This is a genomic window from uncultured Pseudomonas sp. (genome assembly GCF_913777995.1).
Taxonomy (GTDB): Bacteria; Pseudomonadota; Gammaproteobacteria; order Pseudomonadales; family Pseudomonadaceae; genus Aquipseudomonas.
In genome coordinates, this window is record NZ_CAJYVE010000052.1 from 1 (window position 1) to 56,533 (window position 56,533).

Consider the following 56,533-nt stretch of genomic DNA (forward strand, 5'->3'; position numbering starts at 1 on the left):
TCTTGACGACCATAGAGTGTTGGAACCACCTGATCCCATCCCGAACTCAGCAGTGAAACGACACATCGCCGATGGTAGTGTGGGGCTTCCCCATGTGAGAGTAGGTCATCGTCAAGATTAAACACCAAAACCCCTGACCGCAATGCGATCAGGGGTTTTGCTTTTGCGCGCGGAAAAACCTGTACAGCTCGTGGCCCGGCAGGCAGCGGCTTTTAGCCGCGAAGAGGCCGGTCATGCCAGCCAGTACCTGACCTAAACACAATACTGTTCGGTTAAGCGCTTTGCGGCTTTTAGTGGGAGCGAGCTTGCTCGCGAAAAGCTGGCTCAGCCGCTGAGCTTGCTGTGAACGTGACGCCGCCTTCGCGAGCAAGCTCGCTCCCACAGTCTGAACTGATCAGTATTGCGGCTAAAGCTCCCACCGGGCCATATGCCGCTTAAGCGAACAGTATTGGACCTAAACAGCGCGCAAAAAAAGACCGCCACTTGGGCGGTCTCCATATACACCTGAAGATCAGGCCATTTCTTCGCGTTCCACGTTCTGCTCGGCTTCTTCGCGACGGCGGATGTACTTCCAGTCCGCCTCGTCGATATAGATGCCATTCGGTCCGCTGCCGCCTTCCAGGTCGATGGCGACGTGCGCCGAAACCTGTGGCTTCACGCTGGCCAGGATCGGTACGAAGCCCAGTTGCTGGCTGGTCTCCAGCAGCGCCGACTGGTTCTTCTCGTCGATGTCTGCCGCTTCGTCCAGGTAGTAGGGCAGGCGGATGCGGCTGGCCAGGTCACGGTCCATAAGGTGCAGCAACAGGTACATGTTGGTCAGCGCCTTGATGGTCATGGTCGTGCCGTTGGACGCCGCACCGTCGATGTCGGTGTGGATGACCGGCTGGCCATTGACCTTGGTGATCTCGAACGCCAGCTCGAACAGGTCCTTGAGGCCCAGCTGGTTATGGTTGGCGGCCACCAGGCGAGCCAGGTACTCCTTGGCCTCTTCGTTCTTGTGATCCTGCTCGGCGCTCTGGGTCAGGTCGAAGACCGACAGGGTTTCGCCTTCCTCGTATTGCCCCGCACTGTGGATGATCTGGTCGATGTGCTTGAGCGCTTCCTTGTTGGGCGCCAGCACGATGCGGAAGCTCGCCAGGTTGGACACTTGCCGACGGTTGATCTCGCGGTTGAACAGCGCCAGCTGGTGTTCCAGGCTCTCGTAGTCGCTGCGAATGTTACGCAGGGTACGCGCGATGTCGGTCACTGCGGCACGTCGTGCCTTGCCCAGGGTCAGGGCTTCATCAGTGCGGTGTGCGTAGGCGTTGATCAGCAGTTGCAGGCGACGTTCCACATCCTCTTCACTGTCGAACTTGGCCACGCCCTTGAGGCGCACTTGGGCGTACAGCGCATCGATCTGCCCGTCACAGCGCAGCAGTGCCTGCCAGCTGTCCTGGTAGTCGTTGAGCAAGGGCAGCAGGTTGTCCATGGAGTCGTCGACCTCTTCCATGAACGGCGTGCCCATCGGCAAATCGGCCGGCAACAGCTGGCGACGGCGCAGGGCGTCATCCAGAGTGCGTTGCTTGGCTTCCAGATCGCCGATCTGCCGCGCCACCAGTTGCAGCTTGGCCGACAGTTGCTGGACGCGCTCGGTAAAGGCATCGCTGGAGCGCTTCAGGTCGTCCTGCGCGGCTTCCAGTTGCGCCAGTTCTTCGAGCTTGGCAGGTTCTTCGGCGCTCAGGGTCTGGCTGCGGCGGAAGTCCTCCAGCGCTTTCTGGGCGTCGAGTACCTGCTGATACAGCGCCTCGGTCTGGGTCTTGCTTGCGGTACGGTCGGCGGCTACCGACTGCTGGGTCTTGAGCTGCTTGAGCTCCTTCTCCAGGCGATCTTTCTGGTCACGCAGCGCAGCGCGGTCGGCCAGCGCTTGCAGGGCCGGTGGCTCGATGCTGGACAGGTTGATCGACAGGCCCGGCACCTCGAAGTGCTCGCCCTTGAAACCGTCGAGCACGGCTTCCAGCGATTTCACCCATTTGTCTTCGTCGTCCAGGGTGATGCCCTGTTCGCCCAGCGGCAGGCTGAACAGCGCACCGTTGAACAGACGCATCAGGCGTTCGACATCCGGTTGCGAGAATTCCTCACGCAGGCGGGCATAGCTGTTGTTGTCGGCATGGTCGAGCTGCTGCTTCACCGATTTCAGGCGCTTTTCCAGATCCCGCACGCGTTCGTCGAGATCTTCGGCGCTGAACTGCCGCGATTGCGCCAGCGCACCGGCCAGCTCGTCATGGGCATCCTTGGCCGCCAGCAGTTGCTGCTCCAGGACCTTGGCGTCCTCGACCAGGGCGAAGCGGTTCTTGAGTACCGCCAGTTCGCCCAGCCAGCGCTGGATGCTGCTGATCTCTCGTTCCAGGCGCATCAGCTCCTGGGTGCTGTTGCGCTGATCGTTCTGCATCGCATCCTGTTGCGCACGGTAATGCTCGGCCTGGATGACCAGCTCTTCCTTGCGTGCGCTGGAGTAGTCCGACCAGGTGCCCAGCAGCGAATCCAGCAGCGGCGACAGGCGATGCAGCTTGCCGCGCAGTACGTCACGCTGACGCACGCCGTTGGCCAGGGCTTCCACCAGCGGGCCGGCCTGCACCAGGGCGTTGTAGTCCTGCTCCATGCGCCGTACGTCGCGGAACGCCTCTTCGCAGGCGGCAATGTAGTCGACGCTGCCGGAACGCAGGCTGTGTTCGAAGGCATCGAGGAACAGCTGCTTGAGCTTGGCGGCGGTGATTTCGCGCATGTGCAGCAGGTTGATGAACAGCGCGCGGAAGGTCTTCAGGCTCTGCTCGCTGGTCGAGCGCAGCGGAATCAGGGTCAGGTCCAGCGGCACGGAGGTATGGCCGCCGACCAGCAGCCGCCGCAGTTCATCCGGCTTCAGCTCATAGGCTTTGAGGCCCTGGCTCTCCAGGTTGGCGAACAGCTCTTTCTGACGCAGGCAGGTGTCGTTCTTCTGGTAGTGGGCCAGGTCCAGTTGACCGGCGTAGGCGAAGAACTGGTGACCGAAGCCGCCCCCGGGGCCACGACCGACCACGCCAATGACATGCGGGCCATGGGGCAGGGCGACTTCCACCAGGATGTAGCTGGTGTCGGAGGCGAAGTAGAAACGCCGCGACTGTTCCAGGCTGTAGCGGCCGAAGCTCATGTCCGACATGCGTGCCAGGATCGGGAACTGCAAGGCATTGATCGACGCACTCTTGCCCAGGTTGTTGGCGCCATACACCGACAGCGGGTGCTCCAGTGGGAACAGGCCGAGGCTGTAGCCGGCGGTATTGAGCAGCGCGAAACGGCGAATGCCGTAGCGTTCCTGGCTCATGCGTTCATCTCCTGTTGTTCTTCGGCGATGGCGCGGGCCAGGGCCTGCTCCTCGGTTTCACCTTCAGCGAATTCGCTCAGGTCCAGCGGGTCGTCGGTGTGCAGCAGTTTCTCGTCGCTGTCGTCGTCGACCAGTTCCGGCGTCGGCAATGGCAGGTCGCTGTGCAGCGTGGCGGCCAGGTCGCGGTCCTGCTGTACCGACAGGCACACATCGAGGAAGCGGTGCATCGGTGGCAGGAAGCGGTACACGCCCATTTCCTCGCTGGCGAAGCCGAGCTGAGTCATGCGGCGCATGATCTTCTCTTCAAGCTCTTCCTGGGTCTGCACTTCGGCCTGCAGGAACAGGTCGCGGTATTTGTCCAGCAGCGAGGGCAGCTCGTCACGGCCCAGGCTGCCGCCGTCGAGCACGTTCATCGGGTCACGACCCTGGTCGGCCAGGTGCTCCACCAGGATGAAGGTGAACAGCGCCAGGCGCTGCGCGGTCTTGTTGACCTGTGCGGCGGCCTGCTCCGGTACGAAGTAGTAGAAACCACGGGTGTCGCAGACCAGCTCGAAACCCAGCGCCTTGAACAGCGTGCGGTACTGGTCCTGGGCATTGGACAGCTGCGCGTAGAGTTCAGGGTCGCGGCGGCTGATGTGGTAGCCCTTGAACAGCTCACGAAAGATCGGAGCCAGTTGGGACATTTCGGACAGATCAAGATGCATGGGTCACGCTCTCGGAATTCTCGGTAGGCTCGCCCTGGGCATTGAGCAGGGCAAAGGAGCGCAGGCTGACGCGATGCTCCCGGGTGAAATACTCGCGGCGCTCCAGGCGCTGGCGGGCAAAGCGTTTTTCGCGCGACAGACGCGAGAACCAGTACAGCAGTTCGTCGGTAGCCCCTTCGGGCTCCTGCTCCAGCAGCCAGGTCATCAGGTCGGGCATCGGCAGCGCGTCTTCGCAGCGGTCGAGCATTTCCTTGACCGTGCGAGGTGCGCGCGGGGCCTCGCCCTTGCGGGTGCCGCTGGCCTTGGGAAAACGTGCCGGCTTGGGTTCGAAACGCGCCAGGGCATACACATACGCCTCGACCTGGCTGGCACTGCCGAGGAAGGTGCTTTGCGGGCGGGTGAACAGCGGCATGGCCGCCTGCGGCACGGCGTCGATGCCCTTGCGGCGGATGGCCGCCAGGGCCAGTGCCGCCCCACGGGTCACGGCGTTGTGCCGACGCGCCTCTTCGCGCAGCGGCAGCAGCAGCTCGCGGGCGTGGCGCAGGGTCAGCTGGGCGCTGGTCTGCATTTCCAGGATGCGTGCGTGGGTGCGCAACAGCATGTCGTCATCGACCAGGTGTCCCAGGCGTTGCTGGTCGCTGAGCAGGCGCAGCAAGACCTTCTCGACCTTGCGCACGCCCTGCTCAAAGGCGCCGTCGGCGGCCACCAGCTGGATCATCGGCTCGACGTATTCATCCCAGGTCGCCAGCACTTCGGCATAGCGCTGGCGCAACGGAATCTGCCGGTCGCTGGTCTTGGCTCGTTCGGCCACGGCCACCAGTGCCTGCTCGTCGTTGCCAAGCTTCTTCAGTACGTCGCGAACCCGCATGTCCAGCAGGCGCAACTGGCGGGCCAGGTCGTTGGCGTCGCGGATGTCGAAGGCATCCTGGATATGCCCGGCCAGTCGCTCCAGGTGGCGCAGGTAGGCTTCGATTTCCAGGCACAGGCCAAGCCGGTGCTCACGGCGCAGGTAGGACATGAAGTCGTGGATCTGCGCATTCAGCTCGAAGCGGTTGGGGCTCTTGGCCACCGGCACGAGGATGTCGAGGCGGATCCAGACGTCCAGCAGGTGGGTGATGTCTTGCGGGGTGCTTTCCTGTTGCTGGCTGGCCAGCTGCTGACGCAACTCGCTCAGGCTCAGGGTGCCCTGGTCGAAGTGCTCGCATAAAGGCTCCAGCAGCGACCAGTGTTCGGCCAGGGCGCGCAGGACTCGCTTGGGTTCGATCATGTAAAGCTCGACCGTTGGCAAATGAAAGGCAGCGATTGTACTGCATCGGCCTGGCAAGATTTCACTTCAAGGGTGCCGCGTTGAGCCTGATTTGCGTGGCGCTGCAACGCACGGATGAACGGTCGCCTGCACACCACTGGCAGTAAAGCCATGCACCCCCTAGAATTGCCCGCCTGACTTATCCACAAGTGGCCGATGTTTTGCTGACCGAGTCCCGTCGCCGCGACTATCTGACCGCCATGCAGGTGGTCAGCTGGCTGCCACGCACCGAATTGCCTTTCGCCGCCCCCTCACGGCCGGAACTGCTGGCGGCCTTGCCCGAGCCGCAGCCCCAGATCGAGAGCGAGCCGCTGGTGCAGGCCCGTGTGCCTGTGCCCGGCGCGGCGCCGCAGGCCCGCCAGCCCGCCGAGCGGCCGCGCATCGAAGTGCCGCGCCCTTCGTCCAGCCCGGCCAGCAAGCCGCCTGTGGCCAACGACGACGCCGCAGAGCCACCAACGGCTCCCAAGGCACCGGTGGTGCCACCGCCGCGCTTCGCCCTGCAACTGCTGCGCGCCGGGCGCTGCCTGGTGCTGGTCGAACTGGCCACCGGGCAGCCGTTCCAGAGCCGCGACCCTTCCTACCTGCTGCTCAAGGACATGCTGCGTGCCGCTGGCCTGCCGGACAGCCCGCAGATCATCGGCGAGCCGGTGCGCTGGCCGCTGCTGGTGCGCGGCCAGATGGACCAGGGACCGGAGGCGGCGCGGGACTTCGTGCAGGGCTTCGTGGCCGCGCGCCTGGAAGAGCAGCCCTGTGCCTGCCTGTGGCTGATCGGCTTGCCGGCGGTGCGTTTTGCCGGAGAAGTGGACGAAGGCGCCTATTATCGTGAATTGCAGGTCGATGGCCTGGGATCGGCCTGGGCGCTGCCGGGTCTGGAATTGTTGATGGACGAGCCGCGGCGCAAGGGCAACGTCTGGCAAGCCATGCGCCGTCTGATGGCGCGCTGGAACACGAACGATGAGTGATGCGATCACCTTCCGCCGCATGACCGAGGCGGACCTGGATGCGGTGTTGAAAATCGAATACGCCGCCTTCAGCCACCCCTGGACCCGCGGCATCTTCCTCGATGCCCTGAAGTCCTATGAAGTGTGGCTGATGTTCGAGGGGGCACAGCAGGTCGGCCATGGGGTTATCCAGGTCATCATCGATGAGGCGCACCTGCTGAACATCACCGTCAAGCCGGAGAGTCAGGGCCGTGGCCTGGGCTACCGATTGCTCGACCACCTGATGAAGCGCGCCTTCGAACTCGATGCCCGTGAATGCTTTCTGGAACTGCGTGACAGCAATCGCCCGGCTTATCGCCTGTACGAGCAGTACGGCTTCAACGAGATTGGCCGTCGGCGTGATTACTACCCGTCCGCCGACGGCCGCGAAGACGCCGTGGTCATGGCCTGTACGCTACTGGACTAGCTACTCGGGCTTGCCATCCAATGGGTCGAGGTGGGCCAGTTCTTCCTCGTCCAGCCCGTGACCGGCACCAATGTCAGCCTGGTCGGTCAGGCTCAGGTCCTTGTCCGCCGGGTGATCGGCACCGGCTTCCGAAGGTGACCGTGCGCCGTCCTGGCGGATCAGCACTTCCGGGTCCAGGTCATCCTCGGTAGGGTGGTGGTCCGGCGTGGAGGCTCCAGTCATACCCGCTTCGCGAACCCGGCGATCTGGCAGTTCATGCTCAAGTTCCCGCGCCGGCAGCTCGTCACCGATGCGTGCGGGGGACTCGTCGTCGAAGTCCAGTTCCTCCATCGAGCCCATGCGGTCCTGAGTGTCGTCGATGGGCTCTGGCTGCTGGGCGTCGAACGGTCTGCGTGGCTCGTTCATGGCACGATCCTTCTTTCTGAATGTGTAAGGGTGGACCGGCCTGGTCAGTGAAGATTCCTTCGAAGCGACGGCTGTCGTGACTTGGCAGGCCAATGGCCAGTCATACCTGTGACCAACTCTGAGGTGACCCCCGTGAAGGCATTACAGGAACTGATCGACAACAACGCGCGCTGGGCAGAAGCCATCAAGCAGGAAGACCCGGACTTCTTCGCCAAGTTGGCGCGCCAGCAGACCCCTGAATATCTATGGATAGGTTGCTCGGATGCGCGGGTGCCGGCCAACGAGATCGTCGGCATGCTGCCGGGTGATCTGTTCGTGCACCGCAATGTGGCCAACGTGGTCCTGCACACCGACCTGAACTGCCTGTCGGTGATTCAGTACGCGGTCGATGTGCTCAAGGTGAAGCACATCCTGGTGACCGGCCACTACGGCTGCGGCGGCGTGCGTGCCTCCATGCAGGACCAGCAGTACGGCTTGATCGACGGCTGGCTGCGCACCATCCGTGACCTTTACTACGAGCATCGCGAAGCGTTGGCCAAGCTGCCCACCGAGGAAGCGCGGGTCGACCGTATGTGCGAGTTGAACGTGATCCAGCAGGTCGCCAACGTCAGCCACACCACCATCGTGCAGAACGCCTGGCACCGCGGCCAGAGCCTGTCGGTGCATGGCTGCATCTACGGCATCAAGGATGGTCGCTGGAAGAGCCTGGACACCACCATCAGTGGCCTGGACCAGTTGCCGCCGCAATACCGCCTGCGCCCGCTCTGAGGGCGACACCGTTCGGTTAAGCGGCATGGGGTCGGGCAGGAGCGGTTTTAGCCGCGAGAGCGCCAGGAAATTCACTGCATCTGTTGTGAACAGGCGGTCGCTTCGCGGCTGAAGCCGCTACCTACCCGGTCTGGCCGAACAATATTGGCGTTAGCCGCGAAAGCGCCACCGTCTGGCGGCTGAGGCTATTCACAGTACGAAGCGCCTCACCATGCTGTTGAGGTCGTTGGCCAGCAGCGAAAGTTCGTTACTGGCCATGCTGGCCTGTTGTGCGCCCGAGGCGGTCTGGGTCGACAGGTCGCGGATACTGTTGAGGTTGCGGTCCACTTCGTGGGCAACCTGGGCCTGTTGCTCGGCAGCGCTGGCGATCTGCAGGTTGCGCCCGTTGATGGTGGTGGTCGAGCTGATGATCATCGTCAGCGCCTCGCCGGTGGCCGCTGCCTGCTCCAGGGTCTGGCTGGCCTGGCTGGCGGTGTGGCGTAGCGACTGGGCCGTCTGCTGGGTGCTCTTCTGCACCCCGCTGATCAGCTCTTCGATTTCACTGGTCGAGTCGCTGGTGCGTTGCGCCAGCGAACGTACCTCATCGGCGACCACGGCAAATCCGCGTCCTGCCTCGCCGGCACGTGCCGCCTCGATGGCCGCATTGAGCGCCAGGAGGTTGGTCTGATTGGCGATGGAGCGGATGACGTCGAGGATGCTGTTGATGTTCTGCGTCTGTTCGGCGAGCCCTTCGGCCTGGTGAGACGAGTCCAGAACGTTGTCGGTGAGGTGCCTGATCGAACCGATGGTCGCCGACAGGCGCTCCTGCCCTTGCAGGGCCGCATGGCTGGACGCCTGCGACTCACTCACGGTGTTGCTGGCATTGCCGGCCACTTCCTCGGCGGCCTGGCTCATCTGGTTTATCGCCACTGCGGCCTGTTCGATCTCGCTGTTCTGCAGCTTGAGGTTGGTGGCGCTGACCTCGGCGATGCTGGTCATTTCCTGCACCGCGTTGGACAACTGCACTGCGGCGGCATGGATCTGATCGATGGTGCCGTGCAGGTTGCCGCGCATGCGTTCCAGCGTTTGCAGCAGCTGTGCCGGTTCATCCTTGCCAGCCGGCACGTCGTGCTCGGTCAGGTCACCCGCGGCGATGGTGTTGGCGATATGCAGGGCGTGGCGCATCGGCTGGATGATGCTCACGCTCAGGCGCCAGGCCAGCAGCAGGCTCAACAGCAGGACCGCGCCGATGGCGCCCAGGGCAATGACGCGGGTCTGGGTGTAGCGCTCGTCAGCGCTCTGCACGGCGGTCGCCGCGCTCTGGCGATTGAGTTCACGCAGCAGTTGCACCTGCATGTCCATCAGGTCGCCCTGAATCGACAGGGTGGTGTTGGCCAGCAGCCGCGCCTGGTCGAGGCTGCCTTTTTCGATCAACGTCATCTGCTCGTGCAGCGCGGGCATGAACGCCTTGTAGGCGTCCTGCAGGGCTTTCACCGAATCGCGCTCGGCTTCGGCGGTGGCGTGGTTGAGGTAGTCGTCAAAGGTCTTGTTGACCTCGTTGCGCAGTTGTTCGACGTTGATCTTGCTGTTGATCACCGCGCTGGGGTCGTCGGCATTGGCGATCAGTCGAACCGACTCGGCGCGCAGCTTGCCCAGGGCGATGGCCAGGGCGTCGGCCATGGCGATGCTCGGCAGCGCCCCTCCTTGAACGGCTTCGCCCTGGTCGCGGATCTGCTGCATCTGCAGCAGGCAGAAGGCTCCCAGTGCCACAGTAAGCAATGAAGAGAAACCCAGGCACAGCACCAGGCGCTGGGTGATCTTGAAACGGCGCAGCATCGTTGTAGGGAATCGACGAAATGCACGAGCCAGGAGTTTTTTCACGGTACACAACCCATATGAACGGACCTGTGGAGGGCTCCGTTTATATGATGTCTATGTGACATATTTGCGGCTAAGCTGTTGTTTGACGTCAAAAAACTGGAGGTTGACCGGAGTTTTCGACGAGCGGTGCAACGTCGATTTCCTCGAGCAGTTCATCAAGGTAGCGCTGCACACGCTGGTGGCGGATGCGGGCCATCTGGCGTCCTGTGGCGGTCTGGAAACCATCGGCCAGGCGCAGCAGCTTGGTCTGGACGTGGTCGATGGTAAACCGCGTGTCGTTCAGGGGGCGCTGGCGGGCGGTGGGGTCCAGCGGGTCGTACAGGGGGCGCCCCAGGCGCCCCGAGACATGGAACATCCGGGCCACGCCGATCATGCCCAGCGCGTCCAGACGGTCGGCGTCCTGGAGGATGCGCGCCTCCAGGCTAGTGGGCACGACCCCGGCAGAAAAGCTGTGTGCCTCAATGGCGTGGCTCACCTGCGCGATGCGCTGTTCGTCCCAGCCCATTTCCTTCAACAGTTCGCCTGCACGTGCTGCGGCCAGGCGCGAAGCACTGCTGCGGAACGGCGAGTTCTTCTCTACCGCCACACAGTCGTGCAGCAGGGTCGCGGCCACCAGCACCTCGGGATCGCCGCCTTCGCGGTTGCGGATGGCGCAGACGTTCTTCCACACCCGCAGCAAGTGCGACATATCGTGAGCGCCATCGGAGGCGTTGGCGCCAGCGTGCGGCAACAGAAGGCTGGCAAGGTCCTGGAAGGGCTCGAACAGGAAGGCTGGCATCATGGCACTCCTGGAAAGATTGCCCTGCTAGCTTGCCGTCATCATGCCGGTAGCCGCAAGCGCGCGTGGCAGCCAGGCGCTGACGGCCAGGGTAAAAACCCTTTATACTTCGTGGTTTTTCCACCCCTCGATGCGAGAACCTCAGTGAGCTTACCTTCCTGCCCGAAATGCAATTCCGAGTACACCTATGAAGACGGCAGCCTGCTGATCTGCCCGGAATGCGCCCATGAGTGGTCAGCCCAGGGCGAGGTCGGCGACGCCGATGACGTCAAGGTCATCAAGGACGCCACCGGCAACGTGCTGCAGGACGGCGACACGGTCACCGTGATCAAGGACCTCAAGGTCAAGGGCTCGTCGCTGGTGGTCAAGGTCGGCACCAAGGTCAAGAACATCCGCCTGGTAGACGGCGACCACGACATCGACTGCAAGATCGATGGCATCGGCGCCATGAAGCTCAAGTCCGAGTTCGTCAAAAAAGCCTGATTACCTGCGCCGTGGTGGCCTTCGGACCGCTACGGCGACCTCCTCCTGCAGGTTGTCGTCACCGCCGGGCGGTCGTAGAATCGCCGTCATCGCCTACATACCCACAATAATCCATCCCCATCGCGCTGCGTTCTGGCCTGGCCACGAGCGAGCGTGTTCCTGCGCCGGTATTTCTCCCGCGTGAAGCTCTCCCGGCCTCGCTGCACCAGGCCGCAACGTCCAGGCATTCGACAAGCTTGCCTGTGTGCTACATCCCCGGAGTGAAGTCTCTTGTCGACCCGTCCCCCCAAGGTTGCACCTGCTGGCAGTTGGCTCGGCGTCATCGCCCTGGCCCTGGCCGCTTTCATCTTCAATACCACCGAGTTCGTGCCCATCGGCCTGTTGAGCAACATCGGGCAGAGCTTCGACATGAGCACTGCGCAGGTCGGCCTGATGCTGACGGTCTACGCCTGGGTGGTGTCGCTGATGTCGCTGCCGATGATGCTGCTCACTCGCAACATAGAGCGTCGTCGGCTGCTCATCGGCCTGTTCGTGATCTTCATCCTCAGCCATGTACTCTCGGCGGTGGCCGGCAGTTTCGGCGTGTTGCTGGTCAGCCGAGTGGGGATCGCTTTCGCCCATGCGGTGTTCTGGTCCATCACCGCCTCCCTGGCGGTACGTGTTGCGCCGCCGGGGCGCCAGGTGCAGGCGTTGGGGCTGCTGGCTACCGGCACTTCGCTGGCCATGGTGCTGGGCATTCCGCTGGGGCGCATGCTGGGCGAGGCGCTGGGCTGGCGCACCACCTTCATGAGCATCGCGGCCGTGTCGTGTGTGGCCCTGCTGCTGGTCTGGCGGGTGCTGCCGCTGTTGCCCAGCCAGAACTCCGGCTCGCTGCGCAGCCTGCCGACGCTGTTCAAGCGGCCGCGCCTGGTGGTGCTGTATGGGCTCACGGCCATGGTGGTCACCGCGCATTTCAGTGCCTACACCTATATCGAGCCGTTCGCGCAGACCGTTGCCGGTCTGCCAGGCGAGATGACCACGCTGTTGCTGCTGCTGTTCGGCGGCGCGGGAATCATTGGCTCGCTGGTCTTCAGCCTGTTCAGCAGCCGTTTTCCCAACATCCTGCTGATCGGCACCATCGGCGTGCTGGGCGCCTGCCTGTGGCTGCTCTGGCCGTTGGCGGGCAATGCCTACGCACTCGCTGCCTTGAGCGTGGTGTGGGGCATGACGATGATGTGCTTCGGCCTGGTCCAGCAGTCGCGGGTGCTGACCCTGGCGCCAGACGCGACCGACGTCGCCATGTCGCTGTTCTCCGGCATCTTCAACATCGGCATTGGCGGTGGTGCGCTGCTGGGCAGCCTGGTCAGCAGCCACGCCGGTGTTTCCTTCGTGGGCATTGCCGGCGGGACACTGGCCACCGCAGGGCTGCTGCTGTGCGCGGTGGCGACCTGGCGGTTCGCCACGCAGGAGGAAGGGCAGGTGGTGAGGGACAGCTGAGCGGGCCTCAGCCCTTCAGGCGTCCCAGCCATTCCAGCGAGGTCCGCCAGATGCAGATGCCCAGGAAATAGGCCGACATCAGCAGCCAGATGCCCAGCAGCACCGGATTTTCATGCGGGTGCATGAAGATCAGCCCGCCGCTGGAAGCCAGCCAGACAGTGGTCACGGCGATATTGATCGGCATGAAGCGACGTACCCGGAAGGGGTGCAGGAACTTCATGCGGGTCAGGGTCAGCAGCGCCAGGCCGATGATGGTCAGGAAGGTCACCCAAGGGTTGGGGGCGAGGATGAACAGGCACAACGCGACCACGTTCCAGGCGGCGGGGAAGCCCTGGAAGTAGTTGTCCTTGCTCTTCATGTCGACATTGCAGAAGCAGAATAGCGACGACACCAGGATCAGCGACACGCTGAGCAGCCGTGTGTAATCCGGCAGCGGGATGTACCAGTAGATGAACAGTGCCGGAATGAACACGTAGGTCAGGTAGTCGATGACCAAGTCCAGGGTCGAACCATCGAAGTGCGGCAGCACCGAACTGGTGTTGAGTTTGCGGGCCAGCGAGCCGTCCACGCCATCGACGATCAGCGCCACGCCCAGCCACAGCAGACAGGCCTTGGGCTGACTTTCGAACAGAGCGATGGTGGCCAGGAAGGCCAGGACGACGCCGGTGGCGGTGAAGCCATGAGCGCCCCAGGCGTTGAGCCGGGCGATGCGCGGATCGGATATCACGTGCTGTTCTCCAGAAACCATGCCAGGCAGCGCCTGGCCATTCAGCTGTTATCGACCGGTGAAAGCGCCAGAAGGTTCAGCGCTGGCTTTGGCCGGGTTGGTCGAACCATTGGCGATCCCTTGCATGCCGGTCTTCACCGGGGTCCACGAAACAGGTCGGCGCTGCGCCGTTGGCGTTGAGCTGGCTGATGTGCAGCGGCTGGCCCTGCTCGTTGAGCAGCACCTGACCGATGCCGGCCGAATTCCATAGCCGCTCGCCGGCCTGGCTGTGCTCGGGCGTGCGCGGGATGACTTTCATCCGGCGCCGCTTGGTGAACCAGTTCAGCGGAGAACGGGGTGAGTATAGCCAGCGGTTGAGGCGATCAAAGACCTCCAGCAGACGCCGGGGAAACTCGTTCTTGATGCCACTGCTGGTGACCTGCCAGATGCGCGGGCCGCCCTTGCGATGGCGAATGAGGATTTCATAGACGAACGAATAATGCACGTCGCCCGAGAGAATCACGTAGTTCCCCGGAGTACGCGAGTGGCGAAAGATGTTGAGGATCACCTGCGCCGCACCGCGGTGCGCCATCCAGTTTTCCGCATCCACCAGCAGCGGGTAGCCGCACCAGCTGAACACCCGCTGGATCGCTTCGATCAGCTTGACGCCGAATACCGGGGCTGGCGAAACGATGATCGCGCTCTTGTGGTCGAGCAGTTCCTGCTGCAGTTCGCACAGCGCCTCCCAGTCCAGCAGGCCGGAGGGCTGTGCCAGGTTCGACTCGCTGCGCCAGCGCCGCGTACGGGTGTCGAGCACCACCAGCGCCGGCTGGGTGGGCAGCACGTAGTGCCATTGCTCGAAGCGCAGCAGGCTGTCGATCAGGGCGTTCTGCGGCTGGCTGTCGAGCCTGGCGTCGTTGGCCATGGCCCGGCGTGTCAGGGCATCGGCCTGGGCGATCAGTTCGCTGAACACATCGGGGTTGTTGCCCCAGCCCTGGCACAACAGGTAGCCGATCAGGGCGTTGCCGATGATGCGTCGGGAAAACGGGTGTCCGTACGCGGTCTCCTCCCAACTGGCCGAGAGGTTCCAGTCGTCGGTCACATCGTGATCGTCGAAGATCATCAGGCAGGGCAGGTGGGCCATGACCCGCGCCACGTCGCCAAGCCCCTGGCGGAAGCCGTCGAGGTGCTGACATTCGTTGGCGTAGCGTTTGCGCTGCCTGTCGTCGAGGGCAGGCGGCGGCGTGTCGACCAGGGTCCAGGGCACCGGTGACCAGGCCAGCAGGTACATGGCCATGATTTCACCCAGGGTCACCAGGTGATTGTCTGCACTGCTGCTGGTGAACACCGGTTTGCGCACGCCGCCGAAGAAGCGCTCACGCAGTGTTTCGTTGCTTTGCAGGGCTGGCAGCAGCTCGGCGCGGCGATAGTAGCTGGCCGGGTGTCGGTAGAGGCTGGCGCTGTCATCCACCACCGCACCGTCGAGCTGTTCGTCGAACAGACCCAGGCGTTCGATCAGCGCATGAATGGCTCGCAGCATGGGGCCTGCAACGTCGTCGGCGTAGATCTGGTCGCCGCTCATCATCAGCAGTGCCGGGCGGGCAGTGGCTTCGTGCTTTTCGGCCAGCAGGCGGTCAGCACATAACAGGCCGTCGGCCGCCGGATGATGGGGTTTGCGGCACGAGCCATGCAGCAGGTGGTCGACCCGGCGGCGCATCACGAAGCTGGGCGACGCCGCGCCAGGGTAGAGCAGGTGCGGCGCCCACTCGGCGATCGGCGAGCGGGCCGGGCCGATCAGCAGGTCGTAGTCGATCAGCGTGTCGTACGGCAGGGGCGTGTCCAGGCGCAGGTCGACCAGGTGCACGAAGGCATGGCGGCCGACGGCGATCACCTGGCAGCTGCGCTCATCGAGGCGGTGCTCGTGAGTTTGTGCGGGTGCCGTGCTGTCGCCGAGGCTCAGGCGCAAGGTCAGGTCCAGCGGGCGGCTGGCGGTCAGCCACAGCACCAGGCGGGTGCTTTCCTGGCGGCGCAGGATGGGGCCGGCCAGGACAGGGGGCAATGCTGAAGAACGCGTACAGGGTGAGGCAGACATCCGCTTGAATGGCTCTGGAAAACACAGCCGGATGTTAACGCTTGCGGTGTGAAAATTTCCTCGTCGTGTTCGGCTGCTGCAAATGAGCGCAGCCCGCAGTACGAAAACGCTGAAACGGCGCTAAAGCGCGGTGAAGTCTGCCGATAAGACTTAATAGTCATTCCACTTCCTCTTGTCGCCCTGCGTCGACAATCCTGAAAGGTGCTCGCATGAACTGGTTCTATAACGCTCGGCTGTCGACCAAGCTCCTGCTGTCTTTCGCGCTTTGCGCCGTCATCACCTTGATCGTCGGGCTGATTGGCGCCCGTGGCGTCGGCGAGCTGTCAACCAGCCTGCGCTCGGTGTTTTCCAACAACCTGGTTTCTGTGTCCAAGACTACCGAGACCAAGATCGCTACCGTGGCGCAGAGCCGCGAGCTTTACCGGCTGGTCTCGGCAGTGGCCAGCAACGCGCCGCAGAACGTCCGGGACGAGGTCGTGGCGAGCATCCGCAACAACCGCGCCATTGCCGAGAAAGCCTACGCCGTGTATCGCGCCACGCCGCTGGAAGATGACGAGCGCGCGGCAGGCGACAAGATGGACGTCGACTGGCCGGCCTATCAGGCCCAGGTCGACCGTGCCATCGGTCTTCTGGCTAGCGGTGACGTCGACAATGCCCGAAAACTGATCGCCGGTGACGTGCACAGTGGCTACCTCAAGATCGTCGACGAACTGACCATCATGGTCGACTCCAATAGCCGTCAGGCCGGCGAGAGCGCGAAGCTGGCGAGTGACCAGGAAGCTTCGGCGAAACTGAACCTCTATGTCGGCATCACCGTCGCCTTCATTGCCGCTTTCAGCCTGGGCCTGTTCATCAGCCGGATCATCAGCAACCCGATCGCGGCCGCCGTGGTCAGTGCCCAGCGTGTGGCCAGTGGCGACCTGACCCAGCCGATCCACAGCGACCGCAAGGACGAAACAGGCCTGCTGCTCAAGGCCCTCAATGACATGCAGAACGGCCTTAAAGGCACTATTCAGCAGATCGCCAGCGCCGCTGACCAACTGGCCTCGGCCGCCGAGGAACTCAACGCCGTCACCGAAGAAAGCAGCCGTGGCCTGACCCGTCAGAACGACGAGATTCAGCTGGCCGCCACCGCCGTGACCGAGATGACCGCCGCCGTCGAGGAAGTGGCGCGCAACGCCATGTCGACCTCCGATGCCTCCAAGACCACCAGCAGTGAAGCCGCCAATGGCCGTGACCAGGCTCGTGAAGCGGTCAAGGCCATCGACACCGTGAGTGCCGAGATTTCCAGCTCTACCACCCGTGTCGAAGACCTGGCCGGCCAGGTGCGTGAAATCGGCAAGGTGCTGGATGTGATCCGCGGTATCGCCGAACAGACCAACCTGCTGGCCCTTAACGCCGCCATCGAGGCGGCGCGGGCCGGTGAGCAGGGCCGCGGCTTTGCCGTGGTGGCCGATGAAGTGCGTGCCCTGGCGGCGCGCACCCAGGCGTCCACCGGCGAGATCGAAGCGATGATCGGCTCGGTACAGAGCAGCGCCGACCAGGCGGTGAAAGCCATGGGCAACAGCCGTGCCCTGGCCAGCGAAACCCAGTCCCTGGCCCAGGCCACCGGCCAGTCGCTGGAGCGCATCGCGCAGAGCATCGCAGAGATCAATGACCGTAACCTGCTGATCGCCACCGCGTCCGAAGAACAGGCCCACGTGGCCCGCGAGGTCGATCGCAACCTGGTGAACATTCAGGACCTGTCGACCCAGACCGCTGCCGGCGCCAACCAGACCAGTGCTTCCAGCCAGGAGCTGTCACGCCTGGCCGTGTCCTTCAACGGCCTGGTCAGCAAGTTCCGCATTTGAACCGATACTGGTCAGTTAGACCGGGTAGGCGCGGCTTCAGCCGCGCCTGTTCACAACAGATGCAGTAAGTTTCCTGGCGCTTTCGCGGCTAAAGCCTCTCCCACCGGACCACATGCCGCTGAAGCGAACAGTAATGCATTTAAACCCGGGGTGTCGGCTCAGCCGGGTTGGCACAGTCTTTCGCTGTACACGCACCAGGTATTGCGTCCGGCGGACTTGGCCCGGTACAGCGCCATATCGCCCAGGCGCAGCAGCTCGCTGACGGTCTGGGCGTGCAGGGGGGCCAGAGCAACGCCGATGCTGGTGCCGATCTGCACCCTTTGCCCGTGCACCTCGATGGGCTGGCACAGCGCGTCGCGCAATCGTGCGCAGAGTTCGCTGATCGCTTCTGCCGAGGCGGGTGACGCAATCACGATGACGAATTCGTCCCCACCCAGGCGTGCGGTCATCGCTTCGGGCGGGGCGTGTTCGGCCAGGCGCCGGGCGACTTCCTGCAGCACCAGGTCGCCGGCCGCATGCCCCAGCAGGTCGTTGACCGGTTTGAAGCGGTCCAGATCGAGGTACAGCAATGCCAGCGGCACCGCAGGCGCCTGCTCCAGCAGGTCGTCCAGGTACTGGGTCAACTGGTAGCGGTTGGGCAGGCCGGTGAGGAAGTCGTGCAGCGACAGGTGCCGGGCCTCGGCCTGGCTGGCATGCAGCGCGGCGAATTGTTCGTCGATCTGCCGGGTAGAAAGGATGGCGTGGCGCAGCAGCACCGCCAGCACCCCCATCAGGGCGATGACTCCGGCCAGGAACAGCGGCAGGGTCTGACGCAGCAGGTCCATGCCGGGGTGGGGGGGTATCCAGTTCACATGGGTCGAAGAACCCAGCAAGGGTATGGACTCGTATCCGGGCAGCTTGCCGGTGGCCAGGGTCATGCTCGGCAGGCCGTAGGTTTCGCTCAGGTGCGCCAGTTCCCCGTCGTCCAGCAGCGTGGCGAAGATCATCACCGACGCCGGGCCGGGTATCGTCGTGATCGAAGGGTCCCAGCCGGGGGTGATGGTCGCCGCGGCGACCAGGGCGGGGGTTCCGTCTACCCGCATGGCGCTGACGATGCTGGTGTCCTCCTTGCCGGGCGCTCGGGCGGCCGCCAGCAGGGCTGGCAAGTCCCCCTGCAGCCAGTTCGCCGCCTGGATATCCGAGGGCTTGCCGTCGATGACCGCATAGCGGGTGCGGTCCTGCGGGCCGATGACCAGCACGCCGTTGTAGCCATATAGCTCGAAAGGAATATCGCCCACGTTGCGCTGCTCATCGGCCCAGACCTTGTTCACCGTCATGTGCAGGTTCTTGTAGGCCTCACCCCATTTGCTGTAGTTGATGATGTTGCGCCCCACTTCGTTGCGCACCTGCTCCAGGGTGCGGCTGATGAACACCCGCGAGCGCTGCTGCACGTCGGCATCCTGGCTCAAGGCGTTCTTGACCAGCAGATAGCCGCCCAGGCCGAGTAGCAGCAGCAGGGCGCCGATCGCCGGAACCAGGCGCCAGACCAACTGCTGGCTACGACGTGCCGCTATGCGGCTTGTCGGGTCGCTCTTGAACATGAAAACACCTGGGAACGGCCTGCGGGCAATCGCCGGAACGGCTTGGAAAGAGGGGAGTGGCGCCTGGCTATCGTAACTGTGGTGGCGATCATGAACCAGCCTTCGCTACCGTGCGTCGCCGGACGGGCGAAAGCCTCGGCGTGGCGGATCGTTTCGCCGGGGGCAGGGTCCTATGGCCGCTCAGGGTTCACCGTGCCGAGGGCATACACGCGGCGAAGGCTTGAGAAGCGTCTTTAACAGCGCCAGAATGCGCTACTTGCGTATGGGCTGAATGAGCATGCCTGCGTCGCCGAATACCAGGAGAAAGAGATCTTGAACCAGCTAAAACGCCTTCAGAGCGGAATCGAAGGACTTGATGAGCTGCTGAAGGGAGGCTTCGTTTCGGGCTCTTCCTACATCATCCAGGGGCGTCCTGGGTCGGGCAAGACCATCCTGGCCAACCAGATTGGCTTCAATCATGTGCGCGACGGCGGTCGTGTGCTGTTTGCCACGCTGCTGGCCGAGCCGCACGAGCGGTTGTTCCAGTTTCTCTCCACACTGAGCTTCTTCGACAAGAGCCGCATCGGTGCGGAAATCCAGTTCATCAGCGCCTTCGACACCATGGAGAACGAAGGGTTGGATGAGGTGGTCAAGCTGCTGCGGCGCGAGATCGCCCGGCAGAAATCGACGGTGATGATTCTCGACGGCCTGCTCAATGCGCGATCCAAGGCCGACTCGCCACTCAATACCAAGCGTTTCATTTCCGAGCTGCAGGGCCACGCGGCCTTCGCCGGCTGCACGGTGTTCTTCCTCACCAGCTCGCAGCTCGACGATGGCAGCCCGGAGCACACCATGGTCGATGGCGTGCTGGAGCTGGGCGAAGAGCAGGTCGGCTCGCGCATGGTGCGGCGCATCAAGATGCGCAAGACACGCGGCAGTGCGGCGCTCTCCGGTGACCATGAATGCGAGATCACCGATGACGGCCTGGTGGTCTATCCGCGGCTGGAAAGCACCGTGACCCATTCGGCCATGCGCGACAGCGATACCCTGGGCCTGATACCCAGTGGCATCGCCAGTCTCGACCCATTCATTGGCGGTGGCCTGGTGGGCTCTTCCGTTTCCCTGATCATGGGGCCCTCGGGTGCTGGCAAGACGTCCCTCGGCCTCAGCTTCCTGGCCGAGTCCACTGTGCAGGACCCCGGGCTGCATTTCGGCTTCTACGAGTCGCCGCAGCGCCTGCGCCTGAAGGCCAAGGCGCTGGGGCATGACTTCGAGGCGCTCGAAGCCTCGGGGGCGCTGACCCTGGCCTGGCGCTCGATCACCACGGAAAAGATCGACAAACTGGCCATCGAGCTGTTGCGCCTGGTCGAACGCAAATCCATCAAGCGGGTATTCATCGACAGCCTGGGGGGCATGGCCAGGACCGCCGCCGACAAGTCACGGATCCTGGATATCTACACCGCGCTGATGGGCGAATTGCGCAGCCGTAACGTCACCGTGGTCGCTTCCTGGGAGGTGCGCAGCATCCTCGGCGAGGTGATCGACGCGCCTGCATCCGACCTGTCCGGGATAGTCGATAACCTGCTGCTGGTCAGATTCGCGGAAACAGGCGCTGAACTTACTCGGCACCTGTCCATCCTTAAAGTCAGGGACAGTGCTTATGACCCTGCGCTTCTCGAACTGGTGATCGACAAACAGGGCATAGACGTTCGCAAGGCTTTATCTCATGTATTCGACGACGACAGCGGTGTACGTTCATGACCGTCATCTCGCTCATGACTCGGTGAGCGGAGTGGGCGCGATATGACCACGATTCTGATCGTCGATGATGAGTACCTGATCGCCGAGATCCTCAGCTTCGCACTCGAGGACGAAGGCTTCCTGACGGTGACCGCCGGTAATGGCCAGAAGGCGCTGAGTATCCTCGACCGCGAGCGGCCGGGGCTGATCATCACCGACTACATGATGCCGGGCATGAACGGCATCGAATTCGCCCTGGCGGTGCGCGCCAATCCGTCCTTTGCCAACATTCCCATCGTGCTGATGAGCGGTGCCCAGGCGCATCTCGGCGTTTCACGCCCCGACCTGTTCGCCCGGGTCTATGAGAAGCCCTTCGAGATCGAGGCGATGGTCAACAGCGTGCTGCAGCTGCTCAAGGAACCCTAGGCGACCAGGGCGCGCTACTCCAGTGCCTGGAGCGCCTGTTCCAGGCTGGCGGCAGACAGCTCGCCCAGGTGATTGCCTACCTGATGGCCCTGGGCGTCGTAGAACAGCGTGGTAGGCAAGGCCATGGAGCCGGCCTGGTGCCCCAGTTCGCTGTTGGCGTCAAGCAGCAGGTTATCCAGCGTCAACCCCTGGCTTTCCAGGAACCTTCTTACCTCATCGGGCGTTTCGCCCTGATTGACGAACACCAGGGTAATGTCCGGGCGGCTGGCCTGCGCCTTGGCCAACACCGGCATTTCCCGACGACAAGGGGGACACCAGGTCGCCCACAGGTTGATGACCACCGGCTTGCCTTGGTAGTCCTTGAGATTGATCGGCCGAGCCTCCAGGTTCGTGAGCGGCAAATCCGGCAAGCGTGCCTGGCGCTGCAGGTGTTCCAGCGCCAGGCTGCCCGCTCCCCAGCACAACAGGCCAGTGCAGATTGCCAGGCCGAGGGGGCGACGCTGTTCGGGGCGTCGGTACAGCTTCCAGATACCGACCAGCAAGGCGGCGGCGATGCCTGGCCAGGCGATGAAGCCGCCGTCACGCAGGTCGAGAATGCCCCAGGGCTGTTCGCGGTATTGCGCCAGGAAGCTGGCGACGAACGCCGCTCGAGCGACCAGCACGGCCACGATCAGCAGGTGGAACAGGTGTTTTTCCGGGTTGCAACCCGCACGCCGCCCGGCCCACCAGCCGCACAGGGTGGCCAGCAGCATACTGGTGATGATCAGAACGTGGTGCATGGCCAGGGCCAGTGGCCCCAGGTTGAGGGTCAGCATTGAAAATGGCTCCGCAGACCTGTCTGGAAGGCGCCTACTTTGCCATTTGCCCGTTTGGCGATGCGACACCGATCCAGTGCCGACCGCAGATGATTCATGACAGGTTGTAACGTTATTGAAGCTAGCCCAAGTTTGCCGAGGTGTCGCGGCGGCTCAGCGTGACGAAGTCTTTTCGGCGGTTTGAATGGACGGCATCTGATAGCGCTGGCCGTCGTAACTGAGTGAGTACTTCTTCACCTTCGGCGCGGACTTCGTATCGTTGCAGTCGTCGCCCTTGGCCACCGCCACGGTATCGACGGTCTTTTCCGTCACCTCCAGATCCGCCAGCCCATGGCTCGTGGCCTTGCCCACCGCCAGGCTGCTGTGCGTTTCCGAGAACTCCCCGGCACAATTGCCATCCCACTCGCCACCGAATTTCTCGACCTCGAAGCCGTCGAGCACCTTGCGCAGCTGGCCGCCCTGGTCCAGGTAAAGATTCATTTGCGTGGAGGAATACTGATTGACCCGCGAAGGGCCGGAATAGCGTGCGCGTACGCCGAACGCGCGCAGCGAAGGCGCCAGGTTGTAGCGCGCGGTGTCCAGGGTCACCTCCTCGAGTGTAATGGCGTCGGTGGTGATCGCCGCTGGCTCGTAAAGCTGCCGCTCGACCGTGGCGCCTTTGGCGCTGAGGACCGCCAGGCCATATTGGGCACCGTCGTCGTCCTCCTTCTCGACGAACAGCAGGGCCGCCAGGGTACGGCTCGGGTCGCTGGGCGAGGGCTTGCACACCGAATACTGATCGGCCAGCTTCAGCTGTGGCTGCAGTTGCCGCGCCCAGGCGGAGAACTGTTGCGCGCAGTCGGCGTAGGCAGCGAAGGGCAGGCAAAGCAGAGTGAAGGCGAGGGCGCGGCGCATCGGCTGATCCTTGAGGGGCGAAGGTGAGCCGACATTCTATCTGGGCGATGGTTGTTTACCGATCCCCAGAAACGAAAAAGCCCGCGCAAGGCGGGCTGTTTCGTGAACTTGGTGGCTACACAGGGACTTGAACCCCGGACCCCAGCATTATGAATGCTATGCTCTAACCAACTGAGCTATGTAGCCAAGTGGCGCGCATTATTCGCTGATACCGGGGAGGTGTCAAGCGTTTATCTGAAAAATATTTCCATGCGATCAACCGCTTAGCACGCCATGGTGCGATTCGACCCGCCTCCTTCCCACTTCCTGTTTCCTACAGTGACGTTGATCAGCTCTTTTTGCATCGATTTGGTGCATTGTCGCCCGGGCGCTCTCAAGCAAAGGCTTGAAACCGTCCTGCCGATTCATCCGGTCCGGATTTTGCTAGCGCAATGACATGACGCTTCCAGGGCGAAGCGTGTCGTTGGCGGGCACGTCCTGCACGTAATGACACTTTGATGCGGATGCTGACTCAGGGAAGCAACATGAGTCTGGCATCCTAATGGCTTTTTGATAGTGGCAATAAAGGTGAGCGTCCAGGCATGTAGAGCCTGGCGAAGCCCCTGCGCAGGAGTAGAGCAATGAATAGCCTGTTGTCTCCAGGTATGCGTCTTTTGAGTCGCTTTGGTTTTGCGCGCAAGTTTCAGTTGCTGTTTCTGTTGTTCCTGCTGCCGCTGGCAGGCGCATTGTGGATGATCGGCAGCGACTACCTGGCCAAGTTGGCGGTGATCGCCGGTGAGCAGTCGGGGGTGCGGCAGCTGCTGGTCGTGGAGGAAGTGAACCGCCTGCTGACCGAACAACGCGACCGCGCCGCGCGCTGGAAGGCCGTGGATATCCTGCGCGAACCCACTGCGGAGGCGAAGCAGGCCATCAGCGAACTGGACGCAGCCGCTCCGTTGCTCAACCAGGGGCTGGAGCGCTTGCAGGGCATCCTGAGCGCAGAAAAAGCCACTGATGACGCCATGGCGCGTTTCAAGACCCTGCAGGACTCGAGCAAGGGCCTGGACACCGCCTCGCTGCGCAGCCTGGGCTGGTGGCCGGACGGCTACGACCGTTTCAGCCAGGCCATTGCCAACCTGCAGGCACTGCGTGACCAGATCGCCATGGACTCCGGGTTGATCCTCGACCCCTGGCTGGAAACCTATTTGCTCATGCAGCTATCTACCCAGCAGACCCCCGAGCTGATCGAACGCATTGGCCGCCTGGGCAGTATCGGCCAGACCTCGGTGGTTTCCGGGCAGTTCAGCCTGCAGAGCCGTCTGCAGATGCGCGACCTGCGTGGCCGTATCGATGACGCCAGAGAGCAGATGGTCAAAATCGCCAATTCGCTGCAAAGCCACCTGCCATCGGACATGCAGCCCTGGGCGGATCGCTACCTCGCGGTACAGCAGGTGCTCAGCGATGAGCTGAAGGTGCTCGACGACGGTGTGTTCGGCGGCAGTATCAAACTCAAGCCAGTCGAGTTCGAACGCAGTGTCGATCACATGCTCGACGCCATGTTCGGGTTGCGCAACCAGTCGCTGCAGTCGCTGTACGCGCGGCTGGACTACTACCACGCCAAGTCCAACCAGGAATTCATCCCTGTGGGCGTGACCTTCACCGTGCTGATGCTGATGGCGCTGTACCTGTTGCTTTGCCTGCAGTCGTCGATCAGCCGCAGCGCCCGGGGCATCACCACCCTGGCCGAGTCCCTGCGCGATGGTGACCTGTGCGTCGAGGTGTCGGTGCAGGGGCGTGACGAGCTGGCGATCATCAGCCAGGCGCTCAATGTCGCGGTGGTGCAACTGCGTACCAGCCTGCTGGGCGTCAATCGCGAAACCCAGCAACTGGGCTCGGCGGTGCAGACCCTCAACAGTCAGTCCAACGACACCCTGGGCGAAGTCGAAGACCAGCAACAGCAGATCAGTCAGATCGCCGCCGCCGCCACGCAGTTGGCCGCCACCTCCCAGGGCGTGGCCAAGAGTTGCGAGCAGGCCTCCGACAGCGCACGCCAGACGCGGCAGATCGCCGAGCAGAGCAGCCGCGACAGCCAGCGCACCACCGACAGCATCCAGCAGCTCAACCGGCGCCTGTCCGAAACCGCTGCGGCGCTTAGCCGGGTCAGCGAGCAGGGCCAGCAGATCCAGTCGGTGGTCGATGCGATTCGCGGTATCGCCGAACAGACCAACCTGCTGGCGCTCAACGCCGCCATCGAGGCAGCACGGGCTGGGGAGCAGGGGCGCGGCTTTGCCGTGGTTGCCGACGAAGTGCGCAGCCTGTCGCAGCGCACCCAGGTTTCCACGGCGCAGATCGCCAGTACCGTGGAGAGCCTGCGCAGCACCGTGACCCAAGCGGTCGAACTCATGGAGGCGGCCTGTGGCCAGGCGGTCGACGATGCCCAGTCGGTCACCGGCCTTGGCTCGCGTCTGGGCGAGATCGCCGCGGCGGTGCAGGGCGTCACCGACACCCTGGCGCAGATTCTCGCCGCTGTTGAAGAGCAGGCCTCGACGGCCGACCAGGTCAGCGGCAGCATCCAGCAGGTCGACCAGGCGGCGGGTCGCCTGCTCGACGGTGCCCGTGCGGTGAACCAGGCGGCTGATACCCTGAGCAAGGGCAGCCGGGCGCTGAACGACAACACCGCGCGTTTCCACCTGAGCTGACTGCCAGGCCCGTGGGCCAGCTTGCTGACCCACGGGTTTCACGCCATGCGGCGGCATGCCCTGCGTGCCGGAGCCAAAGTCCATGTCCTTGCCTGCCAATCTCTTCGACCCCCTGCCGGACGCCCGCGACGACGAAGTCTTCAGCGAGCTGCTGAAACGGCCTGGCTGCCGTATCGAGCGCATCGTTTCGCAGGGCCAGACCACCCCGCCGGAGCAGCCCTGGTGCCAACCTCATGAAGAGTGGGTGGTGGTGCTCAGCGGCGCGGCACGGCTGCTGATGGAGGGGCGGGAGTTTGATCTGAAGCCGGGCGATCATCTGCTGATCCCGGCCAACGTGGAGCACCGGGTCACCTTCACCGACCCGCAATAGCCGACGGTGTGGCTGGCGATCCATCTCCATTAGGGAGGGCGGCAGGTGGCCCGGTGGGAGCGGCTTTAGCCGCGAAAGCGCCGGGAAGTTCACTGCATCTGTTGTGAACAGGCGGTCGCTTCGCGGCTGAAGCCGCTACCCGGCCTAACTGAACAGTATTGCGGCTAAAGTTGATCCCTCCGGGTGTTCATGGCTGAGCCACGTCGACCCGCTCGAAGCGCCCGGCGATGACGGTGTAGGCGAGGATGGCGATCAGGCCGTGGGCGGCGACGAACCACAGGGCCGCGTTGAACGAACCGGTGGTCGCGACGAAGTAGCCGATCACCACGGGAGTGATGATTCCGGCGGTATTGCCGATGCCGTTGAACACCCCGCCGCTGAGGCCGACCATGTTCTTCGGCGCGGTGTCGGAGAGCACCGCCCAGCCGACCGCCGCCAGGCCCTTGCCGAAGAACGCCAGGGCCATCAGGGCGATGACCAGCCAGTTGGCGTCGACGTAATTGGCCGATACCAGGCTGGCCGACAGTGCCATGCCGATCACGAACGGCGTCTTGCGGGCCCGGGACGGATGCACGCCCTTACGAATCAGCCAGTCCGACACCACACCGCCCAGTACCCCGCCGGAGAATCCGCAGATCGCCGGCAGTGCCGCCACCCAGCCGGCTTCCATGATGGTCATGCCGCGACCCTTGATCAGGTAGATCGGAAACCAGGTAATGAAGAAGTAGGTGAGGGCGGTGATGCAGTACTGCCCCAGGTAGATGCCCCACAAGGTACGGCTGGTGAACAGCTGCTTGACCTCGCTCCACTTCAGCTTGGGTTTCTCGCTCTTGCGGGTGCTCTCCAGGTTCACCAGTGCGCCGCCTTCACGCATGTAATCCAGCTCGGCCTGCTGCACGCGGGGGTGGCTGGCCGGGTCGTGGTACATCGCGAACCAGAACAGTGTGGCGACCATGCCCAGGGCGCCCATCCACAGGAACACGTGCTCCCAGCCCAGGCTGTGGGTCAGCCAGGCCATCAAGGGCGCGAACACCACTACCGCCATGTACTGCGCCGAGTTGAACAGGGCCGAGGCCGTGCCGCGCTCACGGGTGGGGAACCAGCTGGAGACGATGCGGTTGTTGGCCGGGAAGGCTGGCGACTCGACCAGGCCGAGCATGAAGCGCATGCCGAACAGCGTCAGCGCGGCGCTCGTCCCGACCAGGCCGATCCAGCCCACGGTGCCCTGCAGCAGGGTGAACAGCGACCAGAGGAACAGGCTGCAGCCATACACCCGGCGTGCGCCGAAGCGGTCCAGCAGCCAGCCGCCGGGAATCTGCCCCAGGGCGTAGGCCCAGGCGAAGGCCGAGAAGATCATGCCGAGCATGATCGGGTCCAGGCCCAGCGCCTTGACCACTTCGGTGCCGGCGATGGACATGGTGGCCCGGTCGGCATAGTTGAGTACGGTGACGATGAAAATCAGCGCGAGGATCACGAAACGCTGGCGACCGACGCGAGCCTCGCTGACCACCGCGTCCATGGGCGCAGTCTTGGTATTCATGGTGTTCTCCGCAGGTCATGCAGACCTTGTTGTTATTGGAGGGGAGAAACGCAGTCAGGCTGGTAGGGCCACCTGGGGGCGTGGTTCGGCGAAGCAGGCTTGCAGGTGCGAGAGCACGATCTCGCCCATGGCCAGGCGCGTCTGCTCGGTGGCACTGGCGCGGTGCGGTTGCAGCACCACGTTGTCGAGCCGACGCAGCGCTTCGGGAACCCTGGGTTCGTCGACGAACACGTCCAGGCCGGCGCCGGCGATGCGACCGTTCTGCAAGGCTTCGATCAGCGTGGTTTCGTCGACCAGCTTGCCGCGTGCCACGTTGATGAAGTAGCCGCGTGGCCCAAGGGCCTCAAGGACCTCGGCGGTGACGATCGCGCGGCCCAGGTCGGCCGAGGCGGCCAGTACCAGCACATCGCTGTGACGCGCCAGGTCCGGCAGGTCGGCGAAGAAGCGATAACCGCTCTGTGGCTGCTCGCGCAGATCGTTGTACTGGATGTCCATGCCAAAGGCCTGGGCACGGCGGGCGATGGCGTGGCCGACCTGGCCGAGACCGACGATACCAATGCGTGTGCCGGTCACGCGGCGTGCCAGCGGCTGGTTGACCTCACCCCACTGACCGTTGCGCACGATGCGATCACCGACGGCCAGGTCGCGCAACGACATGATCAGCAGCCCCATGGCCATGTCCGCGACATCGTCGGTCAGCACGCCTGGGGTGGTGGTGACGCGAATGCCACGGCTGGCCGCACGGTCGAGGTCCACGGCGTCGGTGCCGATACCGCTGATGGCGATGATCCGCAGGTTGGGCAGGCGGTCCATCAGCGCATTGGACAGGCCCTTGGCGCCACCGGTGACCACGCCATGGATACGCGGGCCGACGGCATCGAGCAGGGCGTCCTGGTCGTCGGCCTGATACAAGCGGTGAACGTGATAGGTCTGCAACAGCTGGGCGTCGATCGGCGCCGGAACGGGTTGAGTCAGCAGGATGTCGTGGGTCATCGTCGCCTTCCTTCGAATTGTCGTTGTGAGGGACTCCGGGAGTGCTGACAGCCTAGGAAAAGCATCGATTCACGTCTAACATTCATCTTGAATGTATCGATACAAGAATTGAATCGTGGAGTTGCACCAACTGCGTTGTTTCGTGATGGTCGCCGAAGAACTGCACTTCGGTCGTGCAGCGCAACGGCTGCACATGACCCAGCCGCCGCTGAGTCGTCAGATCCAGTTGCTGGAGCGTTCCCTGGGCGTGCAATTGCTCGACCGCAGCAACCGCCAGGTGCGCCTGACCGTGGCCGGGCGGCACTTCCTGCGCGATGCCCAGCACCTGCTGGCCTACACCGAGCAGGCCGGCGACAGCGCGCGGCGCCTGGCCAGCGGCGAAGCGGGGCAACTGGTGCTGGGGTTCACGGCGGTGAGCGGCTACAACATGGTCCCGGAACTGCTCAGCCGCGCCGGCCAGGCTCTGCCGGACATCGGTTTCGAACTGCACGAGATGGTCTCCAGCGACCAGACCGAAGCGCTGGCGGCGAACATGATCGACATCGGCTTCGTGCGCCACATGGAGCCACGGCCCGGCTGGAGCTACCAGCTGGCCAGCCGCGAGCCGCTGATGGTGGTGATGCCGGCAGGGCATCCGCTGGGCAGGCGTGGGCCACTGAGCGTCGCCGACCTGGCCCATCAGCCGTTCGTGATGTATTCGCCCAAGGAGGGCCGGTATTTCTACGACTGCATCGTCGGACTGTTCGCTGCCGCTGGCGTGTCGCCGCGTTATCTCTATTACCTCAAGCAGACTCACTCGATCCTGGGCCTGGTGCGGGCCGGGCTGGGCATCGGCATCGTTCCGGCATCGGCCCGCGAGCTGTACATGGGCCACCTGGACTTCAGGTCGCTGGCCGATGCCCAGCCTTCGGCAGACATGTACATGGTTTACCGCGACGACAACGACAACCCGGCGTTGCCGCGCTTCATCAACATGGCGCGCCAGCATTTCACCCTGGGGGTAGCGCCGAGCGACGACCGGTCCAGGACGGGCTGAAAACGGCCTTCATCCCGATGCCGGTCATGACCAGTGGGTGGTGCCTACACGGCCTTGTCCGCCGGCGGTTCCAGCTCCAGTTGCTGGCGGCGGAACTGCCCCGGTGGTAGGCCGTGGATCTGCCGGAAGCGCCGCGAGAAATAGGCTTCGTCAGCGAAGCCGCACAGTCGCGCCACCTCGCCGACCGGCCGGGTGCCGCCCAGCAGGTAACTGCGCGCTGCATGCATGCGCCGCTCCAGCACCAGTTCGCTGAAGGTCTTGCCGATCTCCTTGCGCAGCCAGTGCGTCAGGTAGGTCGGTGACAGGTAGGTGGCGGCCGCTGCCTTGGTCAGACTCAGGTCCGGGTCGGCCAGATGCTTGCGCACGTATTCGCTTATCCGCGTGAGCGCATCGCGGCGGCTGGCCTGGGCGGCGTTGTCTTCGGCCAGCTGCTTGAGGCGGTCGGCGAACAGCATGCACACCTTGCCGATCATCTGCAGCAGCAGGCCCTTGATGATTTCCCGGCTGCCGAACTGACGCTGGGCATCCAGGTCGCGCATCTGTTGCACCAGCGCGCAGACCGGTTCGAAGTCGGCCTGTTCGAGGATGAAATCCATGTGCTCCTGAAAACGGAACGGCGACAGCTCCGGTGCCAGCAGAATGGACACCTCTTCCAGGTCCATCGGGTCGCACTCCAGGTGCGGCAGCAGGAACGTCTGCGAGAAGTTGATGACCATGAAATGGCTGTCCGCCGGGTGCGGGATGACATGCATGCGGTGCGGCAGGATGAACGCCAGGGCATTGCGCGGGAAAGGGCGTTGCACGTGGCCGATCTGCTGCACCGTGTCGCCGCCCAGATTGACCTGAATCTGGAAATACTCATGACGATGCAGGGCGGTTTCCGCCACCCGTCCGTGTTCGTCGCGGATGTAGAAATCCGCTCGTTCGCTGCGCTGCTGCATGCCGTAGGTAGGTATCCGGCTGACTGAATGCATGCTCATCTCCCTTGTTGTTCTTGCCCGGCTGCGAATGGGCGAGCCGGTGACGCGGGTCGATTCTGTACAACGGGCTGTGCGGGGTGCAATGCCTTGTACGATGACTTGATGGCGGATGGATTGTAGGGCGCTTGGACAATCCCGAGCGGGGGTGCAAAAGCGCTGTCGTTCGGACGTGGCCTTGAAAGTGCTCTAGAACAAGGCTTTCGAGGGATGTTCAACGTCCTGCTGGGAGCATGCCTGGGTGAGGTTTTTTTGGACAGGTGGCTGAGGCACCGTCCATCGGTAAGAAAACGTTCTAACTGGCGCGTTGCATTTTTTCAGTCGTACGACCACCTTGATAGGCGTTGCCGCCGACATCTATCAACAATAATCAAAGGGTGCCCGCACAATGCACATCATCCCTCGCTGGACGGTCCCGCCGCCGTCAGCCGTCGCCATAGGCCCGCCTTTCCGGGCCTGATTTCACCCATCCAGCCGTTGTCGTCACCCACCGCTTGCCGGAGGCGCGGCCCTGCTTTGCGCAAAAACCTCGATACCCCCTAACAACAATGAGGTCACACCATGTCGAGTCCCAATTCCCAGGCGGCGTCGGTCGCCAGCCACGCGCTGCCCAACGAGGCCGTCGCCCCCGCACGCCTGCCCACCCGGCGACGCTGGTTCATGCTCAGCCTGCTGTTGATCGCCACCATCATCAACTACGTCGACCGGGTGAACATCTCCATCGCCGCGCCCTTCATGGCCAAGGACCTGGGCCTGGACAAGATCCAGATGGGCCTGATCTTCTCCGCTTTCGCCTGGACCTATGCGCTGGCGCTGGTGCCTGCCGGCTTCGTCGCCGACCGCTTCGGTTCGCGGTTGACCTACGGCGTGTCGCTGATCAGCTGGTCGGCCGTCACCGTCTGCCAGGGCCTGGCCAACGGTTTCGCTTCGCTGTTCGGCCTGCGCCTGGCGGTCGGGGCCATGGAAGCGCCGGCGTTTCCGGCCAACAGTCGGGCCGTGACGGTATGGTTCCCGGCCCGTGAGCGTGGCATGGCCAGCAGTGTCTACGTGTGTGGTCAATACCTCGGGACCGCGCTGTTCACGGGCGCACTGCTGTGGCTGGCGACCACCTATGACTGGCGTCACGTGTTCTACAGCACTGGCCTGGTGGGCATCGTGTTCGGGGTGATCTGGCTGTTCCTGTACCGTGATCCGCTCAACTGCAAGAAGGTCAGCAAGGAGGAACTGCAGTACATCGAGAATGGCGGCGGCCTGGTGAAAAGCAGCCAGGAGCGTACCCGCTTCAACTGGCGGCAGATTGCCGAGCTGTTCCGCTACCGGCAGATCTGGGCGATCTGCATCGGCAAGTTCGCCAGCACCTCGGCGCTGTACTTCTTCCTGACCTGGTTCCCCACCTACCTGATCGAAGAGCGCCAACTGACCACCATCAAGGCCGGCATCTTCGCGGTCATGCCGTTCATTGGCGCCACGGTGGGCATCCTGCTGGCCGGCATCGTCTCCGACCTGCTGATCCGTCGTGGCTTCAGCATGTCGTTCGCGCGCAAGCTGCCGCTGGTGGTGGGCTCGATGCTCGGCATGTCCATCGTGCTGGTCAATTTCACCGACTCCAACCTGGTGTGCATCGCCATCCTCACCATCGCCTTCTTTGCCCAGGGCATCGCTTCGTCTTCGTGGGCGGCGGTTTCGGAGGTTGCGCCCAAGGAGCTGATCGGTCTCACCGGCGGCGTCACCAGCCTGGCGGCGAACATTGGCGGCATCGTCTGCCCCATCGTGGTGGGCGCCATCGTGCATGCCACCGGCACGTTCGCCTACGCGTTCTGGTTCATCGGTGGCGTGGCGTTGATGGGCACCCTGTCGTACTCGCTGCTGCTCGGTCGGCTGTACCGCATCGAGCTGAAAACCCCGGCGCAATAAACCGGTTTCCTCCAACACGAAGCGGCTTTCGTCCAACTTTGCCGGGCGTGGCCGCTTTACGCTGAATCCATCGAACAACAACGAGCAGCCTGACATGAGCGATTTCGTCTTCACCCCCGCGACCCAGCCCAGCCTGGCGGTGGCCGGCACGGCACAGCGCTTTCCGGTCAGCCGGGTGTTCTGTGTCGGTCGCAACTACCCGTGGAGCGACGGCCAGGGCCGCAGCGTGCCGCTGTTCTTCATGAAGCCGGCCTCGTCGGTGATCGACGCCCAAGGTGAGATCGCCTACCCACCGCAAACCGAAGAGTTCTGTCACGAGATCGAACTGGTGGTGGCCATCGGCAGCGGTGGGGCGGACATTCCGGAAAACCGTGCGCTGGAGCATGTGTGGGGGTATGCCGCCGGGCTGGACCTGACCCGCCGCGACCAGCAGCGCGCCGCCAAGCAGGCCGGTATGCCCTGGGAAGGCGCCAAGGCCTTCGACGGCTCGGCGCCCATCAGTGCCATCCAGCCGGTCAGCCGCCAGGGCCATGCCCAAGAGGGCGCGGTGTGGCTGCAGGTCAACGGCCAGGAGCGTCAGCGCTCGGCACTGCAGCATCAGCTGTGGTCGGTGGCGGAAATCATCAGCCACCTGTCGCGCAGCCTCAGCCTGCTACCTGGCGACCTGATCATGACCGGCACGCCGGAAGGCGTCGCCGCCCTGCAGCCGGGGGACCGCATTCGCGCCGCCGTCGAGGGCGTCGGACAGATCGACGTACAGGTCGGCCCGCGCGCCGCCTGAGCCAAACGAACATCCACAGGAGAGCCACAATGTCCAATAATCCCTCTTCGAAAATCGCCTTGGTGACCGGGGCCGGCAGCGGTATCGGCAAGGCCGTGGCCCTCGGCCTGCTGGAGGACGGCTTCACGGTCGTCCTGGCCGGGCGACGCATCGAACCCTTGCTGGCGCTTGCCGAACAGGCCGCCAGCCAAGGCCGCCAGGCCGTGCCGGTGGCCACCGACGTGCGCGACCCGAGCAGCGTGCGCGCGCTGTTCGCCACCGTCGAGGAGCGCTTCGGGCGCCTGGACCTGATCTTCAACAACGCCGGGGTCAACGCGCCGGCGGTGCCCATGGACGAACTGCTGGTCGAGACCTGGGACAACGTCATCGCCACCAACGTCAATGGCGTGTTCCTGTGCTGCCGCGAAGCCTTCGGCCTGATGCGTCGCCAGCAGCCCCAGGGCGGGCGGATCATCAACAACGGTTCGATCTCTGCCCATACGCCACGGCCTTTCACCGCCCCCTATACCGCCAGCAAGCACGCGGTGCTGGGGCTGACCAAGGCCCTGGCCCTGGATGGCCGCGAGTACGACATTGCCTGCAGCCAGATCGACATCGGCAATGCCCTGACCGAGCTGTCCGAGCGGATGACGCGCGGGGTGCGCCAGGCCAACGGGCAGATCGCCGTCGAGCCGATGGTGGACGTGCAACACGTCGCCGATGCGGTGCGTTACATCGCCGCGCTGCCGCTGTCGGCCAACGTCCTGAACATGACCGTGATGGCCACCAAGATGCCCTTCGTCGGCCGCGGCTGACACCACTCCGCTCGCGTGGCAGCGGCATCAGCGGCGAAGTGCTTCCCGGCTGAAGCCGGTCCCACCGGTCAGCGTTTTCCTATTCGAGGTACACCCATGAAACCCGAAGTCCTGCAACTCAGCCCCATCCTCATCCCGCAGATTCGCGAGCGGCTCGAAGAACTGTTCGTCATTCGCCCCTATTACCAGCAGGCCGACAAGGCCGCCTACCTGGCCGAACACGGCGCCAACATCCGCGGCGTGATCACCGGCGGCCACACCGGCATCACCCGGGAAGTCCTGGCCAAGCTGCCGCGCGTGGAAGTGGTGGCGGTCAATGGCGTGGGCACCGACGCCGTCGACTTGGCTTACTGCCGCGACCTGGGCATCCACGTGACGGCGACCATTGGCGCGCTCACCGACGATGTCGCCGACCTGGCCATGGGCCTGCTGATCTCGGTATGCCGGGGCCTGTGCACCAGCGACCGCTACGTGCGTTCCGGGCAGTGGCCGCAAAGCCCCACGCCGCTGGCGCCCTTGCCGCTGGCACGGCAGGTCAGCGGCATGCGCATCGGCATCGTCGGCATGGGCCGCGTCGGCCGGGCCGTGGCCACCCGCGCGGCGGCCTTCGGCTGCCCGATCCGCTACACCGACCTGCAGGCCATCGACGCCGTGGAACATACCTACGTTGCCGACCTCATCGAGCTGGCCCGAAGCAGCGACGCGCTGATCCTGGCCGCCGCTGCCGACGGTGGCAAGGCCATCATCGATGCCCAGGTGTTAGACGCCCTGGGGCCGGAGGGCTACCTGGTCAACGTGGCGCGCGGCAAGCTGGTCAACGAGGACGACCTGGTCGCCGCGCTCAAGGCCGGGCGCATTGCCGGCGCGGCGCTGGACGTGTTCGTCGATGAACCCCATGTACCTGAAACGCTGTTCGACGACGAGCGCGTGGTGCTGCAACCGCATCGTGCCAGCGCCACGGTACAGACCCGTACGCGCATGGGCGAAATGGTCATCGCCAGTCTGCTGGATACCTTCGCCGGCAAGAAACCGGTGGGGTGTGTGACAGGCTGAGCCTGCCCTGGTACTCACTGGCGCCTGATGACCCCGGCCTGTTCGTCTGGCAAGAGCTTAAACATGCCGCTGCCTGAGGACGTGGGTGCGCTGCGCGCCAGTTGCCTGGCAGAGATGAGTGAAGAGACCGATGCATCACTGGAGTGTCGATGGCTAGAAGGGCTAGGCGTGCTCACGGGAGGCGAGGCCGTGCCCGGCTCGACAGGCAAGGCTTCGATCCACTGCGCCGTTCTTTTCCATGCCGTCGCCATGGACACGGGAGTCGTGCCCAAATAGTTTTCATGGGAAAGGTCTGGCAGGTCAGCCGTCGAGCTTTGCGCGGTTGTGGAGTGGCTGCGGAGTGAGGGTGGGGGTGTGTTGCTTCTGCCTGGCGCCGCAGGCTCTCGGAACGTCCTGCTGCTGAATAGATCGTCGAACCCATGCGTTGTCAGGCGAACAAGACGAGTTTCTCGCGCCACCTGTCTACGCAGACGCAGCAGGTTGCCCAGTCGTCGGGACACGGGGAAGTGCCCCGTGATGTCAGTCGCATTGACCGGATCGCCACGGCAGTAGGCGTAGCTGTTCACTCCGCCGTGAGCAAACGGACTCAGGCTGTCTGGACTGTTGAAACGCATCAGTAACGGGTTGAACGCCCGGTAACCGTTGCCCAGCAGGTAATGGCCGGTGAGGGGGTCGCGGTATTCGCCGTTGAAGGCCGGCAGCGGCGAGCCGATGCCCGTTGATGGACGAAAACCGTGGGGCAGGTAGGCGTGCTCCTGCCGTTGGTCGGTTTCCAGGTCGCGCAGCCGTTGATGGCGAGCCTGATCGTTAACGAGGGACGAGGTCATACAGGCGCCCGGTGTCGGTGGTCATATGGCCTAGCCTGGGGCCGTTCGAGCCTTTGGTCAGCTGGCAGAACTGCCAGCCTGCCTGCCGGCCGCCGGCTCCAGCAGGGCGCGGCATTTTCGCGCACTGCAAGAAAGCGCTTATCAGTTGCCCACACACGCTGTTACTTTTGCCGCCGGGAACACGTCTACGTTCCCGTAGCCCACCCAACCTATGATGAGGAGCATCATGGCCAAGGCCGCCGACGTGGTAGTGCAATGTCTGGAAAATGAAGGCGTCGAGTACGTTTTCGGTATTCCAGGTGAAGAAAACCTCGACCTTCTCGAGTCTCTGCGCAAATCGCAGATCAAGCTGGTGCTGACCCGCCACGAGCAGTCCGCTGGCTTCATGGCCGCCACCTATGGCCGTCTGACCGGCAAGACCGGCGTCAGCCTGTCGACCCTGGGCCCCGGTGCCACCAACCTGGTGACCGCAGGCGCCTATGCCTACCTGGGCGGTATGCCCATGTTGATGATCACTGGCCAAAAGCCGATCAAGAAATCCAAGCAGGGCCGCTTCCAGATTCTGGATGTGGTCGGCATGATGCAGCCGCTGACCAAATACACCCATCAGTTGGCTTCCGCGGACAACATCCCGTCCCGCGTGCGTGAGGCCTTCCGTCTCGCCGAAGAGGAAAAGCCCGGTGCCGTGCACCTGGAGCTGCCTGAAGACATCGCCGCCGAACAGACCGACGTGCTGCCGATTCCGCGCAGCGTGCATCGCCGTCCGCTGGCCGAGCACAAATCCATCGAAGCCGCCGTGGCCAAGCTCAAGGCTGCGCGCAGCCCGATCCTGGTGATCGGTGCCGGTGCCAACCGCAAGATGACCGCCAAGGTCCTCAAGCAACTGATCGACAAGACCGGCATCCCGTTCGTTACCACCCAGATGGGTAAAGGCGTGGTCGACGAGCGTCACCCGCGCTTCCTGGGCAACGCCGCGCTGTCGTCCGGTGACTTCGTACACCGTGCGGTCGAGGCGGCCGACCTGATCATCAACATCGGCCACGATGTGATCGAGAAACCGCCGTTCTTCATGGTGCGTGGCGGGACCGAAGTGATCCACGTCAGCTTCCGTTCCGCTGAAGTGGACGCCGTGTATTTCCCGCAGATCGAAGTGATCGGCGACATCGCCAACGCTATCTGGCAGATCGGCGAAGCGCTGGATGCCGCGGCATTCGACGGTAGCGCACAGTGGGACTTCACCCGCCTGATGGCCATCCGTGAAGCCAACGAAGCGCAGATCGCCGAAGGCGCCGACGACGACCGCTTCCCGGTCTATCCACAGCGTCTGGTGGCCGACATCCGTCGTGCCCTGCCCAGCGAGGGCATCGTGGCGCTGGACAACGGCATCTACAAGATCTGGTTCGCGCGCAACTACAAGGCGCACAAGCCCAATACCGTCCTGCTGGACAACGCCCTGGCGACCATGGGCGCTGGCCTGCCGTCGGCCATGGCGGCGCACCTGGTCAACCCCAAGCGCCCGGTGGTCTCGGTGTGCGGTGACGGTGGCTTCATGATGAACAGCCAGGAGCTGGAAACAGCCGTGCGTCTGAACATGAACCTGACCGTGGTAATCCTGCGTGACGACGGCTACGGCATGATCCGCTGGAAGCAGGCCAACATGGGCTTCACCGATTTCGGCCTGGACTACGGCAACCCTGACTTCGTCAAGTACGCCGAAGCCTACGGTGCCCAGGGCCATCGCGTGGAAAGCGCCGAAGGCTTCCTGCCGCTGCTGGAGAAGTGCATCAGCACCCCAGGCGTTCATGTGATCGACTGCCCGGTCGACTACAGCGAGAACGACCGCATCCTCAACATCGAGCTGCGCGAGCGTAGCCTGGCCGTTTGATGATGCACCTCACCGACCGGGTGGGCGCGAGCGATCTCGTGCTCACCCGGTTGGCCTTCACCCCGCCCGTCTCAGCGGGCCGTGCCAGATTCCGCATAACCCTGTAGGCTCCCCCTCTCTCGATCCTTCATCGACCAGGAGCCGCTGTGGATCTGCGCCAACTCGAAGCCTTCGCCGCAGTCATGTCCGCCGGCAGTGTCACCGGTGCCGGGCAGATGCTCGGGCGTTCCCAGCCGACCATTACCCGCCAGATCCAGGAGCTGGAGCAGGAACTGGGCTTTGCCCTGTTCGAGCGCAGCGGCCCCAAGGTCACGCCGACGCAGAAGGCGTTCATGATGACCGCCGAAGTGGAAAGTGCCCTGCAGGGCGTGCGCCACGTTCAGCAGCGGGCGTCGAGCCTGGCGCGTGAAGAGAATCTCAGCCTGCGCCTGGTCGCCACCCCGGCGCTGGCGGCCGGCCTGCTGCCTTCGGCGCTGGCGCTGTTGCCTGAACCTCTGCAGGCCCAGCAGTTGCAGATCCACAGCCTGTCGGCCGAAGCGGCGGTGCAGGCGGTGCTGTCGAAGACCTTCGACCTGGGGGTGATCAGCCTGCCCCTGGAGCATCGTGGCCTGGAGCTGCACTGGATTGGCGAAGCCGCTTGCGTGGCGGTACTGCCCGCCGACAGCGAGCTGGCCGCTGAGCCTGTATTGAGCCTGGAGAAGCTCGCCAGCCAGACCCTGGTGAGCATTTCCAACCCATTCCGCTTCCGCCGCCGTATCGACAAGGCCTTCGCAGCAGCCGGCCTGGAGCCGGCGCATATTCTCGACACCAACACCTCGCTGATCGCCATGCAGATGGCGCGCGTCGGACTGGGCGTGGCCCTGGTCGACCCGTTCACCGCGTTCGGTGTGCCTTTGCAGGGGGTGGTGGTGCGGCCCATCGCTTGTAGCGTGCCGTTCTACTTCGGCCTGGTTTCAGCGTATGCCAGCCCGTTGTCTGAAGTGGCACGGGCGTTGGTCGAGGCGTTGAAGACCTCCTCGCAGGCGCTGCTGCCCGGCATGACCCTGCACCCGGCCAACCGTCATGACGTGTTGATGCAGGCCATCTACGCCAGTTGATCGGGCGGACAGCCGCGTAACCTCTATTTATTTCCAATTCGAATATTCATAGAGCCTTTAAGTCTTTGTGGCGATAACCGCACGCTCTTAGTATTCGTATGACAAATTGAATAGCTTTTAGTATTTGAAAAGCGGATGGTATGACCCAGGTCATGCTTTTCGTGCGTGGGGCCGACGCCTTCAGTCACGAGGCCATCTTTCCACCTTCATCGAGACTGCACACCCATGCCTGATACCCATACCCCCATCGGCTTGCCGGCCCTTGAGGCACGCTTGCGCGAAGACCTGGAATGGCTCGGCCTGCCCGCCCAACCCTGGGTCAAGACCCACCGCCATGGCGACACCGAGTTGCTCGACGTCGCCATCGTCGGCGCCGGCATGGCCGGCATGGCCGCTGCTGCCGAGCTGCGCCATCTGGGGGTGCGCAGTGTGCTGTTCGACCAAGCCGAGCCGGGCTTCGAAGGGCCGTGGGCGACCACCGCGCGCATGGAAACCCTGCGCTCGCCCAAGCAACTGGCCGGCCCGGCACTGGGGTTGCCTGCACTGACTTTCCGGGCCTGGTTTCAGGCGCAGTTCGGCCTGGAACAGTGGCAGGCGCTGGACAAGATTCCGCGCCTGCAATGGGCCGAGTACCTGCGCTGGTATCGCCAGGTGATGGGGCTGGACGTGCGCAACCGCCAGCGCATCGCCAGTGTGCAGCCCACCGGCGATGGCTTCGTGCGCCTGCGGGTGGAAACCCCGGACGGCCAGCAGGAACACCTGGCCAGGCACGTCGTGCTGGCCACTGGGCGCGATGGCATGGGCGGCCCCTGGGTGCCGGACCTGGCACTGCACTTGCCACGCCAGTACTGGGCGCATTCGGCCGATGGCCTGCAAGACGCGTGGTTCACCGGCAAACGGGTGGCGGTGATCGGGGGTGGTGCCTCGGCCATGGACGCCGCCGGCACGGCACTGGAAGCGGGTGCTGCCTCGGTGGACATGCTGGTGCGTCGCCGCGAACTGCCGCGCATCAACAAGGGCAAGGGCGCGGGCAGCCCCGGCATGACCCATGGCTACTGGCGCCTGCCCGATGCCTGGAAATGGCAGATCCGCGAGTACCTCAACCAGCAGCAGACCCCGCCGCCGCGTGGCAGTACCCTGCGCGTGGCCCGGCACGCCAATGCCCGGCTGTTGCTGGGCAATGCCCTGGAAGCGGTGCACCTGGACGAGCAAGGGCAGCTGCACGTGCGCACCTCGCAGGCCAACCTGGTCTACGACTTCATCGTCTTCGCCACCGGCTTTCGCACCGACCTGGACCAACGCCCGGAGTTCGCTCCCTTCGCCCCGCACATCCGTCGCTGGTCGGAGCGTTTTCCATTGCCGGCCGACAAGCTCGACAGCGAGGCAGCGCAACTGCCCGACCTGGGGCCGCTGTTCGAATTCCTGCCACGCGAGCCGGGCGCCTGCCCGGGGCTGGAGCGCATCCACTGCTTCAACTACCCGGCGGCGCTGACCTACGGCGGCGTGTCTGGCGACATTCCGGCGATCAGCGACGGCGCCAAACGCATCGCCCAGGGCCTGGCCGGGCAACTGTTCAACGAAGACATCGAACGGCATTTCGCCGATATGCAGCGCTACGATGAACCGGAACTGCTGGGTGACGAATGGCAGCCCGGCGAACTGCGCGATACGGAGCGGCGCACGTGACCGGCTGGCTGCTGCGCCGTATCGGCCAGGCCGCTCTGGTGCTGGTGCTGATGTCGCTGATCGTGTTCGTCGGTCTGAATGCCATCGGCAACCCGCTGGACATCCTCATCGGTGAAGACCTCAACCAGGCCGAACGCGCCGCGGCCATCGCCCGTCTGGGCCTCGACCAGCCACTGTGGCAGCAGTACCTGCATTTCGTCGGGGGCGCGCTGGACGGGCACCTGGGCAAGAGCTACGTGCATCACGAAGACGCCCTGCAACTGGTGCTGCAGCGCCTGCCGGCGACTTTCGAGCTGGCGCTGGTGGCCTTGCTGCTGGCGGTGCTGATCGGCGTGCCGCTGGGGTTGTTCGCTGGCCTGTACCCGGACCACCCGGTGTCGAAAATGCTCATGGCCACCAGCATCATCGGTTTCTCGCTGCCGTCGTTCTGGGTGGCGCTGATGCTGGTGCTGTTCTTCTCGGTGCACCTGGGCTGGCTGCCGGCCAGCGGTCGCGGCGAGACCCGCGAGCTGCTGGGTATCCAGTGGTCGTGGCTGACCCTCGACGGCTGGCAGCACCTGCTGCTGCCGGCGCTGAACCTGGCGCTGTTCAAGGTCTCGCTGATCCTGCGCCTGACCCGCGCCGGGGTGCGCGAGATCCTCCCCCAGGACTTCGTGCGCTTCGCCCGCGCCAAGGGCCTTTCGCCGCTGCGCGTGGTGCTCATGCACGTGCTGCGCAACACCCTGATCCCGCTGGTCACCGTGCTCGGCCTGGAACTGGGCTCGACCATCGCCTATGCGGTGGTCACCGAAAACATCTTTGCCTGGCCCGGTTCCGGCAAGCTGATCCTCGACAGCATCAATAACCTCGACCGGCCGGTGGTGGTGGCCTACCTGATGATCGTGGTGGTGATCTTCGTCACCCTCAACCTGATCGTCGATGTCCTGTACCGCGTGCTCGACCCGCGGGTTCGTCTGGAGGCTGCGCGATGAGCCGTGCCGTATCGATCGCGTCGCCCTGGCGGCGTGCCCTGGGTGACTTCTTCCGTGCGCCATCGGCCCTGCTGGGCCTGGCGCTGTTGCTGGGGGTGGCGCTGCTGGCCCTGCTGGCGCCGTGGATCACCCCGCAGAACCCTTACGACCTGATGCAGCTGGATGTGCTCGATGCCCGCTTGCCGCCGGGCAGCGAAAGCTCCAGTGGCGCGTTCACCTACTGGCTGGGCACCGATGGCCAGGGCCGTGACCTGTATTCGGCGATTGCCTACGGCCTGCGCATCAGCCTGGTGGTGGGCCTGGGCTCGGCACTGATCGCCGCCGTGGTTGGCACGGTGATCGGCCTGGTGGCCGCCTACGCCGGTGGCTGGGTGGATGCGCTGCTGATGCGCCTGGTCGACATGCTGTTGTCATTTCCCGGCATTCTCATGGCGCTGATGATCCTGGCCTGGCTGGGCAAGGGGGTGGGCAACGTGATGCTCACCCTGGTGGTGCTGGAGTGGGCCTACTACGCACGCACCGCGCGGGGCCAGGCGCTGGTGGAAAGCCGCCGCGAATACGTCGAGGCCGCCCGTGGCCAGGGCATCGACCGGGTACGCATCCTGCTCGGGCACATCCTGCCCAACTGCCTGCCGCCGCTGATCGTCATCGGCGCCCTGCAGATTGCCCGGGCCATTACCCTGGAAGCGACCCTGTCGTTCCTCGGCCTGGGCGTGCCGATTACCGAACCCTCGCTGGGTCTGCTGATTGCCAACGGCTTCCAGTACATGCTCGGCGACGAATACTGGATCAGCGTGTTCCCCGGCTGCGCCCTGCTGCTGACCATCGTGGCCATCAATCTGGTGGGCGACCGCCTGCGTGACGTACTCAACCCGAGGTTGCAGGCATGACCAGCGCCCCTCAAGTATTGCCGGCCACCCTCGACGTGCGCGGCCTGAGCGCCGCCTTCCAGACCCGCGACGGCCTGCTGCCGGCGGTGCGCGACCTGTCGCTGACCTTGCAGCCGGGGCGGATTCTCGGCCTGGTCGGCGAGTCCGGCTCGGGCAAGTCGGTCACCGGCTTTTCCATCCTCGGTCTGCTCGACAAGCCGGGGCGCATCACCGCCGGCGAGATCCTGTTCCAGGGCCGCGACCTGCGTCAGCTCAAGCCGCGTGAGCTGCGCGAGCTGCAGGGTGACCGCCTGGCGATGATCTTCCAGGACCCGATGATGACCCTCAATCCGGTGCTGCGTGTCGATACGCAGATGATCGAGGCGGTGCGTGCCCACCGCCGGGTCAGCCAGGCCGAGGCCCGAGAACTGGCGCGCAGCACCCTGGCGGCGATGGGTATCGCCAGCCCCGAAGAGCGCCTGCGTGCCTACCCGCATCAGTTGTCTGGCGGCATGCGCCAGCGGGTGGCGATTGCCATCGCCCTGTTGCACCGGCCGGACCTGATCATCGCCGACGAACCCACCACCGCGCTGGACGTCACCATCCAGGCGCAGATTCTTGCCGAGGTGCAGAAGCTGGTGCGCGAGCAGGGCACCTCGCTGGTGTGGATCACCCACGACCTGTCGGTGGTCGCCGGCCTGGCTGACGAAGTGGCGGTGATGTACGCCGGGCGCATCGTCGAGCAGGGGCCGGTGGACGCCTTGCTGGACAACCCGCAACACCCCTATACCCAGGGCCTGATCGACAGCCTGCCGAGCCGCAACAAGCGCGGCGAACGCCTGCGCCAGATTCCCGGCCTGGCGCCGTCGCTGGGCAATCTGCCGTCCGGCTGTGCCTTCGCCCCGCGTTGCCCGCGTGCCAGCCAGGCCTGCCAGGCCGAGCCGCCGCTGGAGCTGCTGGCCGGCGGGCGCAGCGTGCGCTGCTTCCACCCCGGCACCCGTGCAGGAGAACAGCATGCCCGGTGATATTCCCTTGATCGAATTGCAACAGGTCAGCAAGGAGTTCTCTTCCGGCCAGCCGGGCATCGCCGGACGTGCGCTGCAGCGCCTTGGCCTGGCCCGGCCACCGGCGCTAACCCGCGCCGTAGACAGCGTAGACCTGAGCATTCGGCGCGGTGAGGTGGTGGGGCTTGTCGGTGAGTCCGGGTGTGGCAAGTCCACCCTCGGGCGCATCGCCGCTGGCCTCAATGCGCCGACCCGCGGTCAGGTGCTGTTCGACGGACAGACCCTGGAGCAACGTCCGGCTGCCGAGCGCAAGGCGGCGCGCCTGAAGGTGCAGATGATCTTCCAGGACCCCTACTCGAGCCTCAACCCGCGCCTGCGCATCGACCGCATCGTGGGCGAGGGCGCACGCCTGCAAGGCCTGACCGATCGTGCCGGGTTCGACGACTACGTCAGCACCCAGCTGCAACGCGCCGGCCTCGACCCGGCCCTGCGCCTGCGTTACGCGCATCAGTTCAGCGGTGGCCAGCGCCAACGCATCGGCATTGCCCGGGCCCTGGCGGTACAGCCCGAGGTGCTGGTGTGCGACGAATCGGTGGCGGCACTGGACGTGTCGATCCAGGCGCAGATCCTCAACCTGTTCATGGACCTGCGCGAGCAACTGGGCCTGACCTATCTGTTCATCAGCCATGACCTGGGCGTGGTCGAGCACCTGTGCGACCGCGTGGTGGTCATGTACCTGGGGCGGGTGGTGGAGCAGGCCACGGTCGAAGACCTGTTCGCCCGCCCCAACCATCCCTACACCCAGGCCTTGCTGGCGCAGATTCCGCGCTTCGAGCAGCGTCGCAGCCAGTACACGCCGATCCAGGGGGAGATGCCCAGCCCCCTGGCGCCGCCGTCGGGTTGTCATTTTCACCCCCGTTGTCCGTATGCCAGTGCGCGCTGCCGCGAGCAGGCGCCCCCTCTGCAACAGGTGGCGCCGGGGCACTTCAGCGCTTGCCATCTCAATCACGCCGTATGAATGAGGACCGCTCCTTGAAACCCTTACTGACCAGTGCATTGACCCTGGCCCTGCTGAGCGCAGGGCATGCCGTGGCCGCTGACGCCGACAAGACCCTGCGCATCGCCTACGCCGACCCGGTGTCGTCCCTCGATCCGCAACTGAACAACCACGCCGGTGACCGCTCCATCGCCCTGCACAATTTCGAATCGATCGTGCAGCGTCGTGACGACGGCCTGCATCCGGGCCTGACCAAAAGCTGGGAAACCAAAGACCCGCTGACCTGGGTGCTGCACTTGCGTGACGACGTGAAGTGGCAGGACGGCAAGCCGTTCACCGCCGACGATGTGGTGTTTTCCGTGGAGCGGGCGCGCAACGTGCCGGGCAGCGTGGCGTCCTATGCCGCCGGCCTGCGCACCGTCGAGAGCATCAGCGCCCAGGATGCGCATACCGTGGTGATCAAGACCAAGGTGCCCAACCCCTTGCTGGTCGACAACGTCGACACGATCTACCTGGTCAGCCGCCATGTGGGCGCGGGCGCCAGCAGTGAGGATTACAGCAGCGGCAAGGCAGCGGTGGGTACCGGTCCGTACAAGCTGGTGTCCTACGCGCAGGGTGACCGCGCGCTGTTCGAGCGCAACGATGGCTACTGGGGACCGAAGCCGGCCTGGGCCAAGGTCGACTACCGCTACGTTCCCAACCCAGCCGGGCGCACCGCCGCGCTGCTGGCCGGTGACGTGGACGTGATCGACAAGGTTTCGCCCAGCGACGTGCAGAAACTCGGCAAGACGCCAGGTGTGAAAGTCTTCGCCTACCCTGGCCTGCGGGCGCTGATCATCCAGCCAAGCTTCCGCGAAGGCCCCAACGAATTCATCCGCGACAACGCCGGCAAGCCACTGGCGCAGAACCCGCTGCGTGACGTGCGGGTGCGCGAGGCTCTGTCGCTGGCGATCAACCGCAAGGCCATCGTCGAGCGCATCCTGCAGAACACCGTCACCGAGGCCAACCAATGGATGCCGGCCAACACCTTTGGCTACAACCCCGACGTCAAGGACATCCCCTTCGACGCCAAGAAGGCCAAGGCCCTGCTCGCCGAGGCGGGTTATCCGGAAGGGTTCCAGCTGAGCGTCCATGTACCGGGCGACCGCTACCCGCAGGCCCCGGAGGCCATGCAGGCGGTGGCGCAGTTCTGGGCGCGCATCGGCATCAAGGTCGACCTGCAGGTGGTGCCATGGTCGGTGTACGCCAGCCGTGCCAACAAGAACGAGTTCGCCATCAGCGTGATTGCCTGGGGCAACGGCACGGGTGAAGCCAGCTACGGCCTGACCAACATCCTCGCCACGGCGGATGCCGGCAAGGGCCTGGGCATGTCCAACTGGGGCCGCTACAGCAACCCTGAGGTCGACCGCGACCTGGAAAAGGCCACTGCAGAATTCGACAACGCCAAGCGCGAAGCCATCCTGCGTGATTCGGTCAAGCGCGTCAGTGACGACGTTGGCATCCTGCCGCTGTTCCACTACCAGAACATCTGGGCCGCCCGTACGGGTCTGAAAGTCGTGCCATGGCTCAGCGACCGCACCGCCGCGCTAATGGTCAGCGAAGAGCCGGCCGGCGGAGCCAAGCCTTGATCGAACTGAGCGTCAGTCCGGCCAGCGGTCTGCTCGACGAGCCACGACACGTCCGGGTCGTGGGGCTGGCGCCGGGGCAGCGCATCACCCTGACCGCCCGCACCCGGCGCGGCCACGGCGTGGGCTGGATCAGCCGGGCGCAGTTCGTCGCCGATGCACAGGGCCGCGTGGACCTGCAGCGTGATGCGCCGGTGGCCGGCGACTACCAGGGTGTCAGCGCCCTGGGTCTGCTGTGGAGCCAGAAGCCCGAGGGCCAGCCGGCCAGTGCTGCGGTGTTCCCGGATGACCTTCTGCAGCCACTGCAGACGCATATCACCCTGGATGGCAGCGAGGTGGCGGCCACCCTGACGCAGTACCTGGCCGGCGCGGGCGTGAGCCGTCACGAGGTACGTGAAGACGGCCTGGTGGGCACGCTGTTCCTGCCCGCCGGCCCAGGGCCGCATCCGGCGGTGATGGTGCTCAACGGCTCCGGCGGCGGCATCAACGAGCCACGGGCGGCGCTCTACGCTTCGCGTGGCTATGCGGCGCTGGCGCTGGGTTACTTCAAGGCACCAGGCCTGTCGGACTACATCTCCAACACCCCGCTGGAGTACTTCGAGCGGGGCCTGGACTGGTTGCGCCGTGAAGTGCGGCCAGCCCACGACTTCGTCGCCCTGAGCGGCCAGTCGCGTGGCGGCGAGCTGGTGCTGCTGCTCGCCAGCCTGTTCCCCGAGAAAGTCTCGGCGGTGATCGGCTACGTGCCCAGCGCCTTGGTCCACGGTGGCCAGGCGGCGGCCGACCCCGTCGTGGGCCGCGACGGCCCGGCCTGGCTGTACCGCGGCCAGCCGCTGGTGCACCTGTGGAACGACAACCGCACCGCCAGCTGGCAGGCCCGTGATGCCGGGCAGCGCAATGCGCTGTCGATGCTCAGCGCCCTAGATGACCCCGAAGCCGTGGCGCGTGCGCGCATTGCGGTGGAGAAGATCCAGGGTCCGGTGCTGTTGCTGTCTGCCGGCGACGATGCCGCCTGGCCGTCCGACCTGTTCTCGCGCATGGTCAGCGAGCGCCTGGCGCAGTTCGAGCACCCCTGGCCGGTGCAGCACCTGGATTTCCCGCAGGCCGGGCATAGCATCCTGTTGCCATTCATTCCGTCCACCTACAGCCAGGACGGCACGCCCGCCGCCAATGCCGAAGCCAACCAAGGCTCCTGGCAGGGCGTCCGTCAATTCCTGCAAGACGCCGTGGCCGCGCGCCAGGCAAGCCTGGAGACCCACCCATGAGTTCCCCTGCCAACGATCTGATCGACAGCCTGGTGCTGCAAGCGGACAGCCACCTGCGCGAAGTTCGCCAGGCACGCAGCAAAGTCACCCTGGCCACCCAGGCCAGCCATGAACTGTTGTTCGCCGCCGACCTGCCCGGCAGCCTGAGCGTCGAGACCCGCCTGCTGGTGGCGCTGTACGGCAGCCTGTTGAGCCGTCAGGCGCAACTGGCGGCGTACTATCGCCAGCGCCTGGTCGAGCTGAACACCGCTGCCGTGCTGCTCGCCGCCGTGGAGCAAGACCACCTGGCCGCCATCGACGACCTGCTGCTGCGCCGTGTGCTGGGCTATACCCGTACGCTGATCCTGGCGCCGAAGGAGGGCGACCGCGCTGCCCTCGATGCCCTGCGCGAGGCTGGGCTGAGCCCGCTGGACGCCGTCACCCTGGCGCAGTTGATCGCCTTCATTTCCTATCAGGTCCGGCTGACCGCCGGCCTCGCCGCCCTGCAAGCCCTGGGAGCCGCCCAATGAGCCAGATCATCCGCGACAACGGCTTCACCAACGAAACCCTCGGCTGGGCCTCCTGGCTGCCGATCGTCGACCCGGAGCAGGCCAGCCCGGAACAATTGGAAGTGCTCAAGGAAAGCCACCCCAAGGCGATGACCAGCGAGTACTACCTGACCCTCATCCATCAGCCCGAAGTGCTGCGCCAGCGCTCGCTGGTGTTCAACGCCATCATGTACGCCCCCGGCGGCCTGCCACGCTACGAGCGCGAACTGGCCAGCACCGTGGTGTCGCGGGTCAACCACTGCGTGTACTGCGCCTCGGTGCATGCCCAGCGTTTCGAGCAACTGGCCAAGCGTAACGAAGTGGTCGCCGAAATCTTCGCCGACCCGGCCACGGCAGGCGGCAACCCGCGCGAGCAGGCGATCATCCGCTTCTCCATCGAGCTGACCCTCGACCCCGGCGCCATCGGCCCCGAGCACTTGCAGCCGCTGCGTGACGTCGGCCTCAACGACGGTGAAATCCTCGACCTGATCCAGGCCGTGGCCATCTTCGCCTGGGCCAACCGCCTGATGCTCAACCTTGGCGACCCGGTCTACTCGCCAGAGTCAGCCTGACGCCGAGAGCGGTCGCTAGGGTTCTGGCCGCAACTGTTCAATTACGTGCCTGCCGGCTTTTGTTGGGGCGAGCTTGCTCGCGAAAAGCTGGCAAGGCCGCTGCATTGGCTGTGAACGTGACGAAGCCATCGCGAGCAAGCTCCAACAGGTTCGGGAAAACCTGCACAACACGCTACCGGCCACAAGATGAGGGGGCTGGCATCAGGGGGTATTGGGCGGTGGCGGGAAGCACAGCCGGTGCTCGTCGTTGCACTCTTCCTTCTGTTTTCTCTCCAGCTCCCAAGGCGTCTTTGGATAGCGCGATTCCTCCGAAGGCAGCGTCGGCATCGGCGGGTTGCTGATCCAGGGGCGTAGGTCCATGTTCGGGTCGCACAGGGCATAACCCTCGGAAAAACCGGCGGCAAATTCCTGTTGCTGGTCCTGTGGCAGGTCGCGCCCCGCGTTCTCGTCGTACTCGACCCCGCGCTTGGCCGCGCAACCGGCATGGTAGCCGCGCTGGTGCACGGTAGGCTCCGGCTCCCACGGCATCCTGACGTTCTGGCAGCCCGCCAAGCCGATACTGGCCAGTGCCAGCCATGACAGGTTCATCCACTTCATCGTGCGTCGTTCCCTGGCTTGTTCAGTGCCGGTAAATCTTCGCTCCATAGACCCATGAGACGGCTTTTGGTTGCGCAGTGATGTGTGTCGAAGTCTGCTGAACCCGGTTTATAAGTAGGACATTTCCGATTTAATCCCGCGCTATTGAACGCTCGAATATCGAGTGATTACGTCCGCCGTGTTTCTGGAGTTGATCCAGAAATACAAAGACTTAATCCAGTAACGAACGAGGCTTTACAGGGATGAAAACCCATTATTTGAAAGGACTGTTGGCGTGCTTATTGACCGCCTGCCTACTCCCGGCATTCGCACAAACGGCCGCGGTTGAAAATACCGATCAGGCAACGGTGCTGGAGGATCGTGTTCACTTTCTCAGCGGTGAACTGGAGAACCCGCACGCAGTACATCATTACCGCTTCACGGCACTGCGCGGACAGGACGTATTATTAACGACGTTGAATTCTGTCACGTACGGACAGCAATGGCGCCTTGAATACCGAATCGACAGCGGTGAATGGAAGGCAAAAAGCGGCAGCGGACCTCAGAAGCTTCAGGGTCTGGCCGTTGGCGCCACCGTTGAAGTCAAGGTACTGGCGGTCGACGGCGTTCAGCCACAAACCATCAGTTACAACCTGGTATTCGGTTCGTATCCGCACATGCGTTACGACTTTCATCATCAGAAAGATTTCCTGCCTATTCCTCACGGACGTACCAAGCCAGAATTTCTTGCCACACAGGCGCTTACCGAGGCGATGCTTGATGTGACCTTCACCGATAACAAGGGACATCCTCTGGAGGGGGGCGTGGTTGCGTTTACGTTCCTGCCCAATGTTGAACTCAAGGAAACTACGGAGTTTTACCTTTCTGACCGGGACGGAAAGGTGAAAGAGCTCATACGCTTCAACGCTTGCGAAGGTGGCGTGTATGCCGAGCCGTTCGTTCATGTGAATGGCGGGCGGAACACATGGGCAACTCGGTACAAAGTCGGAGTTTATCAAGCAGTGAATTTCTTGCCGGGAGCGATTGCTGACAAACCTCATACCTTCTTTTTCGGACACATTTGTAAACGCTGGTTGATCAACTGGTCGAAAAATTGACCTTCTGGCAATCGCTCTGCTGATCTGTCTCACCAGAGCGATTGCCTGAGATCAGACCATCACATCGACCAAAGGCTGTTCACGCTTCTCGCCCTTTTCCAGGACCTGCATCACGAACGCTTCGTACCTCTTTTCCGGCTTGGCCGCGATCAGCTTTCCATAATCGAGCGTGTTTTCGATGTTCCCCAGGTTCAATTCGTATTGACCGCCGAAGACCTCATCGTTATGCACCAGGGCGATAGCTATTTCAGCATGGCGGATTACGCTGTCTTTAAAGCCATTGTGAGCGTTGAACAGTTCGGTCAGGTAGTTCAACTCGCCTTCATTTAACGACTGATTTGGGTCAAGTATTTTTAGCTGTCCGTCAGCGCCCAGGGTATAGCTGAAAGGCTTGTTCGCGAGGTCTGGTCTGACGATGTTCAGCTCGTTGCGGATTTTGGAGTGGTGGCATTGCTGGATCTCAAGCTCTATCTGAGAAGAGGCTTTCAGCTTCCACAGATAAAGTTCCTCATCGCTGATCGGACATTCTTCTGCAGAAGAGCGGCATTGGTAAGCAAGACTTACCATGTCCAGCGCAGGCCCCGCCTCTCGGCTGGCCTTCACGCGTCCTGGCGTTTCGCTGGCTTCAAGTGTCGGCCCATCGGTGGCTTGCACAGCCGCTTTCGGCATGGGCAGGGTGACGATGCAGGGAAAGGTCGCAGAGGTGATGTTCATGGTCGATGACTCTTCGGGTGGGCTCGTTACGGCTAACGGCCGTGCCTTGCGAAACTCATCCTGAACATCTCGTAGGGCTTTTCTGAAGTGTTGATCGGTTGTGGGCAGCGTCACAGTGTGCGGAGCGTTTTTGCCCGGGTGTCGGCATTCAAAGCGCTCGCAGCCTGGCCCCGTCCCGCTCGCCGGGGCCGGCTTGGTTCAACTCAACTGCTCGAACAGGTCCTGGCGTACCGCGCCACGGATCATGGTCAGATGCATTTCCTCCTGTTGCTGCGCTTGTTCGAAGCGATCGGCGATCATCGGGTGGCCGCCGTGGTTGCACAGCTCGACCAGCAGCGACCAGGCCGCGTTGTCTTCCAGCTCGATGGTGAGAATCGCGCTCAGCGACTGTGACAGCGTGGTGCGCGGGTCGGTAAGCACCTGCAGGATACCCATCGCCTTGACCCCGACCAGGTCGGCGCACGGGGTGACGCTGGTGGGGTCGGCGCCGAGGGTTTCGATGGCGTCGCGCACGATATTCATGTGCTCCAGCTCCTGAGCCTGGATTTCCCGCAGGGTGCTGACCAGCGACGGGTCTGCGCCCTGTGCCGAAGTGGCCTTGGCGATCATGGCTTCGTACAGGCGCACGCCGGCGCGCTCGAAGGCCAGCCGCTCGCCCAGCTTGTCCAGCAGCACCTGAGGATTCTTGCCGAGCATCTTGTCGAAGGTGTTCTTCAGCATGCCCTTGGTCGAGCCAGGCGGTGCCACCGAGCCGAGCGGGTCGGCGTCGAGAATGGCGCGCTGGCGTGCTTCGGTGTACTGGCCGACATCACCGGGCACATCGGCCGGAAAGTGCCGGGTCGCTTCATCCTGGGCCTGAACGTCTTCGGGCGACATCTGCGCACCGGTGCGATTCATGCCTGTGCTGACTTGCGCGTCGCTCATGGCTGTTCTCCCTTCACATTGAGTTCCGAGCCCGGCCGCCAGGTGTAGCCGGCCGAGACGATGTTGGCCGGCACGCCGGCACTGTTGAGCCGCGCACGGTACTCCAGCGAGGCCTGGTTCTCCTGGTCTTTCGGCACGTAGTCGATGCCATGGGCACGCAGGTCGACTTCCTGGGCCAGGGTCTCGCGCACGAAGTCACGCTGGCTCTTGAAGTCGATCATCGCCGGCAACTGCCCGGCCAGCACTTCGGCGGGGTCGCGACGTTGGTGCTGCTTGAACAGCTCGCAGGCCAGGTTCAGGTGCCCCAGTTCGTAGTCGACGAAGCGTTCCCACAGGCCCTTGATGCGCGGGTTTTCCTCTTGGGCGTGGCAACTGGCGTAGGCGTACACCTCCATGGCCTCATGAATCAGCCACTTCTCCAGGAAGCTCTCGCCAGGGTCCTGCAGCGAGCCGTACTGGGTGACGTGCTGCTCCTCCACCGAGGCGATTTCCGCGTACAGCGCGCGGGCCACCGGGTCGGCGAACAGCGGGCCGATGTTCATGTAGTAGTCGTGGGTCTGGTATTCGGCGGCGGTGATCAGCGCGGCGTGCAGCTTGGTGATCAGCGCGGCACTGTCCTTGCTGTAGTGCTCGCGCAGGTCGTCTTCCGGCGCGCGGTGGTGCTCGCTGGTCGGGCGGCCCGGCACCAGATCGGTGTAGCCCTGCAGGATGGTATTGGCGTCCTTGCCCTCCAGGCGGTCGAGCATCGCCGAGTAGCGGTACAGGTGGTCGAAGTCTTCGAGCAGGCCGAAGCGGTAGGTCTGTGCCTGGTACGGGTCAGGTTCGTTCTGGGCCACGGCGGCAGTCACTTCGATGGCCACCTGTTCGTAGGCCACGGTGGTTTCCAGGGGCGAATGGTCGGCCGAGAGCAGCCAGTTGATCGCGGTCATCTGGTGGTGCTCGACACGCCGCACCTGGGCCAGTGGCAGGCGCAGTTCCTTGTTGAGCCGCGCACCGATGTGCTTGAGGCGCAGGGTGTCGGCCTCGACGCCGTTCATCAGGATCACCCGCACGCGGGTGAAGGCATCGTCATCCAGTTTGCTGATCGGCTTGCCGGCCAGCTCCCGCCAGGTGAACGACTGTTTCTCCAGTGGCACACCCTTGTTGTCCAGCAGGTTGTCGATTGTGTTCATCGGATGGTCTCCGTCATCAGGGATACGGAGTGCTCTCGAACGGCGTGACAACACCCCGTATACGGTCGACTGGAATGACGGCGTGGGTTTCCGTGGCGGCGACGGGTGGTGACCGGGCAGGGCCGGGCTGGCAGGCGGTGGTCTGTCACCCCCCCGGTTGCGGTGTGTCTAGAACAGCCCTTGCTTGCTGACCATCATCCAGACGATGAGGAACATTCCGGCGAAGCCCACAACGCCCAGCCAGAACCACGGCCGATAAAGGCGTGACCAGTCGGCGGGCAAGCTCTGGCCCTGTACTGCTGCCTGCTCGGCGACCCGCTGCATGCGTTTCTGCAGTACCAGCACTGGTAGCCAGAGCAGGCCGACACCGACGAACAGGATCAGCGCGTCGCGCAGCCAGGGCAGGGCCGGCGGCATGCCGACCAGGTGCAGCATGCCCAGGCCGGTGCCCAGCTGCAGCACGCCGGCCGGGGTGGTGATCCAGTTATCGAAGCGCACCACCTGGCGGGCCACCTGGGCAACCACCAGGGCATTGCCGGTACGTTGCGCGGCAATCAGGTACAGGTACGAGCCCATGCCGAAGCCGAACAGGAACACGGCGGCGATGACGTGCAGGTACTTGAGGTACAGGTAGCTCATGCGCCGCCCTGATAGCGCACTCGGAGGTGAATGTCATCGGGGGCATCGATGGCGGCCAGGTACTCGGCCACGCTGATCTCACCGACGCAGGGGCGGGCGCCCGGCTTTGGTCGGTAGCCGTCGGCCAGCTTGCGGGCCAGGGCCACCGAGGCACAGGCGGGAATTTCCGGCCCCTTGTCGCGGGCAGCCGTGAGTTGAATGTCGAGGCGAAGCGGCAATTGGTTGTGATCCACACCCCGCACCTCCAGGTACAGCGCGCTGAGGCCGTCACCGAAGCGTTCGCAAGCCACGCCCAGCCGGTGCAGGCGCCGGGCCCAGGGCGCCGGGTCGGCGATCAGTCCCAGGCGCCGCGCCTGGGCCAGCAGGGCATTGGCCAGGGCGCCCGGCATCAGGCCAGGGCCGGCCTTGAACACCAGGTCTCGGGCGCCGTAGCGTTCGCCGAACAGGTCCATGTCCGGTACGTCGACGTTGGCCAGCCAGCGCCAGCCAAGGCCCGGCAAGTGCCGACGCTGCAGGCCCAGCCAGCCGGGCACCGCGTGGGGTTGCCCGTCGCGGCGCTGCAGGATCGGTTGGCCGGCGTAGGCCAGTACACCTTCCACGGTGGCCAGGCCGGGCATTTTCGCCGATGAGGAAATGCCGTGTTCGATTCGGTCGATGCGCGCAAAACGCTGGCGCTGTTCATCGAGCAAGGCCGCCGACAGGCTGGGCACCGAACTGCAGCCGCTGAGCACCGCCACGCCGGCGGCCCGGGCCGGAGCATCAAGCACCTGGATGCCATTGACGAAGGTGCGGCAGTCGGCCAGGTCGCAATAGTGCACACCGGCCTCGATGCATTGCTCCGCCACCCGGTAGGGCTGGCCCTGGAACGGCCCACCGGTGTGGATGACCAGGTCGATGCCCAGCTGTCGCAGAGCTTCAGCGAAGCCCGGCGCCTGGGCATCGCCGCACCAGGTCTGCAGCTCGAAGCGCTGCGCCAGGGCGGCCAGACGCGTGGCGTCGCGACCGGCCGCGTACAGTTCGATGCCTTCGACAGCAGCTAGGTGGCGGCACACGATTCTGCCGAAATTACCGTAGCCGCCAACGACCAGAACCCTGAAGGACATGCCTGACTCCTCTGATATTCGGCGGCTATTGTGGTGAATCGCGCTGCGCTCGCGCAATGGTGAACGGCGGTCGCGCCTGAGGCGGCGTGTCTGGCGAGGAACAACGCCTGGTGGCCTGGGTCTGGACGACTCGCTGCGCACCGCTTCAGTCGCGAAGGGAATAGTCGATGCCGAACAGGCGTCGACGCTTGGTGGCTAGTGCCTGTTCTAGGGAAATGTTGGCGCACTCCACGAACAGGCGTGCCATGGCCTTCAGGGCACGTTCATGGGCTTCACTGGTGAGTCCTTGAGTGTGGTCGGCGAGGTGTGCTGTCGTCTGGCTGCCGTGTGCTGCATATCGGTGCAGCAGTTGGATGATTTCGGTGCGAAGGTCGTGTTCGTTTTCCAGGCTGCTCGTCAAACATGCAAAGTCTTCGATGGCGGCCTGCAGTGAATATAAGTTGCCTGGTTCGCGCCCATTAATTTCCTTAGAAATCATCAGTTAGTGCTCCCTGCGGCATCTTGTTATCGGGCTTGAGAAATAAATCCTTGTCTTAGAATGCTATAGCGTGTAGTGCTATGGCATGCATTCAAGCGAAAACCCTTTCTTTTGTAAAGGGTGGCGCTATGAAGCTGAGCAAGGCTGTCGGTGCCGCACTGAAAGAGATCAGAGAAGCCAAAGGCCTGACCCAGGAAGACTTCGTCGGCGTCAGTGGTAGAACTTACCTTTCCGAGATCGAACGAGGCTTGAAAAGCCCGACCTTGGAAAAACTCGATCAGCTCGCGACCCGGATGGGTATCCATCCATTGGAGTTGTTGTTGGTCTGTTATGCGAAACACCGAGGGCATAGCCCGGAAGAAATTCTCGGCTTTCTGGCCCAGCGGGAAACTCGGCGCGTATTAAAGGTGAAGTAACCGAATAATAGATAAGCCCTTTTGCACAACTATCGGCATTCGATTCAACTTCGGTGTGTGACGCAGTTAAATGAAGGGCACTGATTAGATCGGTTAAGTAACAGCTGCGCTACATCGATTCAATGGTTCACGCACGCTTAATAAAGCGTGCTGGCAATCCGTCCTGGCAAGGCGGCGTCATAGGCCTGGCCATCGATTTCGTCGGCGGACACGGCTTTGAGGATCTGACCGGGTGTTGGCAGCGCACTGCGTTCCAGCTGCCGCTCGATGTCCCACAGCCCGGCGCGGATCACCGCGCGGCTGCACTGAAAATACACGCTGCTCACGGTAATGCGCAGCACGCTGCGGGGTGCCTGGCCGTTCACGCTGAAGCGCTGCAGCAGGTCAGGCTGCACGCTGATCTGCGCCGCACCATTGACCCGCAGGGTCTCGCCGATGCCGGGGATGAGAAACAGCAGGGCGACCCTGGGGTCCTGCACGATGTTGCGCAACGAGTCGAGGCGGTTGTTGCCGCGCCGGTCGGGCAGCAACAGGGTCTTGTCGTCTTCGATGTGCACGAAGCCCGCCTGGTCGCCGCGGGGTGACGCGTCCAGGCCGCCGGGCCCGGAAGAGGCGAGCACTACGAAGGAGGCTGCCTCGATGAACGGGCGGTAAGCCGCATGCAGATAGTCCACTTCCTTGACCATGGAAGGACGAGCGACCGGGCCATACAGGGCCTCCAGCGCTTCGAGCGTGTTCACGTGGTGGTCTTCGTGCTGTTGCATCCTGGGCTCCTGCCGGGGCGTTAAGAGGACGGGTCATCCTAACGTGCCCGGTCGACTAGAGGCCAGCGTCGCCTGCTTCAGCGTTGCAAGTGGGGCCGCAGCTCGGTTTCTGGAACGTTCAGTGGCAGGCGGTCGAGCAATTGATCCACCACCCCCTGGGCCTGCACGATCAGGTGCGAGGAGGCCATCGCCAGGTCACGAGCCGTGCCGTGCAGGTTGTCGCCGCACTCGTAGACCGTGGCGTTGGCGCAGCGCAGCAGGTCGCAGACCTGGGCCAGCTGGGACTCGAAGGTGGTGGGCAGGGGAGGGTCGGGGACGAGTTTTCTGATCATGGTGATACTCCTGAGTCGAATGGAGTGCCAGTCTCATCACGGCCAAGTAGACGAGGGAGGCAACTGTGCGCGGGTTGGCCGACCGGAGACTCAGGCATCCGGCACACACGAATGTGTCCCACGCACAGCCGCCATGACGCCATCCAGAATGCAGAACATTGCCGGTTGGTGCATGGAACGCTGAGCGCCCGAGTCTGAAGCGGACGGCCAAGTCCGGTCGCTGAATGTGCAGCGAC

Annotated in this window: 52 protein-coding genes, 1 tRNA gene and 1 rRNA gene; 29 read left to right on the forward strand and 25 right to left on the reverse strand. The window is 64.0% G+C overall.

Annotated elements, in window-relative coordinates; translation table 11 throughout:
• Position 1: 1 nt before the first annotated feature.
• Positions 2-117, forward strand: a 5S ribosomal RNA gene (gene rrf / locus QZ497_RS20715).
• Between the two features lie 394 nt (positions 118-511).
• On the opposite strand, the gene mksF is transcribed toward rrf, so the two are convergent.
• The 3 genes from mksF to mksB are packed head-to-tail and all read right to left on the reverse strand — an operon-like array spanning position 512 to position 5,305.
• A complete protein-coding gene (gene mksF, locus QZ497_RS20720) occupies positions 512-3,334 on the reverse strand; it encodes an Mks condensin complex protein MksF (protein WP_295478977.1) in 2,823 nt (940 codons plus the stop codon).
• On the reverse strand, positions 3,331-4,038 hold the full coding sequence (gene mksE, locus QZ497_RS20725) for an Mks condensin complex protein MksE (protein ID WP_295478980.1): 708 nt from the start codon (positions 4,036-4,038) through the stop codon (positions 3,331-3,333). The genes mksF and mksE overlap by 4 nt, the downstream gene beginning before the upstream one ends.
• On the reverse strand, positions 4,028-5,305 hold the full coding sequence (gene mksB / locus QZ497_RS20730; protein WP_295478983.1) for an Mks condensin complex protein MksB: 1,278 nt from the start codon (positions 5,303-5,305) through the stop codon (positions 4,028-4,030). The genes mksE and mksB overlap by 11 nt, the downstream gene beginning before the upstream one ends.
• Before the next feature lie 200 nt (positions 5,306-5,505).
• Between mksB and QZ497_RS20735 the strand changes: the two genes are divergently transcribed.
• Positions 5,506-6,306: an energy transducer TonB gene (locus QZ497_RS20735; RefSeq protein WP_295478986.1), complete on the forward strand. Its 801-nt coding sequence runs from the start codon at positions 5,506-5,508 to the stop codon at positions 6,304-6,306.
• On the forward strand, positions 6,299-6,751 hold the full coding sequence (gene rimI, locus QZ497_RS20740; protein WP_295478990.1) for a ribosomal protein S18-alanine N-acetyltransferase: 453 nt from the start codon (positions 6,299-6,301) through the stop codon (positions 6,749-6,751). Before QZ497_RS20735 ends, rimI begins: the two co-directional genes overlap by 8 nt.
• Here the strand turns inward: rimI and QZ497_RS20745 are convergent, their stop codons facing one another.
• A complete protein-coding gene (locus QZ497_RS20745; RefSeq protein WP_295478993.1) occupies positions 6,752-7,156 on the reverse strand; it encodes a serine kinase/phosphatase in 405 nt (134 codons plus the stop codon).
• A gap of 132 nt (positions 7,157-7,288) precedes the next feature.
• On the opposite strand from QZ497_RS20745, the gene can reads away from it, so the two are divergent.
• Positions 7,289-7,924, forward strand: a complete 636-nt coding sequence (can, locus tag QZ497_RS20750) for a carbonate dehydratase (protein ID WP_295478996.1) — start codon at positions 7,289-7,291, stop codon at positions 7,922-7,924.
• 189 nt (positions 7,925-8,113) lie between these two features.
• On the opposite strand, the gene QZ497_RS20755 is transcribed toward can, so the two are convergent.
• Positions 8,114-9,739, reverse strand: coding sequence for a methyl-accepting chemotaxis protein (locus QZ497_RS20755; protein WP_295478999.1), 1,626 nt, complete (start codon positions 9,737-9,739; stop codon positions 8,114-8,116).
• 133 nt (positions 9,740-9,872) lie between these two features.
• On the reverse strand, positions 9,873-10,562 hold the full coding sequence (locus tag QZ497_RS20760; RefSeq protein WP_295479143.1) for an HD domain-containing protein: 690 nt from the start codon (positions 10,560-10,562) through the stop codon (positions 9,873-9,875).
• A gap of 144 nt (positions 10,563-10,706) precedes the next feature.
• Here QZ497_RS20760 and QZ497_RS20765 point away from each other — a divergent pair, with 144 nt between their 5' ends.
• Positions 10,707-11,045: a zinc ribbon domain-containing protein YjdM gene (locus QZ497_RS20765; RefSeq protein WP_295479002.1), complete on the forward strand. Its 339-nt coding sequence runs from the start codon at positions 10,707-10,709 to the stop codon at positions 11,043-11,045.
• 270 nt (positions 11,046-11,315) lie between these two features.
• Positions 11,316-12,521: a sugar transporter gene (locus QZ497_RS20770; protein ID WP_295479005.1), complete on the forward strand. Its 1,206-nt coding sequence runs from the start codon at positions 11,316-11,318 to the stop codon at positions 12,519-12,521.
• 7 nt (positions 12,522-12,528) lie between these two features.
• Here the strand turns inward: QZ497_RS20770 and pcsA are convergent, their stop codons facing one another.
• Together pcsA and QZ497_RS20780 are read right to left on the reverse strand one after the other, a co-directional pair.
• Positions 12,529-13,248 (reverse strand): phosphatidylcholine synthase, encoded by a 720-nt coding sequence (gene pcsA, locus QZ497_RS20775; protein ID WP_295479146.1) that lies wholly within the window; start codon positions 13,246-13,248, stop codon positions 12,529-12,531.
• 76 nt (positions 13,249-13,324) lie between these two features.
• Complete coding sequence (locus QZ497_RS20780; RefSeq protein ID WP_295479008.1) at positions 13,325-15,319, reverse strand: alkaline phosphatase D family protein; 1,995 nt, start codon at positions 15,317-15,319, stop codon at positions 13,325-13,327.
• A gap of 209 nt (positions 15,320-15,528) precedes the next feature.
• Here QZ497_RS20780 and QZ497_RS20785 point away from each other — a divergent pair, with 209 nt between their 5' ends.
• The gene (locus tag QZ497_RS20785; protein WP_295479011.1) at positions 15,529-17,169 is read left to right on the forward strand and encodes a methyl-accepting chemotaxis protein; all 1,641 of its coding nucleotides are present in this window, start codon (positions 15,529-15,531) and stop codon (positions 17,167-17,169) included.
• Positions 17,170-17,327: 158 nt separating this feature from the next.
• Here the strand turns inward: QZ497_RS20785 and QZ497_RS20790 are convergent, their stop codons facing one another.
• Entirely contained in the window at positions 17,328-18,749 is a 1,422-nt protein-coding gene (locus QZ497_RS20790; protein ID WP_295479014.1) for a diguanylate cyclase, read from the reverse strand.
• A gap of 309 nt (positions 18,750-19,058) precedes the next feature.
• Here QZ497_RS20790 and QZ497_RS20795 point away from each other — a divergent pair, with 309 nt between their 5' ends.
• Positions 19,059-20,489 (forward strand): ATPase domain-containing protein, encoded by a 1,431-nt coding sequence (locus tag QZ497_RS20795; protein ID WP_295479149.1) that lies wholly within the window; start codon positions 19,059-19,061, stop codon positions 20,487-20,489.
• 42 nt (positions 20,490-20,531) lie between these two features.
• Complete coding sequence (locus tag QZ497_RS20800; protein WP_295479017.1) at positions 20,532-20,894, forward strand: response regulator; 363 nt, start codon at positions 20,532-20,534, stop codon at positions 20,892-20,894.
• A 14-nt stretch (positions 20,895-20,908) separates the two neighbouring features.
• Here QZ497_RS20800 and QZ497_RS20805 read toward each other — a convergent pair whose 3' ends face one another.
• From QZ497_RS20805 to QZ497_RS20815, 3 genes are all read right to left on the reverse strand, one after another.
• Positions 20,909-21,709: a TlpA disulfide reductase family protein gene (locus tag QZ497_RS20805; protein ID WP_295479020.1), complete on the reverse strand. Its 801-nt coding sequence runs from the start codon at positions 21,707-21,709 to the stop codon at positions 20,909-20,911.
• Positions 21,710-21,862: 153 nt separating this feature from the next.
• Positions 21,863-22,603 carry a hypothetical protein gene (locus QZ497_RS20810; RefSeq protein ID WP_295479023.1) on the reverse strand — a complete coding sequence of 247 codons (741 nt, stop codon included), beginning with the start codon at positions 22,601-22,603 and terminating at the stop codon, positions 21,863-21,865.
• A gap of 109 nt (positions 22,604-22,712) precedes the next feature.
• Positions 22,713-22,789 (reverse strand) — tRNA-Met (locus QZ497_RS20815).
• A 434-nt stretch (positions 22,790-23,223) separates the two neighbouring features.
• On the opposite strand from QZ497_RS20815, the gene QZ497_RS20820 reads away from it, so the two are divergent.
• Both QZ497_RS20820 and QZ497_RS20825 read left to right on the forward strand, forming a co-directional pair.
• The gene (locus QZ497_RS20820; protein WP_295479026.1) at positions 23,224-25,281 is read left to right on the forward strand and encodes a methyl-accepting chemotaxis protein; all 2,058 of its coding nucleotides are present in this window, start codon (positions 23,224-23,226) and stop codon (positions 25,279-25,281) included.
• Positions 25,282-25,363: 82 nt separating this feature from the next.
• Positions 25,364-25,651 (forward strand): cupin domain-containing protein, encoded by a 288-nt coding sequence (locus QZ497_RS20825; RefSeq protein ID WP_295479029.1) that lies wholly within the window; start codon positions 25,364-25,366, stop codon positions 25,649-25,651.
• Between the two features lie 187 nt (positions 25,652-25,838).
• On the opposite strand, the gene QZ497_RS20830 is transcribed toward QZ497_RS20825, so the two are convergent.
• Both QZ497_RS20830 and QZ497_RS20835 read right to left on the reverse strand, forming a co-directional pair.
• Positions 25,839-27,191 carry an MFS transporter gene (locus tag QZ497_RS20830; protein ID WP_295479032.1) on the reverse strand — a complete coding sequence of 451 codons (1,353 nt, stop codon included), beginning with the start codon at positions 27,189-27,191 and terminating at the stop codon, positions 25,839-25,841.
• Positions 27,192-27,245: 54 nt separating this feature from the next.
• A complete protein-coding gene (locus QZ497_RS20835) occupies positions 27,246-28,184 on the reverse strand; it encodes a 2-hydroxyacid dehydrogenase (protein ID WP_295479035.1) in 939 nt (312 codons plus the stop codon).
• Positions 28,185-28,299: 115 nt separating this feature from the next.
• Between QZ497_RS20835 and QZ497_RS20840 the strand changes: the two genes are divergently transcribed.
• The gene (locus QZ497_RS20840) at positions 28,300-29,220 is read left to right on the forward strand and encodes a LysR family transcriptional regulator (RefSeq protein WP_295479038.1); all 921 of its coding nucleotides are present in this window, start codon (positions 28,300-28,302) and stop codon (positions 29,218-29,220) included.
• A 44-nt stretch (positions 29,221-29,264) separates the two neighbouring features.
• Here the strand turns inward: QZ497_RS20840 and QZ497_RS20845 are convergent, their stop codons facing one another.
• Positions 29,265-30,194: an AraC family transcriptional regulator gene (locus QZ497_RS20845; protein ID WP_295479041.1), complete on the reverse strand. Its 930-nt coding sequence runs from the start codon at positions 30,192-30,194 to the stop codon at positions 29,265-29,267.
• A gap of 564 nt (positions 30,195-30,758) precedes the next feature.
• On the opposite strand from QZ497_RS20845, the gene QZ497_RS20850 reads away from it, so the two are divergent.
• The 4 genes from QZ497_RS20850 (at position 30,759) to QZ497_RS20865 (ending at position 34,739) form a co-directional block, all read left to right on the forward strand.
• Positions 30,759-32,111, forward strand: coding sequence for an MFS transporter (locus QZ497_RS20850; RefSeq protein WP_295479044.1), 1,353 nt, complete (start codon positions 30,759-30,761; stop codon positions 32,109-32,111).
• A gap of 94 nt (positions 32,112-32,205) precedes the next feature.
• Positions 32,206-32,892 carry a fumarylacetoacetate hydrolase family protein gene (locus tag QZ497_RS20855; RefSeq protein WP_295479047.1) on the forward strand — a complete coding sequence of 229 codons (687 nt, stop codon included), beginning with the start codon at positions 32,206-32,208 and terminating at the stop codon, positions 32,890-32,892.
• Positions 32,893-32,921: 29 nt separating this feature from the next.
• Entirely contained in the window at positions 32,922-33,686 is a 765-nt protein-coding gene (locus tag QZ497_RS20860; protein ID WP_295479050.1) for an SDR family oxidoreductase, read from the forward strand.
• 96 nt (positions 33,687-33,782) lie between these two features.
• On the forward strand, positions 33,783-34,739 hold the full coding sequence (locus QZ497_RS20865; RefSeq protein ID WP_295479053.1) for a 2-hydroxyacid dehydrogenase: 957 nt from the start codon (positions 33,783-33,785) through the stop codon (positions 34,737-34,739).
• A 14-nt stretch (positions 34,740-34,753) separates the two neighbouring features.
• Here the strand turns inward: QZ497_RS20865 and QZ497_RS21875 are convergent, their stop codons facing one another.
• Positions 34,754-35,566, reverse strand: coding sequence for an RHS repeat-associated core domain-containing protein (locus QZ497_RS21875; protein ID WP_365356771.1), 813 nt, complete (start codon positions 35,564-35,566; stop codon positions 34,754-34,756).
• Positions 35,567-35,792: 226 nt separating this feature from the next.
• Between QZ497_RS21875 and QZ497_RS20875 the strand changes: the two genes are divergently transcribed.
• The 11 genes from QZ497_RS20875 to QZ497_RS20925 all read left to right on the forward strand — a co-directional run bounded on the left by QZ497_RS20875 (position 35,793) and on the right by QZ497_RS20925 (position 48,061).
• Positions 35,793-37,451, forward strand: a complete 1,659-nt coding sequence (locus tag QZ497_RS20875) for an acetolactate synthase large subunit (RefSeq protein ID WP_295479057.1) — start codon at positions 35,793-35,795, stop codon at positions 37,449-37,451.
• Between the two features lie 146 nt (positions 37,452-37,597).
• Positions 37,598-38,548, forward strand: a complete 951-nt coding sequence (locus QZ497_RS20880) for a LysR substrate-binding domain-containing protein (protein ID WP_295479059.1) — start codon at positions 37,598-37,600, stop codon at positions 38,546-38,548.
• A gap of 225 nt (positions 38,549-38,773) precedes the next feature.
• Positions 38,774-40,234, forward strand: a complete 1,461-nt coding sequence (locus QZ497_RS20885; RefSeq protein WP_295479061.1) for an NAD(P)/FAD-dependent oxidoreductase — start codon at positions 38,774-38,776, stop codon at positions 40,232-40,234.
• Positions 40,231-41,205, forward strand: a complete 975-nt coding sequence (locus QZ497_RS20890; RefSeq protein WP_295479064.1) for an ABC transporter permease — start codon at positions 40,231-40,233, stop codon at positions 41,203-41,205. The genes QZ497_RS20885 and QZ497_RS20890 overlap by 4 nt, the downstream gene beginning before the upstream one ends.
• Positions 41,202-42,095, forward strand: coding sequence for an ABC transporter permease (locus tag QZ497_RS20895; protein ID WP_295479067.1), 894 nt, complete (start codon positions 41,202-41,204; stop codon positions 42,093-42,095). Before QZ497_RS20890 ends, QZ497_RS20895 begins: the two co-directional genes overlap by 4 nt.
• Complete coding sequence (locus QZ497_RS20900) at positions 42,092-43,099, forward strand: ABC transporter ATP-binding protein (RefSeq protein ID WP_295479070.1); 1,008 nt, start codon at positions 42,092-42,094, stop codon at positions 43,097-43,099. The genes QZ497_RS20895 and QZ497_RS20900 overlap by 4 nt, the downstream gene beginning before the upstream one ends.
• The gene (locus QZ497_RS20905; RefSeq protein ID WP_295479073.1) at positions 43,089-44,096 is read left to right on the forward strand and encodes an oligopeptide/dipeptide ABC transporter ATP-binding protein; all 1,008 of its coding nucleotides are present in this window, start codon (positions 43,089-43,091) and stop codon (positions 44,094-44,096) included. The genes QZ497_RS20900 and QZ497_RS20905 overlap by 11 nt, the downstream gene beginning before the upstream one ends.
• A gap of 14 nt (positions 44,097-44,110) precedes the next feature.
• Positions 44,111-45,703: an ABC transporter substrate-binding protein gene (locus QZ497_RS20910; protein WP_295479076.1), complete on the forward strand. Its 1,593-nt coding sequence runs from the start codon at positions 44,111-44,113 to the stop codon at positions 45,701-45,703.
• Entirely contained in the window at positions 45,700-46,962 is a 1,263-nt protein-coding gene (locus tag QZ497_RS20915; protein ID WP_295479079.1) for an acyl-CoA thioesterase/bile acid-CoA:amino acid N-acyltransferase family protein, read from the forward strand. Before QZ497_RS20910 ends, QZ497_RS20915 begins: the two co-directional genes overlap by 4 nt.
• Positions 46,959-47,471, forward strand: coding sequence for a CMD domain protein (locus tag QZ497_RS20920; RefSeq protein ID WP_295479082.1), 513 nt, complete (start codon positions 46,959-46,961; stop codon positions 47,469-47,471). Before QZ497_RS20915 ends, QZ497_RS20920 begins: the two co-directional genes overlap by 4 nt.
• The gene (locus tag QZ497_RS20925) at positions 47,468-48,061 is read left to right on the forward strand and encodes a peroxidase-related enzyme (protein WP_295479085.1); all 594 of its coding nucleotides are present in this window, start codon (positions 47,468-47,470) and stop codon (positions 48,059-48,061) included. The genes QZ497_RS20920 and QZ497_RS20925 overlap by 4 nt, the downstream gene beginning before the upstream one ends.
• Before the next feature lie 201 nt (positions 48,062-48,262).
• On the opposite strand, the gene QZ497_RS20930 is transcribed toward QZ497_RS20925, so the two are convergent.
• The gene (locus QZ497_RS20930; RefSeq protein WP_295479087.1) at positions 48,263-48,658 is read right to left on the reverse strand and encodes a hypothetical protein; all 396 of its coding nucleotides are present in this window, start codon (positions 48,656-48,658) and stop codon (positions 48,263-48,265) included.
• A 242-nt stretch (positions 48,659-48,900) separates the two neighbouring features.
• Here QZ497_RS20930 and QZ497_RS20935 point away from each other — a divergent pair, with 242 nt between their 5' ends.
• Positions 48,901-49,755, forward strand: a complete 855-nt coding sequence (locus QZ497_RS20935) for a hypothetical protein (protein WP_295479089.1) — start codon at positions 48,901-48,903, stop codon at positions 49,753-49,755.
• A 51-nt stretch (positions 49,756-49,806) separates the two neighbouring features.
• Here QZ497_RS20935 and QZ497_RS20940 read toward each other — a convergent pair whose 3' ends face one another.
• From QZ497_RS20940 to QZ497_RS20965, 6 genes are all read right to left on the reverse strand, one after another.
• A complete protein-coding gene (locus QZ497_RS20940) occupies positions 49,807-50,469 on the reverse strand; it encodes a hypothetical protein (RefSeq protein ID WP_295479091.1) in 663 nt (220 codons plus the stop codon).
• 198 nt (positions 50,470-50,667) lie between these two features.
• Positions 50,668-51,393 (reverse strand): ferritin-like domain-containing protein, encoded by a 726-nt coding sequence (locus QZ497_RS20945; RefSeq protein ID WP_295479094.1) that lies wholly within the window; start codon positions 51,391-51,393, stop codon positions 50,668-50,670.
• Positions 51,390-52,565 carry a hypothetical protein gene (locus tag QZ497_RS20950; RefSeq protein ID WP_295479097.1) on the reverse strand — a complete coding sequence of 392 codons (1,176 nt, stop codon included), beginning with the start codon at positions 52,563-52,565 and terminating at the stop codon, positions 51,390-51,392. The genes QZ497_RS20945 and QZ497_RS20950 overlap by 4 nt, the downstream gene beginning before the upstream one ends.
• Before the next feature lie 168 nt (positions 52,566-52,733).
• A complete protein-coding gene (locus QZ497_RS20955) occupies positions 52,734-53,204 on the reverse strand; it encodes a DUF2269 domain-containing protein (protein WP_295479100.1) in 471 nt (156 codons plus the stop codon).
• Positions 53,201-54,307 carry a saccharopine dehydrogenase NADP-binding domain-containing protein gene (locus tag QZ497_RS20960; protein WP_295479103.1) on the reverse strand — a complete coding sequence of 369 codons (1,107 nt, stop codon included), beginning with the start codon at positions 54,305-54,307 and terminating at the stop codon, positions 53,201-53,203. The genes QZ497_RS20955 and QZ497_RS20960 overlap by 4 nt, the downstream gene beginning before the upstream one ends.
• A gap of 145 nt (positions 54,308-54,452) precedes the next feature.
• Entirely contained in the window at positions 54,453-54,785 is a 333-nt protein-coding gene (locus QZ497_RS20965) for a hypothetical protein (protein ID WP_295479106.1), read from the reverse strand.
• A gap of 128 nt (positions 54,786-54,913) precedes the next feature.
• On the opposite strand from QZ497_RS20965, the gene QZ497_RS20970 reads away from it, so the two are divergent.
• Positions 54,914-55,201: a helix-turn-helix transcriptional regulator gene (locus QZ497_RS20970; protein ID WP_295479109.1), complete on the forward strand. Its 288-nt coding sequence runs from the start codon at positions 54,914-54,916 to the stop codon at positions 55,199-55,201.
• Between the two features lie 137 nt (positions 55,202-55,338).
• Here QZ497_RS20970 and QZ497_RS20975 read toward each other — a convergent pair whose 3' ends face one another.
• A complete protein-coding gene (locus tag QZ497_RS20975) occupies positions 55,339-55,965 on the reverse strand; it encodes a pyridoxamine 5'-phosphate oxidase family protein (RefSeq protein ID WP_295479112.1) in 627 nt (208 codons plus the stop codon).
• A gap of 77 nt (positions 55,966-56,042) precedes the next feature.
• The gene (locus QZ497_RS20980) at positions 56,043-56,297 is read right to left on the reverse strand and encodes a hypothetical protein (RefSeq protein WP_295479117.1); all 255 of its coding nucleotides are present in this window, start codon (positions 56,295-56,297) and stop codon (positions 56,043-56,045) included.
• Positions 56,298-56,533: the final 236 nt, after the last annotated feature.

Coding starts and splice junctions, on each gene's coding strand:
- QZ497_RS20810 (WP_295479023.1), bottom strand. CDS start 22,603: ATGCGCCGCGCCCTCGCCTTCACTCTGCTTTGCCTGCCCTTCGCTGCC.
- QZ497_RS20845 (WP_295479041.1), bottom strand. CDS start 30,194: ATGCATTCAGTCAGCCGGATACCTACCTACGGCATGCAGCAGCGCAGC.
- QZ497_RS20755 (WP_295478999.1), bottom strand. CDS start 9,739: ATGCTGCGCCGTTTCAAGATCACCCAGCGCCTGGTGCTGTGCCTGGGT.
- QZ497_RS20850 (WP_295479044.1), top strand. CDS start 30,759: ATGTCGAGTCCCAATTCCCAGGCGGCGTCGGTCGCCAGCCACGCGCTG.
- QZ497_RS20805 (WP_295479020.1), bottom strand. CDS start 21,709: ATGCTGACCCTCAACCTGGGGCCACTGGCCCTGGCCATGCACCACGTT.
- QZ497_RS20760 (WP_295479143.1), bottom strand. CDS start 10,562: ATGCCAGCCTTCCTGTTCGAGCCCTTCCAGGACCTTGCCAGCCTTCTG.
- QZ497_RS20895 (WP_295479067.1), top strand. CDS start 41,202: ATGAGCCGTGCCGTATCGATCGCGTCGCCCTGGCGGCGTGCCCTGGGT.
- QZ497_RS20980 (WP_295479117.1), bottom strand. CDS start 56,297: ATGATCAGAAAACTCGTCCCCGACCCTCCCCTGCCCACCACCTTCGAG.
- QZ497_RS20930 (WP_295479087.1), bottom strand. CDS start 48,658: ATGAAGTGGATGAACCTGTCATGGCTGGCACTGGCCAGTATCGGCTTG.
- QZ497_RS20780 (WP_295479008.1), bottom strand. CDS start 15,319: ATGTCTGCCTCACCCTGTACGCGTTCTTCAGCATTGCCCCCTGTCCTG.
- mksF (WP_295478977.1), bottom strand. CDS start 3,334: ATGAGCCAGGAACGCTACGGCATTCGCCGTTTCGCGCTGCTCAATACC.
- QZ497_RS20950 (WP_295479097.1), bottom strand. CDS start 52,565: ATGAACACAATCGACAACCTGCTGGACAACAAGGGTGTGCCACTGGAG.
- QZ497_RS20865 (WP_295479053.1), top strand. CDS start 33,783: ATGAAACCCGAAGTCCTGCAACTCAGCCCCATCCTCATCCCGCAGATT.
- QZ497_RS20920 (WP_295479082.1), top strand. CDS start 46,959: ATGAGTTCCCCTGCCAACGATCTGATCGACAGCCTGGTGCTGCAAGCG.
- QZ497_RS21875 (WP_365356771.1), bottom strand. CDS start 35,566: ATGACCTCGTCCCTCGTTAACGATCAGGCTCGCCATCAACGGCTGCGC.
- QZ497_RS20860 (WP_295479050.1), top strand. CDS start 32,922: ATGTCCAATAATCCCTCTTCGAAAATCGCCTTGGTGACCGGGGCCGGC.
- QZ497_RS20855 (WP_295479047.1), top strand. CDS start 32,206: ATGAGCGATTTCGTCTTCACCCCCGCGACCCAGCCCAGCCTGGCGGTG.
- QZ497_RS20970 (WP_295479109.1), top strand. CDS start 54,914: ATGAAGCTGAGCAAGGCTGTCGGTGCCGCACTGAAAGAGATCAGAGAA.
- QZ497_RS20905 (WP_295479073.1), top strand. CDS start 43,089: ATGCCCGGTGATATTCCCTTGATCGAATTGCAACAGGTCAGCAAGGAG.
- QZ497_RS20785 (WP_295479011.1), top strand. CDS start 15,529: ATGAACTGGTTCTATAACGCTCGGCTGTCGACCAAGCTCCTGCTGTCT.
- QZ497_RS20885 (WP_295479061.1), top strand. CDS start 38,774: ATGCCTGATACCCATACCCCCATCGGCTTGCCGGCCCTTGAGGCACGC.
- QZ497_RS20820 (WP_295479026.1), top strand. CDS start 23,224: ATGAATAGCCTGTTGTCTCCAGGTATGCGTCTTTTGAGTCGCTTTGGT.
- QZ497_RS20745 (WP_295478993.1), bottom strand. CDS start 7,156: ATGAACGAGCCACGCAGACCGTTCGACGCCCAGCAGCCAGAGCCCATC.
- mksB (WP_295478983.1), bottom strand. CDS start 5,305: ATGATCGAACCCAAGCGAGTCCTGCGCGCCCTGGCCGAACACTGGTCG.
- QZ497_RS20935 (WP_295479089.1), top strand. CDS start 48,901: ATGAAAACCCATTATTTGAAAGGACTGTTGGCGTGCTTATTGACCGCC.
- rimI (WP_295478990.1), top strand. CDS start 6,299: ATGAGTGATGCGATCACCTTCCGCCGCATGACCGAGGCGGACCTGGAT.
- QZ497_RS20955 (WP_295479100.1), bottom strand. CDS start 53,204: ATGAGCTACCTGTACCTCAAGTACCTGCACGTCATCGCCGCCGTGTTC.
- mksE (WP_295478980.1), bottom strand. CDS start 4,038: ATGCATCTTGATCTGTCCGAAATGTCCCAACTGGCTCCGATCTTTCGT.
- QZ497_RS20925 (WP_295479085.1), top strand. CDS start 47,468: ATGAGCCAGATCATCCGCGACAACGGCTTCACCAACGAAACCCTCGGC.
- QZ497_RS20875 (WP_295479057.1), top strand. CDS start 35,793: ATGGCCAAGGCCGCCGACGTGGTAGTGCAATGTCTGGAAAATGAAGGC.
- QZ497_RS20825 (WP_295479029.1), top strand. CDS start 25,364: ATGTCCTTGCCTGCCAATCTCTTCGACCCCCTGCCGGACGCCCGCGAC.
- QZ497_RS20940 (WP_295479091.1), bottom strand. CDS start 50,469: ATGAACATCACCTCTGCGACCTTTCCCTGCATCGTCACCCTGCCCATG.
- QZ497_RS20945 (WP_295479094.1), bottom strand. CDS start 51,393: ATGAGCGACGCGCAAGTCAGCACAGGCATGAATCGCACCGGTGCGCAG.
- QZ497_RS20830 (WP_295479032.1), bottom strand. CDS start 27,191: ATGAATACCAAGACTGCGCCCATGGACGCGGTGGTCAGCGAGGCTCGC.
- QZ497_RS20800 (WP_295479017.1), top strand. CDS start 20,532: ATGACCACGATTCTGATCGTCGATGATGAGTACCTGATCGCCGAGATC.
- QZ497_RS20960 (WP_295479103.1), bottom strand. CDS start 54,307: ATGTCCTTCAGGGTTCTGGTCGTTGGCGGCTACGGTAATTTCGGCAGA.
- QZ497_RS20975 (WP_295479112.1), bottom strand. CDS start 55,965: ATGCAACAGCACGAAGACCACCACGTGAACACGCTCGAAGCGCTGGAG.
- QZ497_RS20900 (WP_295479070.1), top strand. CDS start 42,092: ATGACCAGCGCCCCTCAAGTATTGCCGGCCACCCTCGACGTGCGCGGC.
- QZ497_RS20790 (WP_295479014.1), bottom strand. CDS start 18,749: ATGTTCAAGAGCGACCCGACAAGCCGCATAGCGGCACGTCGTAGCCAG.
- QZ497_RS20835 (WP_295479035.1), bottom strand. CDS start 28,184: ATGACCCACGACATCCTGCTGACTCAACCCGTTCCGGCGCCGATCGAC.
- QZ497_RS20965 (WP_295479106.1), bottom strand. CDS start 54,785: ATGATTTCTAAGGAAATTAATGGGCGCGAACCAGGCAACTTATATTCA.